Annotated in this window: 45 protein-coding genes (1 of these 45 only partly in view); 18 read left to right on the top strand and 27 right to left on the bottom strand. The window is 62.9% G+C overall.

The genetic code is table 11. The annotated features are described in order from the left end of the window. Nucleotides 1-645, top strand: the 3' portion of a protein-coding gene (gene gyrB, locus AC07Q9_RS17685; RefSeq protein WP_495311004.1) for a DNA topoisomerase (ATP-hydrolyzing) subunit B. 1,977 nt of this gene lie to the left of the window's left edge; only the last 645 of its 2,622 coding nucleotides appear in the window; its start codon lies off the left edge, out of view; it ends in the stop codon at nt 643-645. Between the two features lie 181 nt (nt 646-826). Here the strand turns inward: gyrB and brxL are convergent, their stop codons facing one another. Genes brxL through AC07Q9_RS17620 form a run of 13 tightly spaced genes read right to left on the bottom strand, consistent with a single transcriptional unit; the run spans nt 827 to nt 20,064 of the window. Then, on the bottom strand, nt 827-2,920 hold the full coding sequence (gene brxL, locus AC07Q9_RS17680) for a BREX system Lon protease-like protein BrxL (RefSeq protein WP_495311003.1): 2,094 nt from the start codon (nt 2,918-2,920) through the stop codon (nt 827-829). Between the two features lie 23 nt (nt 2,921-2,943). Next, nucleotides 2,944-5,451 carry a BREX-1 system phosphatase PglZ type A gene (gene pglZ / locus AC07Q9_RS17675; protein ID WP_495311002.1) on the bottom strand — a complete coding sequence of 836 codons (2,508 nt, stop codon included), beginning with the start codon at nt 5,449-5,451 and terminating at the stop codon, nt 2,944-2,946. A 6-nt stretch (nt 5,452-5,457) separates the two neighbouring features. Beyond that, nucleotides 5,458-7,224 (bottom strand): BREX-1 system adenine-specific DNA-methyltransferase PglX, encoded by a 1,767-nt coding sequence (pglX, locus tag AC07Q9_RS17670; RefSeq protein WP_495311001.1) that lies wholly within the window; start codon nt 7,222-7,224, stop codon nt 5,458-5,460. After that, nucleotides 7,221-7,427: a hypothetical protein gene (locus AC07Q9_RS17665; protein WP_495310999.1), complete on the bottom strand. Its 207-nt coding sequence runs from the start codon at nt 7,425-7,427 to the stop codon at nt 7,221-7,223. Before AC07Q9_RS17665 ends, pglX (AC07Q9_RS17670) begins: the two co-directional genes overlap by 4 nt. A gap of 13 nt (nt 7,428-7,440) precedes the next feature. Next, nucleotides 7,441-9,549 (bottom strand): ATP-binding protein, encoded by a 2,109-nt coding sequence (locus tag AC07Q9_RS17660; protein ID WP_495310997.1) that lies wholly within the window; start codon nt 9,547-9,549, stop codon nt 7,441-7,443. Then, nucleotides 9,546-10,907, bottom strand: a complete 1,362-nt coding sequence (locus tag AC07Q9_RS17655; protein ID WP_495310995.1) for an SIR2 family protein — start codon at nt 10,905-10,907, stop codon at nt 9,546-9,548. Before AC07Q9_RS17655 ends, AC07Q9_RS17660 begins: the two co-directional genes overlap by 4 nt. A gap of 28 nt (nt 10,908-10,935) precedes the next feature. After that, nucleotides 10,936-11,451 (bottom strand): hypothetical protein, encoded by a 516-nt coding sequence (locus AC07Q9_RS17650; protein WP_495310993.1) that lies wholly within the window; start codon nt 11,449-11,451, stop codon nt 10,936-10,938. Further along, a complete protein-coding gene (locus AC07Q9_RS17645; protein WP_495310991.1) occupies nt 11,448-12,599 on the bottom strand; it encodes an AAA family ATPase in 1,152 nt (383 codons plus the stop codon). The genes AC07Q9_RS17650 and AC07Q9_RS17645 overlap by 4 nt, the downstream gene beginning before the upstream one ends. After that, the gene (gene pglX, locus AC07Q9_RS17640; RefSeq protein WP_495310990.1) at nt 12,596-14,404 is read right to left on the bottom strand and encodes a BREX-1 system adenine-specific DNA-methyltransferase PglX; all 1,809 of its coding nucleotides are present in this window, start codon (nt 14,402-14,404) and stop codon (nt 12,596-12,598) included. The genes AC07Q9_RS17645 and pglX (AC07Q9_RS17640) overlap by 4 nt, the downstream gene beginning before the upstream one ends. 8 nt (nt 14,405-14,412) lie before the next feature. Next, nucleotides 14,413-17,961 (bottom strand): BREX system P-loop protein BrxC, encoded by a 3,549-nt coding sequence (gene brxC / locus AC07Q9_RS17635; protein ID WP_495310989.1) that lies wholly within the window; start codon nt 17,959-17,961, stop codon nt 14,413-14,415. Nucleotides 17,962-17,972: 11 nt separating this feature from the next. Beyond that, nucleotides 17,973-18,629 (bottom strand): DUF1788 domain-containing protein, encoded by a 657-nt coding sequence (locus AC07Q9_RS17630; RefSeq protein WP_495310987.1) that lies wholly within the window; start codon nt 18,627-18,629, stop codon nt 17,973-17,975. Beyond that, on the bottom strand, nt 18,626-19,237 hold the full coding sequence (locus AC07Q9_RS17625; protein ID WP_495310986.1) for a DUF1819 family protein: 612 nt from the start codon (nt 19,235-19,237) through the stop codon (nt 18,626-18,628). The genes AC07Q9_RS17630 and AC07Q9_RS17625 overlap by 4 nt, the downstream gene beginning before the upstream one ends. Continuing rightward, nucleotides 19,234-20,064 carry a BrxR family helix-turn-helix transcriptional regulator gene (locus tag AC07Q9_RS17620; protein ID WP_495310985.1) on the bottom strand — a complete coding sequence of 277 codons (831 nt, stop codon included), beginning with the start codon at nt 20,062-20,064 and terminating at the stop codon, nt 19,234-19,236. The genes AC07Q9_RS17625 and AC07Q9_RS17620 overlap by 4 nt, the downstream gene beginning before the upstream one ends. Before the next feature lie 249 nt (nt 20,065-20,313). Here AC07Q9_RS17620 and AC07Q9_RS17615 point away from each other — a divergent pair, with 249 nt between their 5' ends. From AC07Q9_RS17615 to AC07Q9_RS17575, 9 genes are all read left to right on the top strand, one after another. Continuing rightward, nucleotides 20,314-20,562, top strand: a complete 249-nt coding sequence (locus tag AC07Q9_RS17615) for a hypothetical protein (protein ID WP_495310983.1) — start codon at nt 20,314-20,316, stop codon at nt 20,560-20,562. Further along, entirely contained in the window at nt 20,559-21,311 is a 753-nt protein-coding gene (locus AC07Q9_RS17610) for a hypothetical protein (protein WP_495310982.1), read from the top strand. Before AC07Q9_RS17615 ends, AC07Q9_RS17610 begins: the two co-directional genes overlap by 4 nt. Further along, nucleotides 21,312-23,252 (top strand): integrase catalytic domain-containing protein, encoded by a 1,941-nt coding sequence (locus AC07Q9_RS17605; RefSeq protein ID WP_495310981.1) that lies wholly within the window; start codon nt 21,312-21,314, stop codon nt 23,250-23,252. It begins immediately after the preceding gene. Beyond that, the gene (locus AC07Q9_RS17600) at nt 23,249-24,196 is read left to right on the top strand and encodes a TniB family NTP-binding protein (protein WP_495310979.1); all 948 of its coding nucleotides are present in this window, start codon (nt 23,249-23,251) and stop codon (nt 24,194-24,196) included. The genes AC07Q9_RS17605 and AC07Q9_RS17600 overlap by 4 nt, the downstream gene beginning before the upstream one ends. Beyond that, a complete protein-coding gene (locus AC07Q9_RS17595) occupies nt 24,196-26,070 on the top strand; it encodes a TniQ family protein (RefSeq protein ID WP_495310977.1) in 1,875 nt (624 codons plus the stop codon). Before AC07Q9_RS17600 ends, AC07Q9_RS17595 begins: the two co-directional genes overlap by 1 nt. A gap of 795 nt (nt 26,071-26,865) precedes the next feature. Beyond that, nucleotides 26,866-27,333, top strand: coding sequence for a BPSL0761 family protein (locus AC07Q9_RS17590; RefSeq protein ID WP_495310975.1), 468 nt, complete (start codon nt 26,866-26,868; stop codon nt 27,331-27,333). Between the two features lie 334 nt (nt 27,334-27,667). Then, entirely contained in the window at nt 27,668-28,264 is a 597-nt protein-coding gene (locus AC07Q9_RS17585; RefSeq protein ID WP_495310974.1) for a hypothetical protein, read from the top strand. Between the two features lie 122 nt (nt 28,265-28,386). After that, nucleotides 28,387-31,068 (top strand): phospholipase D-like domain-containing protein, encoded by a 2,682-nt coding sequence (locus tag AC07Q9_RS17580; protein WP_495310972.1) that lies wholly within the window; start codon nt 28,387-28,389, stop codon nt 31,066-31,068. Next, nucleotides 31,065-32,657 carry a hypothetical protein gene (locus AC07Q9_RS17575; RefSeq protein WP_495310971.1) on the top strand — a complete coding sequence of 531 codons (1,593 nt, stop codon included), beginning with the start codon at nt 31,065-31,067 and terminating at the stop codon, nt 32,655-32,657. The genes AC07Q9_RS17580 and AC07Q9_RS17575 overlap by 4 nt, the downstream gene beginning before the upstream one ends. A 256-nt stretch (nt 32,658-32,913) precedes the next feature. On the opposite strand, the gene AC07Q9_RS17570 is transcribed toward AC07Q9_RS17575, so the two are convergent. After that, entirely contained in the window at nt 32,914-34,089 is a 1,176-nt protein-coding gene (locus AC07Q9_RS17570) for an ABC transporter substrate-binding protein (protein WP_495310969.1), read from the bottom strand. Between the two features lie 458 nt (nt 34,090-34,547). Here AC07Q9_RS17570 and AC07Q9_RS17565 point away from each other — a divergent pair, with 458 nt between their 5' ends. The 3 genes from AC07Q9_RS17565 (at nt 34,548) to AC07Q9_RS17555 (ending at nt 37,090) form a co-directional block, all read left to right on the top strand. Then, complete coding sequence (locus AC07Q9_RS17565; protein WP_495310968.1) at nt 34,548-35,078, top strand: hypothetical protein; 531 nt, start codon at nt 34,548-34,550, stop codon at nt 35,076-35,078. Nucleotides 35,079-35,193: 115 nt separating this feature from the next. Beyond that, nucleotides 35,194-35,709 (top strand): hypothetical protein, encoded by a 516-nt coding sequence (locus AC07Q9_RS17560; protein WP_495310966.1) that lies wholly within the window; start codon nt 35,194-35,196, stop codon nt 35,707-35,709. 184 nt (nt 35,710-35,893) lie between these two features. Continuing rightward, on the top strand, nt 35,894-37,090 hold the full coding sequence (locus tag AC07Q9_RS17555) for a metallophosphoesterase (RefSeq protein ID WP_495310965.1): 1,197 nt from the start codon (nt 35,894-35,896) through the stop codon (nt 37,088-37,090). Nucleotides 37,091-37,102: 12 nt separating this feature from the next. On the opposite strand, the gene AC07Q9_RS17550 is transcribed toward AC07Q9_RS17555, so the two are convergent. The 4 genes from AC07Q9_RS17550 to AC07Q9_RS17535 all read right to left on the bottom strand — a co-directional run bounded on the left by AC07Q9_RS17550 (nt 37,103) and on the right by AC07Q9_RS17535 (nt 40,784). Continuing rightward, nucleotides 37,103-37,603, bottom strand: a complete 501-nt coding sequence (locus tag AC07Q9_RS17550; protein ID WP_495310964.1) for a polyhydroxyalkanoate granule-associated phasin — start codon at nt 37,601-37,603, stop codon at nt 37,103-37,105. A gap of 117 nt (nt 37,604-37,720) precedes the next feature. Beyond that, on the bottom strand, nt 37,721-38,698 hold the full coding sequence (locus AC07Q9_RS17545; protein ID WP_495310963.1) for a lysylphosphatidylglycerol synthase domain-containing protein: 978 nt from the start codon (nt 38,696-38,698) through the stop codon (nt 37,721-37,723). Beyond that, entirely contained in the window at nt 38,695-39,972 is a 1,278-nt protein-coding gene (clsB, locus tag AC07Q9_RS17540; protein WP_495310962.1) for a cardiolipin synthase ClsB, read from the bottom strand. Before clsB ends, AC07Q9_RS17545 begins: the two co-directional genes overlap by 4 nt. Before the next feature lie 14 nt (nt 39,973-39,986). Continuing rightward, entirely contained in the window at nt 39,987-40,784 is a 798-nt protein-coding gene (locus AC07Q9_RS17535; RefSeq protein WP_495310960.1) for an endonuclease/exonuclease/phosphatase family protein, read from the bottom strand. A 226-nt stretch (nt 40,785-41,010) separates the two neighbouring features. Here AC07Q9_RS17535 and AC07Q9_RS17530 point away from each other — a divergent pair, with 226 nt between their 5' ends. After that, nucleotides 41,011-41,385, top strand: a complete 375-nt coding sequence (locus AC07Q9_RS17530) for a serine/threonine protein kinase (RefSeq protein ID WP_492681949.1) — start codon at nt 41,011-41,013, stop codon at nt 41,383-41,385. Between the two features lie 101 nt (nt 41,386-41,486). Here the strand turns inward: AC07Q9_RS17530 and AC07Q9_RS17525 are convergent, their stop codons facing one another. The 7 genes from AC07Q9_RS17525 to AC07Q9_RS17495 form a co-directional block, all read right to left on the bottom strand. Next, the gene (locus tag AC07Q9_RS17525) at nt 41,487-42,065 is read right to left on the bottom strand and encodes a Spy/CpxP family protein refolding chaperone (RefSeq protein WP_495310958.1); all 579 of its coding nucleotides are present in this window, start codon (nt 42,063-42,065) and stop codon (nt 41,487-41,489) included. A 250-nt stretch (nt 42,066-42,315) separates the two neighbouring features. Next, entirely contained in the window at nt 42,316-43,209 is an 894-nt protein-coding gene (locus tag AC07Q9_RS17520) for a pirin family protein (protein WP_495310956.1), read from the bottom strand. A gap of 70 nt (nt 43,210-43,279) precedes the next feature. Beyond that, on the bottom strand, nt 43,280-44,044 hold the full coding sequence (locus AC07Q9_RS17515; RefSeq protein WP_495310955.1) for a GNAT family N-acetyltransferase: 765 nt from the start codon (nt 44,042-44,044) through the stop codon (nt 43,280-43,282). After that, nucleotides 44,041-45,249 carry a biosynthetic peptidoglycan transglycosylase gene (locus tag AC07Q9_RS17510; protein WP_495310954.1) on the bottom strand — a complete coding sequence of 403 codons (1,209 nt, stop codon included), beginning with the start codon at nt 45,247-45,249 and terminating at the stop codon, nt 44,041-44,043. Before AC07Q9_RS17510 ends, AC07Q9_RS17515 begins: the two co-directional genes overlap by 4 nt. 73 nt (nt 45,250-45,322) lie before the next feature. Further along, a complete protein-coding gene (locus AC07Q9_RS17505; RefSeq protein ID WP_495310952.1) occupies nt 45,323-45,892 on the bottom strand; it encodes a hypothetical protein in 570 nt (189 codons plus the stop codon). Continuing rightward, nucleotides 45,873-46,805: an exosortase Q gene (xrtQ, locus tag AC07Q9_RS17500; protein WP_495310951.1), complete on the bottom strand. Its 933-nt coding sequence runs from the start codon at nt 46,803-46,805 to the stop codon at nt 45,873-45,875. The genes AC07Q9_RS17505 and xrtQ overlap by 20 nt, the downstream gene beginning before the upstream one ends. 17 nt (nt 46,806-46,822) lie before the next feature. Then, nucleotides 46,823-48,883 carry a VIT and vWA domain-containing protein gene (locus AC07Q9_RS17495; RefSeq protein WP_495310950.1) on the bottom strand — a complete coding sequence of 687 codons (2,061 nt, stop codon included), beginning with the start codon at nt 48,881-48,883 and terminating at the stop codon, nt 46,823-46,825. 216 nt (nt 48,884-49,099) lie between these two features. Between AC07Q9_RS17495 and creD the strand changes: the two genes are divergently transcribed. From creD to AC07Q9_RS17475, 4 genes are all read left to right on the top strand, one after another. Beyond that, nucleotides 49,100-50,578 carry a cell envelope integrity protein CreD gene (gene creD / locus AC07Q9_RS17490; protein WP_495310948.1) on the top strand — a complete coding sequence of 493 codons (1,479 nt, stop codon included), beginning with the start codon at nt 49,100-49,102 and terminating at the stop codon, nt 50,576-50,578. Continuing rightward, complete coding sequence (locus AC07Q9_RS17485; protein WP_495310947.1) at nt 50,575-51,867, top strand: glycoside hydrolase family 3 N-terminal domain-containing protein; 1,293 nt, start codon at nt 50,575-50,577, stop codon at nt 51,865-51,867. Before creD ends, AC07Q9_RS17485 begins: the two co-directional genes overlap by 4 nt. A 10-nt stretch (nt 51,868-51,877) precedes the next feature. Beyond that, on the top strand, nt 51,878-54,271 hold the full coding sequence (locus tag AC07Q9_RS17480; RefSeq protein WP_495310946.1) for a penicillin-binding protein 1A: 2,394 nt from the start codon (nt 51,878-51,880) through the stop codon (nt 54,269-54,271). 106 nt (nt 54,272-54,377) lie between these two features. Next, on the top strand, nt 54,378-54,983 hold the full coding sequence (locus tag AC07Q9_RS17475; protein ID WP_495310944.1) for a hypothetical protein: 606 nt from the start codon (nt 54,378-54,380) through the stop codon (nt 54,981-54,983). 5 nt (nt 54,984-54,988) lie between these two features. On the opposite strand, the gene creC is transcribed toward AC07Q9_RS17475, so the two are convergent. Continuing rightward, a complete protein-coding gene (gene creC / locus AC07Q9_RS17470) occupies nt 54,989-56,431 on the bottom strand; it encodes a two-component system sensor histidine kinase CreC (RefSeq protein WP_495310942.1) in 1,443 nt (480 codons plus the stop codon). Then, nucleotides 56,428-57,222, bottom strand: a complete 795-nt coding sequence (gene creB, locus AC07Q9_RS17465; RefSeq protein ID WP_495310940.1) for a two-component system response regulator CreB — start codon at nt 57,220-57,222, stop codon at nt 56,428-56,430. The genes creC and creB overlap by 4 nt, the downstream gene beginning before the upstream one ends. Between the last annotated feature and the right edge of the window lie 449 nt (nt 57,223-57,671).

The following is a 57,671-nucleotide window of genomic DNA, read 5'->3' as shown; positions in this document are numbered from 1 at the left end:
GTGATTGCGCGCCTGCGCAACTTCATGGACGCCGAAGCACTGCGCGCCATCGCCGACGGCGTGGCGCTCGACCTCGACACGCCGTCCGCCGCCGAGGCCTCGGCCATCGCGCTGCAGGCCAAGCTGCGCGAGCTCAACACGACCGGCGTGCCGGCCGAGGTGAGCAGCGAGTTCGACGCCCGCACCGACAAGCCGCTGCTGCGCATCAGCCGCCGCCACCACGGCAACATCAAGTCCAGCGTGATTTCGCAGGACTTCGTGCACGGCGCCGACTACGACGCGCTCGCGCAGGCCGCCAACACCTTCCGCGGCCTGCTGAGCGCCGAAGGCGCGCTGGTCAAGCGCGGCGAGGGCGAACGCGCCAAGGAAGAAAAGGTCGACGACTTCCGCCAGGCCATGAAGTGGCTGATCGGCGAAGCCGAGCGCGCCACTTCGCGCCAGCGCTACAAGGGTCTGGGCGAGATGAACCCCGAGCAGCTGTGGGAAACCACCATGGACCCGACCGTGCGCCGCCTGCTGCGCGTGCAGATCGACGACGCGATCGAAGCCGACCGCGTGTTCACGATGCTGATGGGCGACGAGGTGGAACCGCGCCGCGAGTTCATCGAGCAGAACGCGCTGCGCGCGTCGAACATCGACGTCTGATCGATCTGTAGACGCGCGCAAAGTTTTGCCGATTAGGAGGCAAAGTCTTGCCGGCCGGCGCGGTGTCAGGTAACCATGGCAGCCGACGGGCCTGCCCGGCGTTTCTCATCTGCGGAAGTTGGGGGCGATTTGAGCTTGCACCGGAGCCTCACCGGCCATCTGTGCCTAGCTCATTTCTTCCTTATGGCAGCTTCACATAGGTCACATTGAACTCCTTGCTCTGCCGATGCTGCTGCATGCGGTTGGCAAAGCTAAAAGCGTCGTTCATCTCGCAGCGCTGAAACACGTCCAGACCGCGGCTGAGCACTATCTTCCAGCCGTGGTCGGTGGTGACGTCGCGGTCGTGCTTGGTCCCTGAAGTGTCGTAGACCCAAGAGAACTGAATACCAATGGATAAGCACGCCGAAGCCATCTTCTGAAAGTTCTCGGTCTGGCGGTCACCGTTGAACTCGTCTTCCACGGTGACAACATGAACTGCCACCTCGTCCTCAGGCGCGGAGCTGCGGCTGATGGTTTCCAGCAGTTCCATCAAGTTCCGCTGTTGATGGAACATGCGCAAATACGGGTCGGTCACGACGATCCGCTTCGAGCCTTCCAGGTAAGGGCCGAACAGCTTGTCGAACGACACGCCACGCTGGTTCTCTTGGAACACCAAGTGCTGCTCCTTCAGCAGCCTAGGAGCCGACGAGGTACTGCCCACGGGTGCGATGGCGGGCACTGCCGCCGACACTGCCGATGGCGAGGGCTCAACTTGCGTCGTCGTATCCAGCGCAGGCGATGTCTCGGAAAGGGTCTCCATCGCAACGCGCTGGTGGTAGGCCCCTGGATACTCCTCCTCTTCCAGCGTCGCCACAGCATGCTCTGTGCCCTGCTGATCGAAGTAGGTGAATCGAACGGCCGGATATGTCGAGTCAATCCGCAGCAATTGATCCTTGACTCGTTTTCTGCCTTCAATCGCCGCCTGCAGGAGCGCCTCGATCTCCTCCGCGCTTGCCTCCCCGTGGGGGTAGAGTACCTTCATTAACCCTGAGAAGGTCTTGTTGATGCCATCGCGGTCACGCGTCGAAATGTCGTCAGACAGCCTGAAGTGCGCCTTGTACCGATCTGAGAAATCATGATTGCGCAGCGCACGCAGGATCTCAGCCAAGTAGTCCACGACGAAGCCGTAGCCGCTGGAGAACATCTCGCCTCGAATCACATCCACTTCCCAGCCCGGGATGTAGCTGTGGATGCGGTCCAGAAAGGCCGAGTCATGGAACTTTTCTGGCAGTGGGTCGAATAAGTCCGAATGCTTGAGCATGTAGGGCACCGTGTGGTCGGTATTGCCCACGAACACCATGCTGGCCTCTGCGCCCAGCGTTTCCACGCCGCGCGAGAACGACTTGTTCGCCATGTAGTTCTTCATGATGTCCACCAACGCCTTGTCCACGCGTTTCTGCTTGCCGGCGAACTCGTCGAAGGCTACGACATCCCAATAACCCACCAGGCCCAACTTACCCGTGCCGTTGTGGACGAACAGCTTGGGCACAGTCACCTCCCCGCCTGAAATCAGAATGCCGTGCGGCGAAAACTCCGAGAAGATGTGTGACTTGCCCGTGCCCTTGGGGCCTAACTCGATAAGGTTGTAGTTGCGCTCGCAGAAGGGGATCAGCCGCACCAACTGGCTGAGCTTGTTGCGCTTCCCGAACATCTGCGGGTTGAAGCCCACGCTTTGGATCAGCAAGTCAATCCACTCGCCCGTGCTGAACTGCCTGCGGGCCTCAAGATATCCGTCGAAGTCGAAATGGGAGAGCTGGATTGGCTTGATGGAAGCCAGCACCCATGGCGACGCGTTCTTATCCTCCGTGAACATGTACTCTAGGTCTGCAATGCACCACACGCCGCCTACCAGCAGCTTGGGGTGCGCCTTCACCGTCGCCGAGTCGATGATGACTTTCTTGATGCCTAGGTTGGCAAACTCGGCCTCGTAGGCATCCGACTTGTCGTTCAGCGCCACGCTGATGCGGTCGATGACCTTGTGCCGGCCCTTCTCCTTGATGGTGGAGCGCACCAGGCCAGCCTCGTTGCGATGCACGTAATGCTTGCGCAGGATCTCGCGTACTGTGTCGATGCCGGCCTGGATGGAGGTTTCATCGTTGGTCGCGCAATACTGGCCTAGCAGGTACTCCAGCACATAGGTGGGCACGATGGCGTTGCCCTTGACCGTCTTGACGAGGTCCTTGCGAACCACCAGCCCGGCGAAATGTTGATTGATCTTGTCGTCCAGTTGGCTCATCGGCGCCCCCTCGGCATCTGTCTTCAAAAGTCGAACTCGCTGGTGAACGAGCGACGGATCGTGTATCGCGCAGACTGGTACAGCTTGTGATGGGTTGTGCCATCCACCGGCTCGTCCATGCGCAGTTCGACTTGCTGGTTGTTGTAGTCGTCTGCCTTGCGACTGAGGATGAAACGCACGGCGACCTCGCGCTCGCGGGGGTTAGTGGACGCCATGTCGAAGGTCAGTTCCTGCATGTCTGAAATCGCTTCACCTGCCAGCGAGTAGAGGCCCACGCGCAAGCGACGCAGTTGGCATTTTTCGGTTACCGGCTCAGATTGGTACAGCACCACGGCCAACTGCCCCGTCGTGATCGTCTTTCCGCCACCGCCAATTAACTCCACCGTCACCTTGCCTACATCGCTCTGACGTTTCTTATTGATACTGATGACAGGGATCACCACTTCCTGCAAGGTGGCGCCACCGTGCACGAAGCGGCTGCCTGAGCCCTTCAGCCGCAACCGGTTGATGGATTTGGGGATCTGCACCTGCAGGCTGCCCGCTAGGCCCAACTGCTCAGGCTGAAAGGTCTTGAAGCTGCTGTGTTCATGCAGCCCACGTCCCAGCACAAAGCGCCTATCGCTGTACAGGATCTCGTCGCCGCTGGATTCGGTACTGAGGAAGTCGCTGTCTTGCAGCGGGTGGTGTTGGTAGATAAAGCCGTGATCAGCCGTCACCACGATGTTGCTGGCATTCGCGTTGGCCAGTTTTTTAATGACCTGTAGGAGTTCCTTTAGCGTCTCTTCTGCCGCGCCGAAGACGCGCTCTTCGGTGTCCCGCGTGTCGCCCGTTTTGTCGATCAGATTGTGATAGACGTACACCACATCGTGGTCGCGCACCAGGGTGCGCGAATCCTCCTTGCCCATGGCCAGCACCTCCTTGGCCAGCACGGCGGTGGACGCCGCCACGGTCTGGGCCAAGATGCGGCCGCGGTTCGCCGTGCCGGTGGCGCTGATGCCATCGATCGTGACTTCGCCACTGTCGTTCTCGACGATCTGCAGCGTCTTGTGCGGCAGCAGCGATGCCATCCCCAACTGGGTGTAGCTCGGCAAGCACGACAGGGCCGGCACCAGCTCTGCGTCAAAACGGTCTTCGCGACGAATCAGGCTCTGCAGCTCCTCCCCCACCTCGTAGCGGAAGGCATCGGAGATCAACACGCACACCTTGCCCTTGCGTTCCAGATAGGGCTGCACAAATCGCTCGAAGAAGTGCGCTTGGCTAACCACCGGCGCCGCCTCCCACTGCTGGCACGCATCCACAAAGCGCTGCCAGCGCACGTTCAGGTGCGACAGGAAGTTGTTGGTGTACAGATTCTCGACCTGCTGGCTCAGCGTCTGCAACAGCGAAGTCTGGCCCGACTCGCGCGCATGGAAGATGAACTTGCGGTAGCGCTGATCCAGCTGAAACCAGCTCTGCGTGTACTTGTGAACGCCGTCGACCAGCGAGTCCATCTCCAACTGCGTCAGCTCCAGTGTTTGCATGAACTGCGCCGCGTGCTCGATGGCTTGGTAGACATGCTGGTAGCGATCGAACCAATGACCTTGGCGGCGCTGGCGCACCCATTGCTCCACCTCTTGCGCGCTGACCGTGCGGGCCGTGACCTCTCGCACCAGCTCGCTCAAGATCTTGCGATCGATGGCTTCGAAATCGTCCACCGGCATCAGCGTGCGGTATTGCAAGCTCTGCAGCCGGTCCTCCACCTGCAAGAGGTCCGCACAATGCTGTGACAGGGCCTCGAAGGCCTGCGCATGGGCACGGCTGTCTTTCCAGCGCTGGATGAAGACCTTAGACTCCGACGTCAGCCGTGGCTTGAACGTCGGATCCACCTCACTCAGGAAGCAGTTCTTGAAGAGCTCTATCACGAAGTCCCGCAGGCCCGGCTGCTCACTGACGTAGCCATAGGCGCGCTTCATCTGCTCCCAGAAGTGCGCGCTCAGACCACTACGCTCGATCAGTTTCCACTTCGCATCCGAGCCACTGGCCAGCTCTGCCAGCAGGGCCTCCAACATTGCATCCAGTCGAGTGCCTTCATGGACGCACACCGCAAGCATCTTCTGAAGCACAGCGTTATCGCTGTCGCCAGGTTCCAGCAAGGCTTTGAGCTTCTCGCGGCGCTTGGCGGCTTCGAAGAATGCCAGGTGGAACTCCAGCAGAGGGTAGGTATGGGGACCCAATTCCAACTCGGCCAGCCACAATGCCACCTGATCGGTGCGGAAGGTGCTGCCGCTGGCCAGCTGAACGTCCAGCAGCCAGTTGACTAGGTATTCGGGCTCCGGCCCGTCCTTAAACAGCAAAAACTTCTGGGCGGGATGCTCGCGCAGCACGCGGTACTTCACGCTGAACTCGTTGTTGGCAAGCTCGATTTTTTCCACGCCCGGCAGGTTCAGTGCCTCGAAGTCGGCGCGAAACTCGCGCCGCGTGTCATACCAGAACACGATGCGCTGTTTCTCAAACAGATTGCCTAACGCCTGCTGGATCTTGAGGTTGCTCATCGTCGGTCAATCCTCTTCCTTGGCATCCAGCCCGGTGATTTTTTTGATCGCCGCGCCGAATTTCAGATAGTTGACCTTCACACCGTCATCAAGGTTAATGGCCTTTTGCTCGGTGGCCAGCGGGTAGAGCACGTCGCGCTCGTACTCCTCCAGTTCGGTTAGCACCTTGGCAAGCCGCTCCACCTCTTTCAGCGCGCGCGTCTTGTCGCCCTGGCTGGTGGCGGGGTTGATGCTCGACGAGACCTGACGCTCCTTCTCGGTGCTAAGCTTCTCGCGGTAGTCGCGCAGGTACTTGAGCACCACACTCACCGTGTCCGGGCGGTAGCGATGCATGTAGATCAGCGCATTGAAGCTGCCCCTGGGACTCGCAAACAGCCAATAGATGGGTCGCTTTTTGTAGCGCTTCACATGGTCAGCGTAGAACTCGCCTAGGAAGTAATCCCGCAGGCTGTAGTTGCGCTTGCCCTTGATGTTGAGCGCCCGCTCGATGAAGGCCAGGTTGTCTTCGTAATGCGTTTCGCCAAAGGCCATACGCAAGAACTGGCGGAAGCGCAGAGTGATGTCGTCGGCGAACCAGTCGCCATCCAGCAGCGGGATCACGTTGTCGTCATCGGCAGGGAAGCGGGCATGCGGCATCTGAAGCAGATAGTCCGCCAGGGTCTCGCCCTGATTGGCCAGGATCAGCCCAGGCTTCTCCAGGCTGTAGCGGCCCAGCATGCAGCCCACCGCATAGCTGACCAGCTCGCGCATGGTGTCGGCCAGCAGCAGGGCTTCGAGCTGTTCTTCGCTCTTGTCGCTGCCGTAGCGGAAATGCGGGTTACAGGTGAGCGTGATCTCGTGCAGCGGCACCTCGGGCGTGAGTTCGTCCTTCAGGCCGTAGGCGTCGATGAAGATGCGGTTGTTCTCTTCCTCAAGGCGCCGCATTTCCAGCAGCATCTCACTCCAGCGAGATCGGAGCTTCTGGTAGCCCGCCTTCAGCGTGGGCTGGCGGTGGTCGGGATACAGCAGCGGAGGGTACGTGAAATCCCAAGATGTCTCGTAGAAATCCCAATCCGACTTGGAGATTGCAATGGCTCTTCTGCTTCCATCCAGAATCCGGCTATCGATGACTTTGCCGACGGGCAGTGTACCCACAGGACCTTCATGGTAATCAAGCGTTGGGCTAATGCATTGAAGTAATGGATTAACGATGGATGAGTTGCAAAAGGCAAGTGCGTGCAAGAGACGATCGCTTTCCTCGAAAAAGCACATCGACCCCTTGGTCTCAAAAATAAATCCGGTCGGCACGTATCTCATTGAGAGAGAGGCACTTGACAGCGACGACCACGTTATCCCCTCCTTGAAGTACAGGTGCTCATTAACAACGCGCTTGGATGCACTGCCATATCGTGCTTCGACGATCTGCTTTATCTCTTCGCCGTCATTCTTCCAATTAACAACATAGTCGTTGTTGCCGAACCACTTCCTGAATCCACCCCCCTTCTGACACGGATACCATTTGGATTCGATTTGTGGCATTGCAGGGAAGGAGGTGTCCTGTCGAGCGCACTCAAACCAGAACCTAAGGAATCTGTCGTTGTCAGTTGTTGCCAAGCCTTGACGTGGCTTTGCGACGTCTGCAAGGCTCTCGTGCTGGGAAAAACTGTTTCGAAGTTGCGTACTAGGCCAATACGCAATTGGTATTCCCGGAATTTTCCGAAAGTCTTCGGACGAAGCCCGAAAGAAGAAGTCCTTGACCCCCTGTTTACGGTTGGTGTCCTCGTATTCGCTCATTCTTTTTTTCCCGTCGGCAATACCTTGCGGCCAAAATCGATTTCAAATCCGTTGTGCGCCGGCTTGAACGGCTGGGCCGGTGAGCGGCGACTATTCTGGAAAGCGCTTAGCGCGTGCACATTGATCCCGCCGATCACATAGCAGTCGGTGATACCGCCCTTGACACGCAGCAGGCAGCGTTGCAAGCGGTCCTCGATCGACATGCACATGTACGGGCTATTCATCTTTGCTCTTCAGACCATGCGCCGCTGATACGGTGGAAATTTGTTGCCATTCGTCAGCAATTTCCTTCCAGTCCACCTTGCGGTCAGTCTCAAGTCCCAAGCTGTCTTGACCTGACCACACTGCCCAGAAATCGGGGTCGTCCGACTTCGGTCGATGGTGCTCGGGCAACGCATTCATCTGCACCAATACCGGCAGCTCAGACGCCCAACCAAGCAAAATAGCGTGACGGGACGGCAGCGATGGCAAGTCGCGTAGCAGGCCGCGCAGGTTGTCGGGCACCAATTTGTGCACCAGTTCCTGGTCGCGATCGTTACTGATACGATGCAGCAGATAACTGTTGCACTGGGACAGAACCGTGGGCGACAGCTCGCTGGGGCGCTGCGAAGAAAGTACGAGCCCTAGTCCAAACTTACGACCTTCACGGGCGATCTTCTCGAACACCTGGCAGCAGATGGCGGCTGAGTTTTGGTTTTCCGTGTCGTCGTGGTAGCGCTTGATGAAGGTGTGCGCCTCTTCCATCACGAGTACGGTGGGCAAGGTCTTGCCGTGATGCAGCTTGCGGTAGCGCTGCAGCGCCTCCAGCGTCATGCGGGCGATCACGGCAGTGATGATGTGCACCACCTCGGCAGGCACCAGCGAGAGGTCGATGACGGTGATCGAACCATTCGATGCCTCGTTGTCGCCGATGTAGTTTCGCAGCCAATCGTCCAGCGTGAGATCTTGGGCGCTGCCCGAGACGATCTTCATGCGGCTGTCTGACAACAGGGTGCGAATGCGCATCTGCATGGTCTCGACGTACTCGGAGACGCCGAGCAGTTCGGCGGTGGCCTCGACGCTGCGGAGAAGCTGGTCGCCGGTGAATGGGCGCGGCACGTCGGCGTCGATGGGCAGGATGTCGGTGTCACTGCCTCCAAACACGGAATGCGTGCTGCTCAGCGCGCCAAGCAGTGAGCCAATCTCTTGAGGGGTGAAAATGGCGGGCCAATCACCCGGATGTGCAGCCAAGAGCGTGGTGATGTGTTGAATCAAACCGCCTAAGGCGGAGCTTTCGGGAGCATGGAAAGTCGCGTTGTCGGCCAAGCCCTCTTTCCATCGGATCAGCCTGTCACGAAATCCTTTCGCAGGCCCTGCACCTTTCCACGGGTTCCCGGAGCTTCGTTCAACTTGAATCGCCGACACAAGCGTACGCAGATAGCGGCGCATCTCATGGCTGGGCGTGACGGTGGCACCAAAGACGCCATCTCGGACCGACCGTAGCGCTTGGACCAGGGTCGGCCGCTGCGTCTTGGCGCTGGCCTGAGTAAAGGCCGCCCACTCGGCACTGTTCCAGAACCAAAGCGGGATCTGGAGCTGCTCAATACCGTCGCTGGGTTCAACTGCAAACACCCGCACCTTGCTCATGTCACGAAAGGTGTTTGCATACTCGCCATTGGGGTCGAGCACGATGAAGCGGGCGTTGGGTTCGGCGCCGTTACGGGCCTTGCGCGCCTCGTCCATTGACCAACGGATCAAGCCTGCAACTGAGCAAGACTTGCCGCTGCCGGTGGTACCCAGCACCGCCAGATGGCGGCCGAACAAGCGGTCCGGGTCGATCTTGACCTCGGCATTAGCAGCCAGTGGGCTGATGCCGACCAGCACATGCCGGTTGTCTCCAGACTCAACGATGGCGCGCAACTGGTTCTGTGTGGGCAGCATCACTGCGTCGCCAACAGTCGGGTAGCTTTCTACACCGCGCCGGAAGCGATAAACGTCATTGCCGTTTGCGTCTTTACTCTCGTAAGCAAGCACCCCCAGCGGGTTTAAGCTCATCTTGCGCAAGGGGTATGGCAAGTCCACCAGACCGAAGTCCTGCATGCCCTTGCGTTTGGGGTACTGCGAACGCTCGATGGTGATCCACTCGACCTGGGCGACCAGATACCCTTCGTCACCTGGGATCAGCACATAGCCGTTGATGCGCGGGAAGGGGCGCGGTGTGCCTGTATTTAGCGCCACGCCATCGGGCGCCTCGATGTCGAGCAGCACCTTGATTTCATCGGGTGAGACGAAATCGATGGTGCCGATGCGTAGCGAGTCGGCATAGGCCAGGGGGGACATGCTCATTCGGGGTCACTCCCGTCCAACGCACCTACCTCTGGGGCTGCGGCTTTGGCAGACTGAGGCTGTGTTCCCATGCGCTGCTTGAGCAGTTCGCTCATGCGGAAGGTAGTCTTGTCGATGGCCGGCTTGGGCAGATAGTGCTCGGTCAGCGTCATCAAGTCTGCCAAGGCCGGACCGATCAACAGGCTGATCTGGGAGGGCCGGCCCAGCTCTCGGTAGGTCTGCATGACCCGGCCCAAAGGATCGTCATACGACATCACCACCAGATGCGTCGAGGGGATGGTGAGCATGTCGCGGATGACGCGGTTGATGTGCTCATCGCCAAAGCTGTAGCCGTAGGTCACCAGCGTGCTGTTCGGGCGGCACACTGCTGCCGCGAGATCGCGGAACAGCTCTACATAGGGGTAGTCAGCGGTCTCCCTGTCCTTGGCGGCGTTGGGATAGATCATCAGTTCGTGCGCTGATGCCCCATTCACTCCCGGCGCGTTCAGGTAGGGCTCAACGGTGCCCGCCCCGAACGGCAAACCGATACGGCGAATGTCTTTGCCCGTCTGGACCCAATCCACCGAGCCATGCAACTTGGTGTAGCGGGCCACCCCTTCCAGATAGCGCGGCTCGCCACGGATGCCGGGTGGGTTGCAGTGCATGTCCAGGTCCAGCCGAGAAGACCGGAAGATAGGCATCAGCTTGCCCAGGAAGCGGTCGAGCAGGTGCAGCCCGGCCAACTCCGCCCCTGCCTCAATCAGCCGGTCGTAGTTGGTGGTGAAGATGTTCAGTCGGTCACGCACCCCAGTGCGACTGGCGAAGCTCATCAGGAAGGTAACGAGGGTGTTGAAGGCCTCCTCCCGCAGGTCCTCAGCTGCGCGGGCAATACCCTCTTCGCTCCTCAGGATCGACTTCGCGAAGTCCTGCATGCCGGTCTGAAGCTCCGCGCGAAGAGCTTCGGCTTCGGTCGTTTGCTGCAGGATCTCCAGGCCACGCAGCAGTTCGTTTGCAACGCGCAGCTGGTCTTCCAGGTTGCCCTTTTCACGCCCGGCGGCCTCTGCAGCCTTCTCGGCAGCCTGATTGATTTCGGTTTGATGGTGACTTAGCGCCAAGGCGCCCATGCCTGCGGCACCCTTGCCTGCTGCTAGGTAATGCACCGCATGGGTGAGGCCCGAGCCAGCGAGCAGCGACAAATGCTCTGACTGGAACAAAGATGTCAGCCAGGGCTCGATACGGTTGCGGAGTTCCTTGCTCCCGAAAGTCTTGCTGGTGAGCCAAGCGGCTTGCGAGCCATCTTGGAGTTTGAACGCATCACCTTCTGCCGTGAACTTTAGCGGCTGATGGTCATCTCGAATCTTGAGCGTGTTGACGGTCATTCTTCTCTCCCCTGGGCATGATTTGTTGCTACGCCTTCGCGACCCGCGCTGCCGGCCATTTCGGAAAGCTCGCGTTCCAAAGCTCGATGTTGAACACCTGGCAGTTCTCGACCAGCTGGCGTTTCCAGCGCGATACAGACTTGCCCATCGGTGGAAGCTTCTTGGCGATTTCATCCGAAAAGTTCGGTAGCAGCTCGTTGTCTTCGAGCGTGACGAGGCTGACGTAGTGAACCGGCTTTTGCAGGCACTCCTCGGCCCAGCGGTACAGGAAGGTGTCGATGAACTTGGCGGCAAAGGTGTCGCTCAGCGTGCCGTCTTGCAGCTCGCCATGAAACTTCGCCAGCCCCTCGGCCTGGGCCTTGGGGTTACCCGGGTCTTTGACCTCTACGAAGACTATCGCCGTCTCCAGTTCGACCACGAAATCGACGCGGTGCATTTGCCCTATGCCGTGATAGCCTGGCTGGTCGGCCTTCATCTGGTCGAAAACGATGGCGTCAACGGCATCGGTGAAGTCGATTTCCAAGTCACGTTCGCGCAGCTTCATTTGCCCAGACCTCCCATCTTCCGCGAGACCTGTTCCTTGGTCAGGTCATTGAAGGTCTCGGCAATGGCATTCGGCTCAATGGCACGGTAGTCGTCCATGCTGTCGTGGCGCACCTGGCCGGCGTCTGCATCCCGGGACAGCACGTGGAAGCGCACCTGATCCCCCTTGCCCTTGTCCATCAGGAGGTCAAACCACTTGAGCAGCACGTAGTCGTGCGTGGCCAGGACGATTTGCTGGCCGTTGCGCGCTAGCTCCAGCAGGGCCAGCACCAGATCCTTCATCAGCTTAGGGTTGAGATTGGATTCGGGCTCGTCCCACAGTAGAGGGCCCGAGGTACCGGGGCTGAGGCCGCCGTTGCTGAGCAGGCGCTGCAGCACGCCGATCTTGCGAAAGCCCTCGGCTGTCATGCCGCTGGACAGGCGGTGTTTGCTGCCGGGCACGAACTTCCATTCGGTACTGTCCTGGTACATCTGCGCGTGCTGTGCCGTGCTGCGAGTAGCGGCGTCTTTGTCCTTCTCCTCATAACGGCCCGGCTCGAACACGAAGCGGCCGTTTTCCAGCAGGTACTGACCACCGATCAGGTTGGCCAGGCGAGGCACGATGCTGGCGAACTTCGGGTCGAGCTGAATCTTTGCGTTCAGCTCATTAGCGCCTTCGCTCACGAGCTTTCTTGCGAGGTCCAGGTAGCCGTCGTCGAAGATGCGCTCGATAGTGGGCAGGTCGGACTCCTCGGCCGTCAGGCCACGCACCAGCGACAACACCTCCTTGGTCGGGATGTAGATGGCGGGGGTGGACTCGCCCGCTGCGTCGATGCTGACCTTGACAACCTCAGCACTACCATTGAAATGTGCACTGATGGACTGACCGGATGCGAAGGTCACGCTCAGCTGTGCATCGCCGCGTGTCCCGGCACGCCGCAGCTCGCCCACTTGTTCGTTGAGCGGGTGGTACAGCCGGCACAGCTTGCGAGCCAGCTTTTCATCTGCTTGCTCCCCATGTGCTTCTGGCGCGCTCATCGCTAGCAGGGCCTTGAGCAACTGGGTCTTGCCAGTGCCGTTCTCGCCAATGATGACGTTGATGCCCGGCGAGAAGTTGATCGCCAGATCGGAGAAGGCGGTGAAGTTCTTGAGCTGCAGCTGGGTGATCATGCTGCGCTACCTTGGGCGATGGCCTGGGCCATCATCTCCATCTTTTCTGCTTCCGAATTGCCATCCACAAGGCGCAGGTATCCGCCCCGGTAGTCTGGCTTATGGGAGTTTTCCAGCACAAAGGCCGTGGTGGACACCACTTCACCGCCAATGCTGTCGAAGGCCCGCGCGCCCAGGTGCGCCATCGAGAGAATGGTATGCCGATTCAAGATGCGGCCGCGCAGTGCCTCGAAGGATGACAGGAACATCCAGCTCTGCATGGTGATCATGGCGACTGCTCCGCCCTTCACCACGAGGTCCAGATTGCGCTCGATGAACATCGCGAACAGGTCGGACTTGCTGTTGGGGTAGGTTTCCTTTGCCCAGGCGCTCAAGCGCCCGTTCATGCCCTTGCTCCCCATGTACGGCGGATTGGCGACCACCACCGCGTATCTCGCGCTCAGCGCCTCAGCCGTGCGCAGCACGCTAAGCACGCGTTGGTGCGTGTCGGCCAGGAAGAGGTTACCGGCCATGTCCTTGGTTTCGAGCGTGGCCAGCACGTCGGCGACGCTGCCGACCTTGGGCACGATCAGCGAACCGAAGTTGTCGGCCTCGCTGAACTGCTGCAGCGTCTCGCGCAGCCCGTAGGTGAACAGGTCGCGGCCCACATGGCCCATGTACTCGTCCAGCTCTTGGCCGCTGAACTCCACCTTCGCCAGCACGGTGATGTTGGGCTTGACGCGCTTGTTGAAAAAGCGGCGCTGACGAGCGCGGGCCTTCATGGTCAAGGCGAACGCGGCCAGCTCACCGGCGCGCTCGTCGAGCTCTAACCCAAAGAGGTTGTGGGTAAGGATCTTCTCGGGGATGTCGGCAGCGTCATAGCCTTCTTCTTCGTAGATGGCGTAAAGCAGGTCGAAGGCGTAGGTCAACATGTGACCCGAGCCACAGGCGGGGTCACAGACCTTGATGTCTTCCGGGCCCTTGATTTTGAGGAAGTCGGTCCCCGCCTTCTCGGGCGGGATGTAGTAGGCCATCTGCTCGGCCAGCCTGGAGCTTGGGCGGTTGAGCAGCCACAGCCGGCCCAGCGAGTTATCCACCAGGTAGCGCACGATCCAGTGCGGGGTGAAGAGCTGGGTGGCGGCGGGAATGTTGTCCGGCGTGATCTTCTGGTTCTTCTTCAGCCCTTCGAAGACGGCATCCTTCTTCTCGGAAATGTAGAACTGGTACAGCCAACCGATGACTTCCACGCTTTCGCAGGCCTCCGGCGTCATGGCCTCGCGGGTGTAGGCCAGGATGGAGCTGCCCGAGAGCAGTTCGTCGGGCATCAGTAGCTCGGTGTAGTCGTCGATGCGCTCAAACAGGAAGGGCATGGCTTGGTGCCAGGCGTTGCACGCGGCGACGACCAGCAAGCGGTACGCCTCGCCCTGCGGGTCGTGGCTGGGGCTCTTGCTGGCCAGCAAGTCGGCAACCAGCTGCCGTATCTTGGCCGGCACCATCTCCTCGTCGATGTGGCCCATCTTGGCTTCCAGCAGAATCTCGGGCTGGAACTGGCCTTCGGCTGGGGACACGATGCGGATGCGCGTGTAGCGGTTCACATCCATGAAGCGCAGCGCACAGAAGCGGTTGAACCAGATGTAGGCCACACGTTCGGTAACCCACGACTGACTGTGATCCTTGATGGCCTCCTCCAGTTTCTTGACGGCCGCAGCGCTCTCGCGCCGTGCCGTGCTGCCGTCAGACAACACCAAGACTAGCTTGGCGCTGACTTGCTCGCCCAAGGTGCGGCGGGCGAACTGGGCGAATCTCTTGAGTTTGCTGGTTTCCATAGCCGGGCTCAGATCTGCACGCGGTTGCCGGCATGGATTTCCTTCAGCCAGGCTTCACGCTGTTTGTTCAGGTAGTCGTCGAGTTCGGCCTCGTTGGTCAGCCAGGGCTTGGCGTAGCTGAACTTGATGGTGCGGGCCGGCACGAGCTTGGGCTCGGGCTTGGCGGGCGGGGGAGCCACCGTGCCCCCTGACAGCTCGAGTGTTCCGCCACCAGCCGTCTTTGGTGTTGGGGCTGGCGCCGGGGCTTCGCGCCTCGCCCACTGCCCCAGCTGTACCAGCAGCTGCGGAAAACCTTCGTCCTCGAAGTGCCGCAGCTGATCGCGGATCATGGCGATGCGCTTATGGCCTTCGAGCGCGCGGCGAGTGTCGGCAAAGGGCAGGGTTAGCTGATTCTGTTGCGCAGCGCCGAGGCGGGCATATTCATCTGTGGATTGAAGCCTTTGTTCCAGTTCTGACAGGCGGCTGGAAGCGGTGTCTTTTTCGCTGGCCAGTTGCTGAGCAATTGCTTGTTCCAACGCATCCAGTTTGGGTTTGAGTTGCTGCAGCCGGTTGCCTTGCCAGGGCTTGCCATCGGCAAGGATGTCGCGCACGGCGTCCACTTCGGCAGCGGACACATAGGCAAAGTTGTCTTCCTGCTCGGCCGCCAGCGCGCGGGCTTGCTCAAAGATGGCGCGCTGCGGGCTGTTCATGAAGCGCCGCAGTGGGTCGATTATGTTTTCCTTGGTGTCAAGCAGGGCGTCTTCGGCGCGGGCAAGGTCGGTCAGGAACCAGTTGGGGTTCTTGCCCGCCACGTCTTTCAGCGTCGCCAGCACTGGCGTCAGCACGCTCAGGAACGGAAACTGCGTCTTCTGCCCGAGCAGGCCGGCCAGTTCGATCTCAAGCTCCTTCAGTGCATCGATGGCCTCTCGCGCAAGTGCTCGCGCCTCGTTGCTGTTGGCTGGCTTGTCAAAGAAGTCGGCAAAGAAGTCCTTGAGTGCGCGCACCTGGGAAGCGCTGAACTCCACCTGGGGTTCCAGCACCAGTGACGCATGGGAATTGGTGTTGCGCAGGCTGCGTTCCAGCACGTCGCGCTCCAGCGAGTTGCTGTCTTGCCGCACCTCGACCTTGCCTCGCGCGCACAGCAGCGCCAGGTTGCACAAGATAGCTGCGTAGTACCAGCCATAGCTCTTGCGCTCGAAGCGCTCGATCAGGCTTTTGACCGTGGTGCGCACGCCGCCCCGGGCGTTGCCTTGAATGAAGGCCAGCAGCTCTTGCTCAGCTTCGGTGAGGCTCGTGGCGTCATTGGCAATCAGCCCGTCTTCCATCATGCGCAGATGCTTGCCAATATCCGCCTCGTTGAACGGCACATCGCGCAGCATGTGCAGGTTGGGATAAGTGGTTTGCAGCAGGTGCTCGAAGCCTTTGAGTATGCGGGTCTGGCCGTCTTCGGTGCTAACGTCCACATCTGCAGCATTGATGATGAGCGTGGCCTTGCCCAGCAGCAACTTGGCACGCACCTGCAGCTCGTTCAGGCGCTCAGTGTTCTGGAAGCCCTTGGCATCCAGGATGCGTTTGACGGCCTCCTGAGGAGTGTTGCTGTTTTGGCGGATGTACTTCTCGGTGCGCTTGTACATCGTCAGGTCTTGCATGAAGCGCACATCGGCCGGCAACACGACGCGCAGTTCATCGCGACCCATGCTCTGCATGCGCTGCAGCGTGACGTTGTCGAAGTTGTCCGACAGCGGTGTGACGATGTGGATGGCCAGTTCGTGCTCGCGGCTTAGGGCGCGGTCATCCATCTTGCGGGTGTAGGCGTAGTCCTGGCCGTTGCTGTGACGGATCTTGCGCTGCTTGATGACACCGTCGAACAGCAGCGTCTCCAGCTCTTTCAGGATATCCGTGCTCTCGACTTCTGTATTCTTGATTTCCTCCTCGACGTCTTTTTCTTCGTCGGTCAGGTACTCGTACAAGTCGCCATTGCGCTGAATGTAGGTCTGCTGCTCCAGCTTGTTGAGTGCGGCTTCCAAAAGCTTGCGCTGAGCGGGCAAGTCGTCGCCGAAGCGCTCCAGCATAAGCACGCTGAGATTGCGCAACGTGGCTTTGAACTCCTTGACGTACTTGACCAGAAAGAGCGCCTTGAGAACGCGCACGGCGTAGTCGTCATGCAGGTGACGTTCGGCATTGTTGATGGCGCTCTGGATGGCACTCTTGAGCGCGCCACGGATGCCCTCGAACATTCGATCAAATGTCGCCAATTGGCCAACAGGCTTCGGGTCAATTGCAATGGCCACATCCCGGAACACGCCGAGCATGGAGCGCTCGCCCACGGAGTTGGCCTTGCCTTCAAAGCCGTTGTGCTGCGAGAGGCCCCGGATGGCAGCCTGGAACAGCGGGAACTGGTAAGGTACGAACGGGTAGCAGTAAGTGAAGTGCTCAGCGTCACGGAAGTTCGTGTACTGCTGCCCACCATCGGCGAACTCAAACAGTGTCTTGAAGTTGTTGAACTGCTGTTCGTATGTGGTGGCCAGCAGTTCAGTGCCAATGTCGTTCTTGGTGAGCAGACGCTTCTGAATCACCTCGGCAACGTCAGCGCTGGTGAGCTTTAGCCGGTTGGCGAAGCGGGCCTGAATCTTCGAGAAGTCGTTGCTTTGCTGCTTGTTCATGTCACCTAGGACGGAGTTCATATCCTCCTGAGCGGTGACGATGATCCAGGCGCGGCCTTGACACTTGGTGGCCAGGCTTTCCGCGACAGTCTGCAGGTTGGTCATCAGCTTGGTGTTGTCGGCGATGTACTGTCCAACCTCGTCTACGAAGAAATTAAGACGGAAGTTGGCCGGCTTCTTGTCCAGCCATGCCTTTACTTGTTCGCTGAAGTCTTCAATGGACACGCTGTACTGCGCGCGGTACTTGTCCAGGATGCCCTTGGCCAGTGTCAAATCTTCACCGGTGATTTCCGCATAGGCGCGGGCGATGTTTCCCGCCTCCAGCAGCGCTTGCTCTCGGCCGCGTTCCCAAGGCTTGTTGGCGTGCTGCTGATAACTGACCTTGAAAGCGTCTAACTGGTTTCTGCTGTCTAGGTCTCGCTCAAAGTGGGCGATGTAGCCTTGCTTGCCGAAATAGCCGCATGTCTCGTTGAAGACTTTGACGAATACCGAGAGCAAGGCGTCAGCCTGACTCTTGCTGATGATGTCGGCCTTCTGGTCGATGTTGAACAGGATGCTCTTCGAGGGAATTGCCACGGCCTTCTTCAGCGCGGCGCGCAGCAGCTCGTCATCTTTCGAGATCTTGGGAAGGATGATGTCGAGTGCTGTGCTGCCATCGATGCTGCGGTTCTCCAGGATCAAAGCCAGCATCTTCAAAAGGTGTGACTTACCCGACCCGAAAAAGCCAGAAACCCAGACGCCATTTGCGCCGTGGTAGTCGTTGTAGGCGTCCAGAAAGTGTTCAAGACGCTTGGCAATCTCGTCGGTCAGCACGTACTCGTTCAGCTCTACGTACAGGCTCGTCTCGTCATCGGCCTTAATGACGCCTTCTATCGGGCGGCTGACCGGCTGCTTGAAAATGCGATTGAGTTCCATGGGGGCCCTTATCAAACCTGGGTCTCGTAGATGTTGAAGGCGCGGTAATACTTGTCGTCGTGCAACAGCCCGAACAGCTCCAGAGACGCCCCTTGCTCTAAGGAATGGCGGTACTCCCCAGGGAAGAACATTACCGTCGGCTTGGTTTTTGCCGTGCTCTGCAGGTTGTTGAGCACGTTGTGCGACCGGATGTAGGGAAAGACTTCACCAATACCGGTCAGGAACAGCACGTCGAAATCGACCAGCTGCAGACGCTCGCCGATCGCGGGAATCAGGTAGTCCTCGATGCCGAGGACGTTCTGCAGCAGTTCGAGCAGGTTGTCCTTGTCAACGTCGGACTCAACCGCCAGGACTTCACCCCAGAGGCGGCTGCCATCACTGCTGCCCTCACGGGTTTGCAGCAGCTCAATGCAGAGATCGTATAGATTGATCTCCAGCACTCTGACTCCTCGACCGGCTAGACATGGCACCTGAAGGTTGGCCAAAGAGCTTATGAGTTGACGCTGCATCCGCTGCATTTCGAATGCTTCGTCGGCCCGAAACTCGCAGATGTAGAAAGGCAGATCGTTGTTCAAACCACGCATCTGCAGGAAGCGCTCGCCGCCGATCACCTGGATTAGGTGATCGAAGCGGATCGCGAGTGGTTGGTGGCTGATCTTTAGGTTCATTGAAGCCATCGTTGGATTTCGTTATCGGTGGCCGGAAAGACCAACAGCTCCTGCCGTCCTTGTTGCGCCAGGATTTGTGCCACATATGGGCTGAGCTGAGCAGGATGAATCTCGTGCTGTGCAGAGATCAGGTCTGCTTCGCGCAGCATGCGGAACAGGTTCTGCCGCAACTTGAGTTGCGTGGAGAGAGCGATGTCGTCGAGCTCGACATGCCAAAGCGCTTTGCCGTTGTAGAAACTGTCGTAGTCTGCAGAGACCACTTGGCGCCGACGCGACAAGAATTGCTCGCGTAGCACCGACGTGGCGAAGTCTCGGATGAAGGCGTATCTTCGGCAGGCCGCAATCCAGAGTAGGTAGCCTCGATCTCGCAGACCCGACTCCACCAACGTCTGAAGCTCAGTGTCATTCAACTGCTGAAGGCGTGCAGTGATCTCCTTGCTGATCCGGGTGGCCGCAGCTGCCGTGCGCACCTGCAGGATGTTCTCCTCTCGAATTTGAGCGCGAGTGATGGACCAGTCTTTAAGCTCGAGATAGCGAGCAGCCACGTCAGGTGCTTCATGCAGGAAGATGCCGCCGGTCGTGAACGACAGTTGATAGCGTTCTGTCATGCGGCCTTGTTCTCAAATGAATCATTCTTGAGCCACCATAGGTATTCGTCACCCCGCAGTCGATGGCCTCGTGTTGAATCCACGCGCATTCCTTGCAGCCAAGCATCGAGCAGTGCCTCTCGAACTTCCACGCGCCATGACCTAGCGTCTTGTTCGACTACAGCTCTCAGGCACTCTGGATGCGCGACGTTGTCTGGGTGAGGCACCAGCTCGAGGGTCCGCATGGTGTGCCACGCCGAGTCGGCCTGACTACGTTCATGACCGTAGATCTCATCGATGACGAGCGTTGCGTCTTCGATCCAACCCAAGCGTAGAGAGTTGAAATCTTTAATCGACCGATCGAAAACTCGCAGAAGCCAACTTCCCTGCACGTCTGCCAACGCGTGGGGAACCACCAATCGGTGGCTAGCTCCTTCGATGGGGGAGCGGTAGGCTAACGACAGGCTGGCACCAGCTCCCATTGCACGAGTGATCGCCGCCACGGCATCTGGTGACGGTTCTGCCCCAGCTGCCGGCCGCTCGACGTGTAGACGCACTTCTGGATCGAGCAGGCCTGTCTCACCTCTGGCGGGTGACAACCACGCAAGCGCATCAGCCGACGTTACCGTGTCATAGAGCGGTTTGAACTGCTGAGCCCTGACGTACGACTTGGTTCTCGATACGAAAACCAAATTGTCTGGCTTCTCCCAACGGTACAGCGCCAAGTCGCGCGTCGCCGCTGCAGTCTGAATTCCGAAACGATGAATCAGGTCCTGCCGGCGCACTTCTCCGATGAAGCGCAGCTTCATGTCGATGTAGAGAAGCCGCTCTTGTTGGGCGATCGGCAATCGATTAGGAGGTAGATCAGACACGATTCTTGAAGAAGTCGATCGGGACTGTGCCACAGCTTTCGACCCGATCCGGATCTTTTTGATCTCGATTCCCTGTTGCGTCGTTGCGACAGATGTAGCTTAATGCGATCTTTTTGATCTTATGTTGCGTTGAGTCATTTCTACGATTCGTAGAAATCAACTGCGAAGAAAGGGCCAAAAATGTCGCTGCTACCTCACCTCGTCACGCGTCTGAGAACACGACCTATGGACCAGGGCGTTGCTCCGGAGCGAGCCGAGCTCGTCAGCCGGCTGAAGCCAGAACAAAGTCTGCAGCCGCACCAAGCAGTCATGGTTGTGGCGCTGACAGATGTTTTTGGACAAGGTCCAGCAATCCCGTTCCACTACATCGTGTGCAACCTGCTGGAGGCCGAGCGCGGCGCCTCTGAACTCCCGCAGCGGATTGCTCAAAACCAAAAAGCGAAGCCGGCCGGCTGCGGTGGCTCACAAAGATGAGCGCGCTCTCATCAAAGAAGGGTGCTCGCCCGTTGGGCGTCCGCGGTCACCAAAAGCGAAGCCATCTCGTCGGCAGCTACAAAGCCGGCGGCGAAATGTTCGTCGAGACCGCCGATGAAAGCACCACGATGCTCGCTCTCGACGTCGACCCGCGAACCGTCAGCATCAGCCCGCAGCCCTTCACCGTTCGGCTGGACCTCGAGAAAATCTTCGCGACAAAAGCCGAAGCGCTCAAGGCAACACCCCGTGCCCGCCCTGAGCGAACTGACGGTGAGCCGCCTCTGGAGCGTCTCTATACGCCGGACTTCCTCGTCGGCCGCACCTTTCCCGTCCCCTTGGTGGTCGAGGCAAAGTCTGCCGCCGAAGTGGCGAGGAGCGGAGAAGCACTCGCCCGGCGCGGCCGGGTTCTAAACAACCTTGGCTTTCACTATCTAGTCGTGCCCAGTACCGAGATCGAGCATCGCGGACTACATGCCAATCTCGTTCACATGCGCGACGCCATGAAATACCGACGAGACAACGATGAGCGACCGCTTCTGGATGACCTGGTCAAGCAAGTTAATGGCCAAGCCGGAAAATTTTTGCTGGGTGATATCAAAGGTGCGGTATCCGACCTGTGTATCTACCTTGGGCTTGTCTCGGGGGTCATCGCGTGCGATCTGCGTAGCGGCAACTTCAATGTGAATACCGTGCTTTGGCAAGCCCATGGCGACCTAAGCCACCTTCAATTGCTTCAGTTGGGGTTGTAAATGACGCAAATGGTAAAGGCCGGACTGCAGATCTGCCGACATGGCAAGAATGCATACGTCGGCCAACTTCGGCAGATGCACCAAAAGCTGGAAATCCATTCGGACGATGGCGACATGACCATCCTCACGCCGGACGAATTCCGAAGAGAGGTGGTGGACGGCGACATCCGTTTGTTGGTCTCAGATGGGAAGGGAATGCTTGTCCCTTTGTCGACCAACTGGCGCGAAAACGAGCGCGATTCGGCTGCACGCGAACGTCAAAGGCGAACAAAGATTTTGGGCTATTTCGATCGCGAGCGTGAGCAAGGATCGTTGATCAAAGACATCATCTCGAAATTACCTGAATTTTGCAAAGAGCAAGGACTAGGCCTCGCGCCCGGCGAACGCTCGCTGCGAGACTGGCGGAGGTTGGCAAAGGGCCATGAATCCATGCTTTCACCAGCATGGAATCGATGCGGCAATCGTTTTCAAGGGCCGGAAGAAATTTTGCTTGAAGTTATTCAGGAAGTCGTCGACGTTGCCGTAATGGGTACGGACCGTTTTACCCTGACGGCCACTTGGGAACTCGTCGAAGCGCGATTCGATGAGGAATGGAAGAAGCGTAAGGGAGATGTCGCCCCTGCTCGCCACTCCATCAAGAAACTACGCAACTTCCTGCGGGCGATGCCATGGGCCAAACTGATGAAGATGCGTATGGATGGCCGCACGGCACGCGCGATCACCCGTAGAGCCGTTCGAGCCCACGATACCGGAATCTTCTGGGAGTGCGTCGAAATGGACGCGACTGTCCTAGACATTATGGTTCGGGACGAAAACGGACGAGAAATCGGCCGGCCCGTTCTTTATGTGGCCATCGATGTCGCGACAGGTTATATCGTCGGACTGCATCTCACAATTCAGAAGGCGTCCACACTGCCGTTTGTAGAAGCCCTGCGCTTCATGTACTTCCCGAAGCCTCCTGACTTCGATAAAAAGTACCACATCAATAATAGGATTGAGGTGTTCGGTAAGCCTGTCACGCTGCGGGTCGACAACGGGTCCGAATTCATCGGTAAGGCAGCCATTGAATTAGTTCGACAGCTGTTCGGGGACAGCGCACGGTGTCAACCCTATAAACCGGAGGAGAAGCCGTACGTAGAGCGGTTTAACGGAATCCTGAAGCTCTACATCTTGACTTTGGCAGGAGCCACTACCTCATCTGTGAATGGCGAGCAACGTGCCGTGAAGCCTGGCGAAAAGTTGTTCACCCTGGAGGAACTTCGGGGAAAGATTTATCGATATGTCTATGACAAATACTCATTGCGCGGCAACGATCTTAGGTCCATCAGGTGCCGTAAGGCAGTCGCACCAGTCGACATCTGGAATGAAATGGCGGAAACATTCACTCAACCTGTACCTGTCAGTCGAGACGAATTCGAGAAATCGTTGTGCTTCAAGCGCGAGACCCGCGCACTCGGACACGACGGCATCCATTTCGATGGCTGGAATTATCACTCCGACGAGCTCTCTTCACTATATCTAGTGCACGGACCAGGCAAGTATGAGTTCCTGCACACTGACCTAGACGCAGTCACCATCTACGTCGTACCACCCGGCGGCGGTGAGCATGTCGCGGCTCATGAAAAGCTTCTTGAGGGTGCCAGCGTTGATCGCGCCTCTGCGAAGGCCATCAAAGCGCTAATTGCAAAGGGAAAGAAGGCTCTAAACCGCAGAACCTTTGCCGAAACGTTGGTGGAGTACAGAGAGCTCAAAGCAAAAGGAAATTCCAGCCGCAGCCGTTCTATGCAGGCACGCATTGACGACATGCTGATCAAGGCCGCGGAGCATACCAAACTGACCATGCCAAAGACGCCTCCCGCAACCACATTCGAACCACCACTTCCCACGACTGGCAACTCGACCAATCCGCCACGTGGACGACAAATGGGAGCTGCCCGTTGAGCAAAACCATTTTTGACGGATGGATCTTCGATCACGTTCAGTACAAAGCGGCTTTTGACGCCTTGGTCGAGGAAATCGAGCGGGTGCTGGGTGGCGCGACCCCCATCATCTTCCCGCTTTTGGGAGACTCCCGCGCGGGCAAGACCGCATTACTGAAAGATCTCGACGCGCACTTTGCCAACCGTATTAGCGAGTCTGGACATAGGAAAATCATCCTGGTTCCTATGCCGTCTACGGCATCCAACGAAGCGCTGGCCATTCAGATCATCACCACGATTCTTGGCGACATCCCCGTTAAAGGAAAGTCGCATGAGATCATCAAGCAGGCCCGGAAAACGATGGAGACCGCCGGCGTTCTGGTTCTGTTGATCGACGAAACCAATCACCTCGTAGAGAAAAGATCGAGTGAACGCGCTCAAACCAAGGAAAATCGCCACGCAGCCGATTTCTTCAAAGAGCTGGCCGATTTGTCAGGTATTTCCGTTGTGGTTGCAGGACTATCTCACGTGATCCGCATGTACGCAGATAACGATCAACTTGAAAACCGCGGCTTGGTCGGCGCTCGCATTGAGCCATACGCGTGGAGTGTCATTGAAGATCGATTGCAGTTTCAAAGCATGGTTCTGGCCGGCATCACGCATCTCAGGGACCATGGCTGGAGAATCGATGTTGAGACGGAGTTTCTAACGCGCGCAGCTTATCTCGGGGGCGGCGGCTATATCGGCAAAGCTAGGGATTTCTTAGTGCGAATTGAGGAGGTCGGGCAGAAGCGCAAATGCTTGGACCATGAACTTCTCTCTCGGGCATACAAGGATAAGTACAAACGCAATCCCAAAGACAAAGCCGACCCCCTTGCTCAAAAAGCGATTGATGATGTACAGCTCAATGGCGCGCATCGGGATGCATTGGAGCGCGCTCTGCGCAGTGGCCGAGGTATGCACTGATGACGAAGCGCAACGCCCAGAAAGGAATTCAGTGGCTTCGACGTCTAACGCCGCACCTTGACGAGTCCCTGGCGGGATTTCTTGGTCGATGGGCGCGGGAAAATGTGATGGCATCGCGCACCAATCTTCTCAACACGCTCGGAATCTCACGCGCGATCCGCCTGCCTGCCGTCGAGTTGCCACAACTGGCATCGTTTCTTCAGTTGGAAGCGACCGTACTGGCTTCAATCGCGCCAGCGACTGAACCAATGCGTGCTGTTCTGCGCAAAAGTTTTACCCGACCTGATTCGGAAGCGGTGTGCCCTCAATGCTTGGCGGAAACGTCGTACTCACGGCAACTCTGGTCCCATTGCCTTGCCACAGCTTGTGCCGTGCATGGGACTCGTTTAATGGACTACTGTCACCAGTGTGGCGACTCGATCCGCCACACGAGACCTTTGCCACACCTGTGCGATTGCGGTGCAGATTTGCGTGTGCCAACGACAACGCAGGCTTCCAGGGCTGAGCTTGATTTTTCATCTCTTCTCATGGGTGAACATCCCAAAGGCTCGAGCTTCCCCCTATTCATGGGCGGGGGTGTCCCGGCCCAGATCGACTTGTACGTTTTGGGGCTTGCGAACCACTTCTGTACGTCGGACGGTAAGCTGCTTGCCAAGGCGGGCAAGTTACCCCTGCCTAAGTCTGTTGAGCAAGCGGTGGAGCGGCTCGACCCACTGTTCGAATTGCTCAGTGACTGGCCACATCGATTCGACGCTCGGCTGAAACAGATGATGGAGGCCGTACCGGTGGTCGCGACCACGGGAGCGGCGGCAAGGTACGGGCGCTGGTTCTACTTTCTGTTTCGGAAATACACCCAGGACGCGTTTCACCCAGTGCGAGTGGCTGCAGCGAACCGAATCACTGCATCGCATGATGGGCAGCTTAATGCGCGATCAAACAGTATCCAAAGTATCGCCACCGTTGAAAAGCGGTGGTTCTCTGTCAAGGAAGCGGCCGCCGAACTACGGGTGAGCACTGAGCGCATCAATGATGGCATCGACAGGTATGTGATCTCGGCGAGTATTCACGATGAGGCCGTGCGCTACCGTCAGCGATTCTTATCGCGTGAAGAGATCCAACGCCTCAAGCAAATTCAGTTCGAGCACATCACTGATACGGACGCACGGAATATCCTCAACGTTCCCAAATCCGTTTACAAGCTGATGTGTGAGGCTGGATGGGTCATGCGCTCCGATCCAAGTGACACAGCCCCCGTTGTGTCTGGCCACGTCCAGCACGTCCCGCTGCTCAGCTTAGTTGAGCGCTTGCGCAAACTCGCCCAGGACAACAAGGATCGCAAGATCGTCGCATCTATCCCGATGCGGGAACTGAGCTTCCGACGCACGACAAACATGCCGCGCCTGATCGGCCTTTTTCGTGCGATCGCGGCCGGTGAACTCACGCCGGTTGACCACGACGAGCATTTGAGCATTGGTGGGCTGATGTTCGCGCAAGACGAGGTCGACCAGCGTATTGCTTCGTGGTACGTCGAACGAGGGCTGACTTTGCAACAGGTGAGCGCCATGATGGGAGCTCACTACGACGCGGTCAAAAGTTGGGTTGACCTAGGCGTCCTTCCCGCAAGCCGGGAACCGCTGGAGCAAGGCGAACCTTGGGTGGTTGATGTGCGTGACCTGGTCGAGTTCTTGCAAACATACGCGCCCCTGGCGAGGCAAGCGAAATCCTGCCATTCATCCAGTCGTGGCTTGACGTCGCGGTTAGAGAGCCTGGGCGTTACGCCGGTCGCGTCCGGAGACGGCGGGCGGGGACAGCTGGTCAAGCTGAGCGATATGTTCACGGCATTGAAGACCGTAAACGTCAAGGACGCGACTTGAACTTGGGACAAGGAATCCCAATGGTCGGAGAACCGCACCCTCACATCATGAAATGAGCTTGGCAGCGTTATCGCAAGTTTTAGCTGTCAGTCCTGGAGTTGGGTGTCGTCCCCATGCCTCATCGGCGGCGTCGTCATCGCCACGAACTCTGTCAGCGAAATGTCGACCTCTGGGACAGGTTCAGTCCGGACGCGTGCGGAACGCTCCGCAGAGCTCGTGAGCTGGCGCGCCGTAGCACCGCGAAGCTCCTCCGATGCGATCCTCTGAAGCCCGCACCGCAGTGCATCGAAGAAATCGATCCCCGGCATGGTCACGCTTTGCGTCCGTCGTGCACAAGTTCTTTGGTCGATTCAGCGACCCTGCGGCGTCGAATCTCCGACAGGGCGCCCATGGCGGAAGCCAGTGTCGAAGGCCTTAGCGCGCGTGTAGCCAGAAGGTGCCAATGTAGCGGGACGTTCAAGACCACGGGCGGACGAGCATCTTTGTCGCAGTCCGATTCCGATGGCAGACATGCTGCTGAACGAGCCTGTTCTTCGGAGACCTTGTCCACGGGGCCGCCTGGGCCGACAGTCTTGGAGTCAGTGAGCTGGTTCAGCGATGCCATGCCACCAGCCTAGACCATGACGAGCAAATCACCTACCTCGACGGCCGTCAACAAGAAGTCTTCTGCAAGTCGTTGTCGCATATGCCATTTTCTAAAAGTACACGTCTAGAAATTTAGGTTGCCGCGAAGGGCTTCTCGCATCGTCGCTGACGATTCCGCGTAGGTTCATCGTAACCGGGGGGGAGACCGATATGACGACTGCCTACGAACGTTTTTGTGCTCTGCGAACGGCCCGCGAACTGCTGCGCCAGATGCAAGCCGACGGGCTCTTGTCGTCGACGCTCCGCGGGCGTGCCGCCATTGTTCTCTCTCGCTATCCGAACAACCATCGCCTCGACAATTTGATCGTGGAGAATGCAATTGGTCTGCCCGACGATGTCGCAGACGCGTTGGCAGACTGTTCATCGTTAGTCCATGCTGTCGCCCACGAGGTGCAGAGACATGGATCGCCCGAGACGGTGAGGCGCGTGATCTTGGTGACAAGGCATTTTCCCGATGTCGGCGAGATCCAGCACCTACGCAACCTGCAGATCAAGGCGCATCTGGTCGCGCACTACGCAGATGGCATATCCAGCTGGATCGCGCAGGAGCCGGCCGTCCTGGCAGCCCGTGCCTTGGTGCTGGAGTTGGGTGACCCCAGCTCGCTTCAGGGCCAGTGATGGAGCCCTCAGGCCGCGACTCCGTAGCCCGACGCTGCATCTATCGGCGGTGCAGAAGGTTCGTCCCCAGCCGACGCAGTTCAACCGGTTGCAGGAGACGGTCGATCGTTTGGCCATGACCCATGTCCGGATCTTGTTGTATGGCAGTGACTGATAGATGGCGGCACGGGACCAACGCTGGCGGCCGCCACGGACCGTTCGAAGGTCGGGCGCGCTTTGCGAGGAGCCTCAATTTTCGTTTCGATCGTGGCGGACGAGAAGCGGGGCACAGTTCTTGTTTCCTAATCGAGGCGCAGGAAACAATCGGCGGAAGACCTATGACTTGGGGGAAATCGTGAGCGACTGGGACTTTTTGCATGAGATGCGCGATCAGGGCTATTCCGCTGACGAAGTCGCGCTGGCTGCTGGCCTCGGCTACGCACCTTGGGAAGAGGTGCACCTAAGCAAGGAGTGGATCGACGAGGAGCTCGCAGAGGAGGCGGCGGACGCTGCCGATTCCTTGCTGCCGCGGGAGCCGTACCGCAGCAGGGAGGGGTTCCCTCATTCAGCCTTGGAGCAGAGCGAGATTTTCGAGGACTTGGTGGATTGCGCGGAACGTCACTACAGAAACACCGGCAGATACCTCCAGGTCTGGGGTGAACTCGGAGAGATCTACGCGGAAATCAAATTCGGACTGTGTCGTCACGGCACGCATCACGCCGGCTCTGACGGCACCATCGATGGAAGGCTTGTCGAGGTAAAAACGATTTCGCCAGAGAAGGGCAATGATTGCGTGGTCGTTAAGCGTTCAGGCGACTTCGAAAAACTGCTCATCGTACGCATCGATCAAAACTTCCAGTTCACTGGCAAGTGGATAGATAGGGGACGACTCGAAAATGGGGGCAAGCGATTCTTCAGAGCGCGCATTCAAGATGCCGAAGACCTTCTCTAATGCTGCGACCGGACAAAACTGGCCCCGCACAAGCTCAGGTTGGCTTCAAGAAACTTCGTCCGCTATGCCAGGATTATCCGTCATGACACCAATCAAGATCCCGGGCGAGCAGAGGATATAAAGTGGCGGAAACCGGGAATGACGTGTCGGATGATGAGAAGCAGGTTGACGCTGAAACGGCGCCGGAGCCGCGCTCGGTACTAGAGGTAGTTGCCACAGGTAAATGGAAGAGCGCGTTTTTCACAACCTACACGTTATCTCTGACCTATGTCGAATCGCATCTGCTGCCGGCCCTTAGACGCAGCGGCTGCGAATCATTGATCATCTTGGTCGATACGGCGGGCTATCGCGATTCGCTGACAGAGCAGCTCTCCCAAGGAGTGGGGCGCGATTACTCTGTGCTACCGATCAAGGTAGCCTCGGGGATCTTCCACCCCAAGCTGGCGTATTTCGAAGGTGAATCGCCCGAACAAGACATCCTGCTGGTAGGCAGCGGCAACCTCACCTATCCTGGCCATGGCGGCAGCATCGAGGTGCTTGAGGTGCTGCGGCCGTCTACAGCAGCCGGAGCCTTCACCCAGTGCGCAGATTTCTTGGAACGGCTGCCTGCGGCTAAGCATATTCAAGTGACACAGGCCGGCTCTTGGGAGTCGGTAGCCGCGCGCATGCGTATTGCCGCAGCAACCGGTGCGGATGCCGGAGATGTGAACTTCGTGCATTGCTTGGTGCGCAGTGGTCAGGCACAGATGCTTGAGGCCGCGCACAGCGCGGGCGGCCAGTGGAACGAACTGCTAGTGCTGTCACCGTACCATCATGAGTCGGCTTTGCCGATCCTAGAGTTGGCACAGCAGACTGGTGTTTCTCAGCTCGTGGCGGGGGTGCCGTGCCGCTCCCAGGAGCCCAGTGCCTTCCCTTTTGCGCACGTGCGCTCGCATGTTCAGTCGCTCCGCATCATGCGGCCGGTGCCAAACAGTAAGCCCCAACGCAGCTTACATGCAAAGTGGTTCGAGTTGCGCGGCGAGGCAGGTGCGCTGCTCCTGACAGGGAGCTTCAACGCCACGATCACATCGTTTACCTCCACAAAAAACGTGGAGGCAGGTGTGTTGCGACGCTTAGCGCAGCCCAGCGCGTGCTGGGTCGAGACACAGGAGCCCAGCTACCAAGCAGGAGAGTTCCCTCAGCGCCAAGATGCCAAGCTGCCGTGCGTGTTCGCGATCTTGAGCGAGACCCGCGAGCTACAAGGTGTGATCCTGGCGTCCAATGTGGCCGGCCCATGGGATTTGACGTTGGAGTCGGCGGAAACCATCTTGTTTTGCGACCAGGTCGAACTGGACGAAGCGGGGCACTTCAGCACTCGCCTGGGCATGCACGACGCCTCTCGACTTGGTACTCTGCAGATTTCGCTGCAGCGTGGCCAAACCCGAGCTCGGGGATGGGTGCAAATCTCCCAGATTTTACGTCTGGAGACACAGAGCCGGCAGGTCATGGATGCGGTTTTTCGGGTGGCAGACGGCATGTCCACTGCGGAAGATGCGCAAACCGTGCTGGACATCATCGCTCGGGAGTCGAATCGACATATCCAGATCACCAGCATCTTCGCAGCCAAAACCGAGTCCGATCGAAATGAGGTCAAGCACAACGAGATCTCCGGCACTGAATTCGCGGCACTGGGCGCTGGCGTCGAATCCAAACCGCTCAACCCACATGGGTCGCTACTGCACGCCCTCAACGCCGGTGTGCGCGGGCTGGACCTGCTCGACAAGATGATGAACGCGTTGTTGCCGCAGCTCGGCGAGCGAAGCGATGCTCCGTCTCACGGCGGCGGCGATGGAAAGCGGGTACCAAGTCGCGATCCATTCAGCCAACTGCCTGGTGCTGACCGGGATGAGGAAGAGGAAGGGAGCACCAAGCAAAAGACTCGAAACAAAAAATCCGCGCGCTCCCTGCGCACGGCGGATTCAGTCTACGAAGTGCTACACCTTCGCTTGAGTGAGCTAAACGAAATCGTGGTGCGCCAGCCGGCGCTGGCTGCAGATGCGGACAGAACCAAATTGAAGTTGTTGATGGTGTGGCTGGGTGTAGTTCTTGTTTATCAGGTTGGCGTTCGCAGGGAGGCGGACGCAGCGCTCGCATTTCTGCGTGAGGTGTGGATGCGCGAGGTATGCAAGGTGCGGTTGCCCTGGCAGGAAAAAGCATGGATGGCCAAGCATGTTTTCGGCGTTGCGGCGGCCTGCGCTCTTAACAGTCGGCTGAATAGTTTCTCAAGCCCCGGCAATGCAGGTGGATCGGAGGAGTTCAGACAAGCATTGGATCCGCGGCGGGAACTGCATAGAAGAGTTGCTGCCTTCTGCGACAGCGGCAACGTCCAAGTCCCGAGGGTTTTGACCATCGCCCAAGAATGGCTGCAGGACCCGCGTATGACAGCCCTCGTGGCGGAGCAGGTACCTCTGGCGGCGGAGGCACTGCATGACGTACTCAGCACACCTACGGAGCGACAGATCCTACTGAGCGCCCTGGACGAGCGCGCGCCGATGCTCGGTGAGGATATTGCTGCATTCAGTCCGGAGGTGGCCGCTCTGTTCCAGCGACTGAGCGAAGCGCATCAAAACGATCCTTGCAAAGTGAGCTTCGTGGACGTGCGCAGCTTGATCCAATGCCCTAATCGGCAATGCAGCACCCCGTACACGACCGCGATGAAAGGCCGCCCCCGCCATCTGGAATCTGGTATCAGCTGGCGCTTGAACAAATTTGGCGCATACCAGTGCAGGTGTGGTCAGTTTTTGGTTGCCCGGGAGGCCGGATGAGCAATGCGCCGTTTTTTGTCGAGCCCCACAGCGAAGAGTCGTCGGGCGTGGACTACCTGGGGCTGCGCGCGCTGAATCTGACAATGATGGACAAGCTTCTGCCGGGCCTGAACAACGTCGTTTCAATGATCCGCCCCTTCTCATTGATGTCGTGGGTGGTTTGGCGTTTCCGGCAAGTGGCAGTAAGTCGCTCGACGGTCTCCGACAAGGACTTCGAGGTCTTCAAGCAGAAAGTAGAGACCGTTTACGTTTTGAGCCAAGTGCAGGCGGGCCATGCCGCAGGATTGCCGGGGCGCCAGCAGCGTGTTCCAACCTCGGAACTGATTAAATTTCAGTTTGGGTCTTTCCAGCGGCAGGGCAGCATCATGGATGCAGCGTTGTACGGGCCTTCTCTCAGGAATCTGAGCGGCTTGAGTTTTCTTTTTACAGAAAAAGGCTTCCTGCTGCCTACCGACTCCGGTCGGGCGCTTGCACAAGAGTTGGAAAATCGGCTGCGTGAGCACCTGACCAAGGAGCAGTACGATTTCATCGGTTCGCTAGATGCTGTTGAGGCCCCTATTAGCCTCATTGACGAGCGGTTCGATCTGGCCTGGAGTTTGAAGGAGGTGAGCGCGCTTGAAAAAGAGACTTTCAGGCAGCGCCTGTTCCAGCCGGAAGCTATTGGAAATAGCGGCCCGGATGCGCGCCGCTCTGCGGTACTGCTGTATGCCTTGGAGACGCTGCGGGCCCACGAAAAGCCGCTCAGTGAAGTGCAGTTACGCAGTGCCATGGCCTATCAGTTTCCACTCACGCTGCTGACGCACCCGAAAGTCCAGACATTTAAGCAGGTCCGGGGCTACTGGCAACTGCTGCAGGTGCGGCAAGCGCAACGCTTGGCCATGGAGGCGCTTTTTGGCTGGCTGGAGCGGTGCTTGCTGCACACACCGGCAGTCAGTGTGGAAGACTTGGTTAACCTGGCCCTGCCCACACTGGAACTGCAGGTCGACTCAGCGATGGACACGGAATATCTGCAACGACAGATGGCGTGGCTGCGGGGCGTAGGCACTGACCTGGATGAACTGTTTGCGGCAGGCCAGCAAGACCCCGAAGAACTAGACGTTATGTCACTGTGCGACAAGCTGGAGGCAGCCGTCAAAGCCCGTGGCACCGCACCCGAGGTCGTGCCCTTGGCTATGCGTCTGCTGCTGCTCAGCGCGCGCTACGCGGAGGCTTTTGAAGCCGACCCAATCACCACCGGGGAAGTATCAGCGGGAGCTCGCTTCCGACGGCCTCTGGGGGAGTGGGCCACGTTCATTAGAAACCACGAGTCGCAACCGTTCAGTGCCGTGTTGTACAAAGTGTTGAGCAGTTTCGTTGTGGCGCAGCATCTGGGGGTAGCGTCTGCGCGATCAGGCGACGAAAAGAGCCGCATGCGCCTCTGCCACGACGACAAGGGCCTGTCCTCCGTGCTAACTAACGCCAAAAAGGCGTGGGTGCCTAGGAGGACCGCAGATCGGCTCGGGTCGGCCTTGGCCCTCATGTCCGAATGTGGCTTGGCGCATAAGACGATCACGGGCAACGCGCAAGAAGCCACGTTCAGCGCTGTTTGAACGGTTTCAGGGCAGGTAGCATCGCGCGGACCACCGACCAGCGGTTCTTTGACCCAATTTTTTCGCAAGACGGCGGATTTCTGTGCCTACTACCGGCGGAACATAGAAGTCGCATTTTCGCTAAAGCATTGTCAGAACTAGACCCCACCGGCAGAACTTTGCCGATGTCCACACGATCGATGGCGCGGCACCGGTGGTGTCGCGCTGTTCACCAAGGGGGGGCGCCTGCAAGCGCCCCCTTTTTTTTTGGCTCCTCTTACTGCTTGCGCTGAACGAACAGGTTGCGCTTCGCATCCTCCGGGTACGCGAAGGTGATCTGCCCGTTGCGCACCACGCCCATCACCAGCATGTTGGGCGACAGCGCGTCCTTGTCGTTTTCCGAGAACGACTTGTCGTAGGTCGTGACCACGCCGTAGTAGGGCCGCTTGGGCTGCTCGAGCGCGGCCTTGATGAACGGGCCTTCGAGCTTGCCACTGGGCACATTGAACATCGCATGGGCCAGCAGGTACGTGGCGTCGTAGGCCTGCGCGGCGGCCATCGGCACCGGGATGCGCTTGGTGTTGAATTTGCGCACGTAGTTGGAAAGAAACGACGAGCGACGCTCGTTGCTGGGCTCGGCGATGAAGCTCTGCGCCATCAACGCGCCTTCGGCGGCCTCCCGCGCGCCGTCGATGAACGAAGGGAAGGACAGCGGCCAGGCGCCGACCTGCGGCACCTTCCAGTTCAGGGCCTGCCGGCCGCGTGCGATGACGGCGTTTTCGGGGCCCACGGTGTAGCTGAAGATGACGTCCGCGCCGGCCGCCTTGGCCTCCGACAGCTCTTTCGTCAGGTCTTTCACGCCGAGCTGGAAGCGGCCCACGTACACGGGCTTGAGGTTCCTGGCCGCCAGCGCCTTCTCCACATCCTTCACGCCCGCCTCGCCATAGCCGGTGGTGTCGTGCAGCACGGCAACCCGCTTCCAGCCGCGCGCCAGCAGGTCGTCGACCACGAAAGGCGCCTGGATGCTGTCCTTGGGCGAGGTGCGAAACACATAACTCGTGGCCGGCGGATAGGTCGAGGTCAGCGGCGAACCGGTGGCGCAGGGCACGATCAGCGGCAATTTCGCGTCATTGAAAACCGCCAGTGAATTCATCGCCACGCCGGTGTTGCAGAAGCCGAGGGTGGCGACCACTTTTTCATGGACGAGGGCCTGGGATTGCGAACGGCCGATGTCCGGATTGGCCTGGTCGTCCTTGATCACCAGTTCGAGCGAGCGCCCGAGATATCCGCCCACGGCATTGATTTCGTCGACGGCCATCTTCACGCCGTTGAGCATCGGCAGGCCGAAATCGGCCGACGGCCCCGTGAAAGGGCCGATGACGCCGATGCGGATCGGTGCGGCGGCAGGCGCGGGCTGCTGTGCGATGGCCTGGGCAGCCAGTCCAAAACCCATCAACAGAACAATGAATCGGCGATTTGGATGAGGCATTTGGATTGAGCGCTTTGGAGGAAAGGCCGAGCCTAATTTCTTTGTACCGCCTTCAATAGCTAGGGTATGCCCAGTCAATTGCGCCCAACTTCCGTCTTTTGTTGCCGATTCAGCACGAGCAATGGGGGCTGAAGATTTCGCAGACGCAGGGGCCACGGTGGACCCACGCCACGCGAGGGCTGCGCCGACTCGGTGAGGGGCCCGTCACCGGGCGGTCTCGAGCCCCGTCTCAGGGTTTCCGATGAAAGACTCCCGAAAAGTGCGGCTGGCGCCCGTCACACGGGCGTCACCAGCTATGAAAACAATAGCATTCACCTGCGCAACGCAGAAGCTTCCTCGTAAACGCTATATCTAGCCCGACTCTTGCTAAGCAAAATTCCTGACGGATTTCCTGTCACGCAAGATCGAGGACACACAGAGCAATGAACCCCAAGCGTTTCCAACAGCCCGTGGCGGCACTGGTTCTGGGCGGCGCATCGGTCGCCGCGGCCTTCCTCGGGGCCGTGTCGCCGGCCCATGCGTTCTCGAACCCGCCGATCCAGGTCGCGCAGGGCATCGAATACATGTGCGGCGGTGCCGCCAAGGGCGAAGCCGCCTTCCTGGAAATGGTCGCGCCGCGCTGGGCCGCGACCATCGACTTCCGCGTGAACGACGGCAAGGGCGCGCAGCAGGCGGGCTTCCCGGCCAAGGCGGACATTCAGGTGCGCCAGAAATACACAGGCCAGACGGTGATGCAGGTGCAGACCCAGGCGCCTTACATGCTCGCGCGGCTTGAGCCGGGCGCCTACGACGTCGACGTGACGCTGGGTGGGCTCACGCTCACGCAGCAGCTGGTCGTGATCGCCGGCATCCCGGCGCGCGCCTCGTTCGTCTGGCCGTCGAACTTCGACATGGCCTCGATCGCGCCGCCGCTGCCCCAGACGCAGGCGCTGGCGCAGACTTCCGCGCGCTGACCCGGCGCGGGCCGCTGCGGCCCGCGCGCAGTTGTTAAGTTTTCCTTAAGTCGTGCCCGGCACAGTGCCCTCCTGAGTGGCCTGTCGCCACCACCGCCCGGAAAGGAAGGCTTCGATGTCTCTCACCACCACCAACCCCCTGTTTCTGTTCTCGCACGCACGGCCCATCGCCGCGGCGACGGGCGCCGCCTTGCTCGTGCTGCTCGGCGGTGCGCTCTCGGCGCAGCCGGCCCAGGCCGCGATGAACCCGCCGATCCTCATGGCGCACGGCGTCGAGTACATGAGCGGCGGCATCGGCCACGACGAGGCGCAGCTGATGGAAACCGTGTCGCCGCGCTGGCCCGCGAGCTTCGAATTCGCGATCAAGGACGGGCGCCGCGCCGACTTCGCGGCCGGCGTGCATGTCACCGTGCGCGACAGCCACGGCACCGCGCTGCTCGACAACGTGGTCTCGGGCGGACCGTTCATGGTGGCGCGGCTCGAGCCGGGCCGCTATGAAGTGGAGGCTCGCATCGGCGGCCAGACGCTCAAGCAAACGCTGCAGGTGTCGCTGGGCGCGCCGGCCAAGGCCGTGTTCGAATGGCCGGCGGGCACCGACATGGCCTCCGCCGGCACGCGCACGGTGCGGTAAGCACAGCGGCACCGCGCCGCAACGGACACCGAACCGTCACGCCCGCGGCGCCCCAACGCCCGCTATCCGGTTGCCTTGCGCTATAGAAAAAATAGCGACCCAGGCAGCTTTCGACGCCTTGAATGCGCGGCATGCGCCTTGCAGATGACGTGTCCCGGGCCATGCCCGCGTCTCCCCCGCCCTGATGCCGATCCGTCCCCTGAGCGTCCTGACCGCGCTGCTGCACGTCTACATCGCGCTGCGCCTGCTGCCCGCGCTGGCGTCGCTCACGCCTGCGTGGCCGCTCGCGCTCGTGCTGCTGACGGTGTCGGCGGTCACGATGCCGCTGCCGTTCGTGTCGCGCAGCCAGAAGGCCAGCCGCAAGGCGAAGCCGGCGGGCGAAACGCTGCACTGGATCGGCCTGATCAGCATGGGCTGGTTCTCCTCGCTGTTCATCCTGACGCTGGTGCGCGACCTCGGCCTGCTGCTGGCCTGGCTCGCGAGCGCGCTCGGCGGCCTGCAGGTGCCCTGGGACAAGGTCGGGCCCTGGAGCGCGCTGGCGGTGCTGGCGCTCGCCACGGGCGTGTCGCTGGTCGGCTTCGTCAACGCGCGCCGCACGGCCGGCGTGAAGCAGGTCGACGTGCCAATTCGCGGCCTGCCCGCGGCGCTGGCCGGCTTCACGATCGCCCAGCTCAGCGACATCCACGTGGGCCCGACGATCCGCAACGGCTACATCCAGCGCATCGTCGACGCAGTGAACCGGCTCGGCGCCGACGCCATCGCGATCACCGGCGACCTCGTGGACGGCAGCGTGCCCGAGCTGCGCGAGCACATCGCGCCGCTGGCGGGGCTGCGCGCGCGCCACGGCACCTTCGTGGTCACGGGCAACCACGAGTACTACGCGGGCGCGCACGCCTGGATCGACGAGCTGCGCCGCCTCGGCCTGAAGGTGCTGCTGAACGAGCACGTGGTGCTGCAGACGCGCAACGTGCGCGGCGCGCAGACCGACGAAGAGCTGTTCGACAGTGCGCTGGTGCTGGCCGGCGTGACCGACTTCACCGCCGGCCATTTCGATGCCGCGCACGCGAGCGATCCGCACCTGGCGCTGTACGACGCGCCGCCGCTGGTGCACACGCGCGTGCTGCTGGCGCACCAGCCGCGCAGCGCGCCGGTGGCGGCCGCGGCCGGCTACCAGCTGCAGCTGTCGGGCCACACGCACGGCGGCCAGTTCTTTCCGTGGAACCTGTTCGTGCCGATGCAGCAGCCGTTCACGGCCGGCCTGCACAAACTGCACGACATGTGGATCTACGTGAGCCGGGGCACCGGCTACTGGGGGCCGCCGAAGCGTTTCGGCGCGCCGTCGGAAATCACGCTGGTGACGCTGGTCCCGGCGCCACCCTGAAACGCAGCGGCGTCAGGCCTGCAGTTCGGCCAGCAGCCGCCGCGCGTTCGACGTGGCGGCGGCGTGGATCGGCTTCAGGCCTTCGCGCGCAATGCGCACCGCCACCCCCGTGAGCTGACCCGCCGTGCTGGCACCGCGCGCCGTGGCCTGCACGAGCGCATCGCCATGCGTGGCCGCCTGGGCCGGCGTGAAGCTGCCGGCCAGCGAGAAGAGGGCGGTGGTGCCCTGCAGCCATTGCTGCCACGCGCGCTGGGCCAGCGAGGCCTGGCTGCTGTGCCATTGCCTGGCCATCGCCAGGCCCGATTCGCTCGCCGCAGCAAGCTTTTCGTGGCCCATCAACTGGAACTCCGCGAGATCGGCGGCGCTGGGCGTGAGCCCGGCTTTCGCCATGCGCTCGGTGCGCATGCGGATCACCGTGCCGGACGACAGCAGGGTCTCGTGGGTCTTGAGGGCCAGGTCGACCCATTGCATCAGCGGGCTGGCCACGCGGGCGGTGGTACTGAAGGACGACATGGGAAGAGGGCACGTAGGGGAACAGAGGGCCACTATAGGCCTGCGAAGTGAAAATTGTTGCAGTGCAACAATTCCTGACCGTCATTTCACCGATCGATTGCTTTCTGCAGGCAATATTTAACGTTTGTTGTGGTTGTTGCCGGCATCCGCGCGCAAACGCCGTGCACGCGCCTCGGTCACGAGGTAGGCGACGAGCGCCACGGCCAGCGGCAGCAGGTAGTACAGCGCGCGGTAGGCCAGCAGCGCGCCCAGCAGCCGGGTTTCCGCCACCTCGTGCGCCAGCAGCGCGACGAACACGGCCTCCAGCACGCCGAGCCCCGCCGGCACGTGCGTGACCACGCCCGCCACGGCGGCGACCAGCAGCACCGCGAGCACCTGCGGATACCCGACTTCGCCCTGCAGCAGCACCCAGATCACGCCGCCGATGAGCGACCAGTTGGCGCAGGACATCGCCAGCTGCAGCAAGGCCATCGGCAAGCTCGGCGTGCGCAGCGCATGGCCGCGCACGCGCCAGACGTGGCCATCGGAGAACGCGCACAGCGCCAGGTACGCCAGCGACACCATCAGCAGCACCGCGCCGAGCAGGCGCAGGCCGCCGCCATCGATCTTCCAGTCGGGCGGCAGCGCCATCGGCCAGAAGCAGAACGCGGCGCCGGCCACCACGAGGTAGCCGAGCCAGTTGGTCAGCATGCTGAAGCCCAGCACGCGCGTGATGGTCTCGTTGCCGAGCCCCAGGCGCGAGTACAGCCGGTAGCGAAAGGCCACGCCGCCCACCAGCGAGCCGAAGTTGAGGTTGAAGGCGTAGCTGATGAAGGTCACGCCAACCACGGTGCCGGCGCCGAGCCGGTGCTTCGTGAGGTGGCGCCCGAGCAGGTCGTAGGTGCTGTAGAGCGCGAAGCTGGCGGCGGCCAGCGCGCCGGCCGCGAGCAGCGTGAGGGCCGGCAGCGCGCGCAGCGCAGCGAACACCTCGGCCCAGTCGATGGTGCGCGCCTGCTTCAGCAGCAGCCAGGCGATGGCGCCGAAGAAGGCCCAGATCGCCACGCGCCGCACCCATGGCCACCAGGGCCGGTGCGTGAGCGCGAGCGAGGCACTCATGCGGTCTCCGTGCGCGCCGTGCCTTCGTCGCCGTGTTTCTTCTGCTGCGCCATGAGATCGGTCGCCTCGGCCGGCGTCAGGCGCGGCACGTGGCGCGGCAGCCGGTTGAACCACGACGGGTACCAGCGCAAGAAGTGGAAGACGAAGAAGCTGCGCACCAGCCGCCAGCCGCTCCACTCGCTGGCCAGGTCGTCTGGGCCGATCTGCTTGCAGCTGTGCTGCATGAGATGGTCCATGCGCTCCCACAGCACCTTGTTGAACGCGGTGTCGCGCACGACCACGTTGGCCTCCAGGTTGAGCGACAGGCTCAGCGGATCGAGGTTGCTCGAGCCCACGGTGCTCCAGCGGTCGTCCATGAGCGCGACCTTGCCGTGCAGCGGGCGGTCGCAGTACTCGTAGATGCGCACGCCCGCGTGCAGCAGGTGGTGATACAGCATGCCGGCGGCCGTCTTCACGATCGGCATGTCGGGCTCGCCCTGCAGGATGAGCCGCACATCGACGCCGCGCCGCGCCGCGCGCCGCAGCTCCTTGATGAGCCGGTAGCCCGGAAAGAAGTACGCGTTGGCGATCACGATGCGCTCGCGCGCGGCGCGGATCGCGGCGCGGTAGTGGCGCTCGATGTCGTTGGTGTGGCGGCGGTTGTCGCGCGTGACGAAGATCGCGTCGGCCTCGCCCGCCGCGGCCTGCAGCTGCGACACGGGCGGGGCCTGCTTCAGCCTTCGCCGGAACCAGCCCACGCCCTTGCCGCCGACGGCAATCGCGCGCAGCACGAACTGGTGGATCTCGGCCACGATCGGCCCCGCCAGCTCAACCGCGTAGTCCTGCTTGGCCTTGGGGCCGAAGTCGAGCAGGTGGTCGGCCGAGTAGTTGATGCCCCCCACGAAGGCGCGTTCGCCGTCGACCACCACGATCTTGCGGTGCATGCGGCGGAACACGTTGAGCCGCTGGCCCAGGAAGCGCTGGCCCGGGTCGAACACGCGCACCTTGACGCCCGCCGTGGCCAGGCTCTCGAGGTACGCGTGCGAGAGGTCGGGCGAGCCGAAGCCGTCGATCATCAGGTCGACCTTCACGCCGCGCTGCGCCGCCGCGCGCATGGCCGCATGCAGCGCCAGGCCCACCTTGTCCTCGAACAGGATGAAGGTCTCGATGATCACTTCGCGCTGCGCCGCGCCGATGGCCTCGAACACGCGCGGAAAGAATTCCTCGCCGTTCTCCAGCAGGTCGATGCGGTTGCCGCCGGTCCAGTGGCCGGCGCGCTCGGGGGTGTCGCGCATGGGGGCCTCGGTGCTCACAGGTCGATGTCCGCCACCAGCGGGGCGTGGTCCGACAGGTGCGACCAAGGCAGGCGCGGCAGCACCACGGGCGCGTGCGCGCCTGCGTTGCGCACGTAGATGCGGTCCAGCGGCAGCAGCGGCAGGCGCGCCGGAAAGGTGCGCGCGGCGCGGCCGTGGGCATGCACGAACACCTCGCGCAGCGACGCGCCTTCGGCCAGCACATCGTGCGCGCGGGCGCGCCAGTCGTTGAAGTCGCCCGCCACGATCAGCGGCGCGTCGGCCGGCACCTCGTCGCGCACGATGTGGCACAGCAGCTCCAGCTGCTGCTGGCGGTGCGCCTCGGCCAGCCCGAGGTGCGCACAGATCACATGCACGTCGACCGTGCGGCCAGGCAGGCGCAGCACGCAGTGCAGCAGGCCGCGCTTCTCGGGGCCGCTCACCGACACGTCGTGGTTGCGGAAATGCACGATCGGAAACTTCGACAACACGGCGTTGCCGTGGTGCCCCTTCGGATACACCGCGTTGCGCCCGTAGGCGAACTGCGGCCACATGGTGTCGGCCAGGAATTCGTAGTGCGGCGCCTCGGGCCAGTTGTTCACGGTGCGCGAATGGCGCGCGTGCGTGCCCATCACCTCCTGCAGGAACACCACGTCGGCGCCCACGGTGCGCACCGCATCGCGCAGCTCCGGAAGGATGAAGCGGCGGTTGAGCGCCGTGAAGCCCTTGTGGGTGTTCACGGTCATGACCTTGAGCGAGGTCGGCGGGGCGGCCAGGGCCGGCTCAGGCAGCGCAGAAGAAGGGGAAGAGGACATCGGTGCTGTCGTTGTACGTGGCCGCGCCCGCGCCGACTGTAGGAACGCGCCACCTTCTTCGCGTGCCTTTCACGCAAGGGCGGCGGGCTCCTACAGGCAGGCCTGCCGCACCCCCACACGACACCCGAAACGGGGCTCCTACGGTGGTTTCAAAGCCGATGCCATCCCACTCACTGGACAAGCACTCGCGCTTTGCCTTTTCTTCATCTCCCGAAAGGAGCATTCCATGATGACCACCCTGCAACGCCTGACGATCCCCGCCGCGCTGCTCGCCGCCCTGCTGGGCGCCGGCACCGCACAGGCCCAGAAGCCCGCACCTGCTGAACCGATGGCGGGCGACAGCGCGATGCCCGCCTCGCGCGAGGCCGTGAAGGCCGAGGCCCGCGCGCAGAACCGCAACAACGCCAACAGCGTGGTGCCCAAGGGCGAGGCCAGCACCACCGTGAACCACCAGCCCAACGCGATGCCGTCGCCCACCGGCGAGCGCTCGCGCGCGGAGGTGCGCGCCGAGGCGCAGCACGTGAAGCCGCGCTTCGGCCAGCCGGGCGAACGCCCGGCGGTGCCGACCAACCCGACCGAGAAGACGGGCACGCCGCAGTAACACCGCGCGCGCCCACGAAAAAGCCCGCGATGCGCAAGGCATCGCGGGCTTTTTCCTGCCCTTTCCTGGAGGCCGGCTCCCTTCAGCCGGCCGCCCGGTCGTCAGCTCTTGGCAGGCGCTGCACCGTGGTGGCCTTCATGCCCACCGCGATGGAAGCGATGGCCGTGGCCCGCGAACTTCGCGGTCTCGGCGTCGAAGGTCTTCTGCTGCTCGGGCGTCAGCGCGGCATAGAAGGTCTTGGTCGCTTCGGCGCGCTTGGCGAACCGGGCGCTGCGCTCGGCCTGGCGGGCCTGCATGTGCTCCAGGCGCTGCGGCGTGGTCAGCTTGGCGAACTCGGCGCGGTCCATGCGCTGCGGGCGGGCGGCACCGGCCGGCGGCTGGCTGGCCTCGGTGAAGCTGCTCCACGCGCCTTCCTGGGCGCTGGTGAGCTTGAGCTTGTCCTTCAGCGCGGCCATGCGCTTGGCACGGTGCTCCTTCATGCGCTCCATGCGCTGGGCCGGGTCCATGCGCTGGTGCTGCGCCTTGGGTGCGGCGGTGGCGTCGGCCGGGGCCGTGGCGGCCGTGGGTGCGGCGCTCGACGGCGTGGTGGCAGCCGGCGCCTGAGCGAAGGCACCCGAAGAGGCGAGGGCGGCCGAACCCAGCAGGCTGGCCCAGACGATGCGTTGGCGAAGAGAGATCATGAGAGTCGCTTCCTTTCGAAGAAGTCCGCCACCAAAGGGCAGCGGGTGAGACGAAGTGTGGAGTGCCTCTGTAACGCGTCCGTGAGCCGAACGTGAGCGTGCGTAAAGAAGCATGAACCGCAGCGCGGTCCTGCGGCCTGCAGCGTGATTTATTTGGGCCTCGGCGGCTTCAGCCCGCGGTCGGGCACCTGCAGCTTGCCAGCGCACACCGAAGGTTGCGCCGACTTGCGGCAGGCAAGCGACTACAGGCTCAACCGAGCTTGCCGTTCTGGAAGTCGTGCACAGCCTGCTTGATCTGTTCTTGTGTGTTCATCACGAAGGGGCCGTACTGCGCGATGGGCTCGTTCAGCGGCTTGCCGGCGATCAGCAGCGCGCGCGCCGGGCTGTGGTTGCTGGCGCCGGCGCGCAGCACGGTGCCGTCGCTGCCGGGGTCGTTCGCCAGGATGGCCATGCGCCGCGTCGGCACCTCGCTGCCCGCGATCCACAGCGATTCGCGGAACACGTAGACCAGCGCGTTGTGGTCGGGCGGCAGCGGCTGCGCGAACTCGGCGCCGGGCGGCAGCGTGATGTCCAGGTACAGCGGTTGGGTGTGCGCGCGCTGCTCCGCGCCTGCGACGCCGTGGCTGACGCCGGCGATCACGCGCACATGCGCGCCGCTGGCGGTGGTGAACTCGGGGATCTCGCTGCTCTGGATGTCGCGGTACCAGGGCTCGCGCATCTTGTCCTTCGCCGGCAGGTTGAGCCACAGCTGGAAGCCTTCCATCAGACCTTCTTCCTGCTCGGGCAGCTCGCTGTGCACGAGGCCGCGGCCGGCCGTCATCCATTGCACGCCGCCATTCTCGAGCAGGCCTTCGTGGCCCGCGCTGTCGCGGTGGCGCATGCGCCCGGCGATCATGTAAGTGACCGTTTCGAAGCCCCGGTGCGGATGGTTCGGAAAGCCGCCGATGTAGTCGCCCGGGTTGTCGCTGCCGAAGGCATCGAGCATCAGGTAGGGGTCGAGCCGCTTCTGCAGCGGCTGCTGCAGCACACGGGTGAGCTTGACGCCGTCGCCGTCACTGGTGGAAACACCGGCCACGATGTGGTCGATGCCGCGCGGGGTGGCGACGGGATCGGTGGGGTGGTGGTGGGCATGAACGTTCGTCATGCCGCCCATGGTGGCACCAAAGCCCCGACCGCGCCACCGGTGGGGGTGCCCACTGCCGGTGGGGTTCAGCTCAGCGCGGCCACTGCTGGCGCTGCCAGTAGCAGTACTGCCAGCGCGTCTCGAAGCCCGCGCGGCGGTACAGCGCCAGCGCCGGCTGGTTCTGCGCGTCGACCTGCAGGAACACCCGTTCGACACCGCGTGCCAGCGCCGCCTGCGCCAGGCCGGCGAGCACGCGCCCGGCCAGGCCGCGCCCGCGCTGCGAGGGGGCGGTGCGCATGCCGTGCACGCTGGCCCAGCCGTGGCCGAAGGCCATGGCGCCGGCCGCCACGGTGGCGCCGTTTTCGCGCACGCTCGCAAAGAGCGAACCCGTGGCGCGCGACAGCGAGCGCACGCGGTGCACGCCATCGACCGGGTCGAAACCCTCGCCGAGGAACAGCGCGGCCCAGGCCGGGTCAGGCGTCGCGTCGACATCGGCCAGCCGCACGTCCGCCGCGACGAGGTCGCGCATGCGCCGTGCCAAGCCGGTCTGCACGCAGGTCGGGCTGTCGGCCACGTAATGCCGGCGGGCGAGTTCGGCGCGCAGCGTGTCGAAGCAGGCGGCGTCGGCCAGCCGCAGCGCGGGCGCGACCTGGCGGCTGTCGCAGCGGTCTTCGATGCGGTCCAGCGTGGCGGGCTCAACCGGGTCGCGGTGCAGCGGCACGGCGGAGCGGGCACGTTTGACGGTGCCGCGGTCGAAGGGCACCAGCCAGCCGTCGAGTTCTTCGCAGGCTTCGGGTGCGACCGCCGCGACGGTGGCGCGTTCGATGGCTTCGATGTCGTGCGGGGCAATGCTCATTGCACGGCTTCCGGCGGCGCGTACTTGGCCGCGGCCACGCTCTTGAGCAGCGCCTCGCGCTGGTTGCGGCTGATGCCGCGCACGCTCTCGGCCACCCACTTGGTGCGGTCGGCGTCGATGTGGCCGTCGCGCCGCCATTGCTCGAGCACGGCCTGCGGCTTGTGCAACATGGCTGCGAGCCAGACGGCCTGCGCCGGTTCGAGCGTGCGCGCGCTGCGCTTGAAGTAGCGCCGCGCTGCAGCCTCGCCGCCGCAGAGGTTGCCGCCCCACGGGGCGTTGTCGAGGTACAGCTGCAGGATGCGGGCCTTGCCCAGCGTCTGCTCCATCTCGACCGCGTAGAGCAGCTCGCGCAGCTTGCGCTCGGCCGTGCGGTCGCTGCCGGTGACCAGCAGCTTGGCCAGTTGCTGCGTGAGCGTGCTGCCGCCGCGCCGGGTCTGGCCGGGCTTCTGGTTGTGGTCGATCGAGGCGAGGATTTCGGTCAGGTCGTAGCCGGCGTGGCTGAAGAAGCGCTGGTCTTCCGCCGCGATGACGGCGCGCGCCAGCCAGCTGTCGTTGGCCAGCTTGCCCGACGGGCCGCAGCTGGTGCGTGCGCCCAGCATGGCCTCGGTGCCAAGCCCCTCGACGGTGAACTGGCTGATGGCCGGCTGCACCGCGAAGGTGGCGTCGGGCAGCAGCAGCTGCGCCTGCAGCGCCAGCGTGCCGCCGATGCGGGCGCGTTGCAGCTCGGGCAGCGCCGGCACCAGCACGGCATACCAGCGGGCGATGGGCGCGTCCTGCACGCGGACGTCGAGCTGCAGGTTCTTCGGCGCGAGGCGGCCGGTCCAGCTGCCCTGCAGCAGGGCGTTGCTGTCGGCTGCCTGCGGCGTGGCCTCGAAGGTGCCGGCCAGCGTGTTGCCGTCGCGCCGCACGGTGGCCACCAGCCGCTCGACCTTGATGGGCTGTGTACCGAGCGCAGGCACGTCGGCGCTGCACGGCGCGCAGCGCATCTGCTGCTGGCCGGTTTTGTCGTCCCAGGTGAAATGCACGGTGCCGAAGCGGGTGTCCAGCGCGTGGCCGTTCAGCCGCGGCGCGAACCACGACGAGGTGGCCAGCCGCACCGCGGTCGGCACGCCGACCTCGAAGTCGAGCGGGCCGGCCTTGACCGTGGTGCTCCACTCGCCCGCGGAGGGGGCGAGGGTGATCTTGGCTATCAGGAAGATAGCCACCAGGGCTGTCAGGACCAGGGCCAGCAGCCCGTAAATCACGAATCTCAGGGTCTTCTTCACAAACGCGTTCTCATCACATCGGTCTTGCCACGGTGACAGCTTGCCATGGACCGTGCGACTGGCCGCTGGCCGCCGCCCAGTACCAGGCCGAAGTGTCGGTGAAAGCCGTGCCTTGGGCGTCGACGATGCGCTCGCAGACGCGGAAATTTGGCGTACCGTGCCGTTGCGCCACAAAACAGCGCCACATCCGCGCCTGCGCGTCGCGTTCCAGCCGCGCCTGCTCGATGCGGTAGCCCAGCGCGCGGTAGCAGTCGGCGGCCGGATGCAGCATGCGCGTGGGCCGGTTCACGGCGCGCATCACCAGCGTCTGCTGGCCGTCGGTCATGCGGCCGATGGCGCCCGGAAAGCGATCGGCAAAGCGCTGCTCCACCTCGCTCAGCGCCAGCGGGCGCAGCGGCACGCCGTCCCACTGGCTGGGCCATTCGTGGGAACCCACGGCGTCGGCCTCTTCGGCCGGCGCGCGCAGCGCCACCGCAGCCGACCAGAGCACGCACAGCAGCATCGCCAGCGCGAAGGCGCTCTTGTGGCCCACGCGGTTGATGAAATGGTTGGCGAACCAGCGCTCAACGAACGGTATCGACACGGCGGCCTCCTTCGGCGGTGATCAGGCCCGGCAGCGGGCGGTCGAGGTCGATGCGCGGTGCGACGCGCGCCGGCACCATCAGGCGCGCGATGGCGCCGCACACCACGGCCAGCAGCACCAGCCCCAGCGCGTTGTGCGCCCACGGCGCGAGCGCATGGCCGGCGCCTTCAAGAGCGATCAGCACGCTGTTGCGCACGATGTTCCCGGCCAGCACCAGCAAGCCGACGGCCGGCAGGCGGCGCAGGAAGGCGCGGTCGCTGCGCCGCGCCCACAGCGCGACCGCGCAGGCCGTGAAATAGCCCAGCCACACCATCTGCACGCCCGAGCAGGGCGCGTCGACGATCACCAGGCGCCCGTCGACCATCAGCGTCGCGCCTTCGCGCGCCACCTCGAAGCCCGGCGCAAGCAGCCAGCGGCTGGCCTCGGCCGTCACCACGCGCAGCGGGTAGCCGGCGTAGAACTGCAGCGACGACAGCAGCGGCAGCGCCAGCACCGACAGCCCGGCCACCGGCAGCGCCGCCACGCCGCGTGGCAAAAAGGCCAGCAGCCCGGCCGCGAACGAGAGCACCGCCACCAGGCCCGAGGCCAGCGGCGGCAGCGCGGGCAGACCGCCCCCGCCCGTGCGCAGCAGCGTGGCGAGCACGGTGCCGACGCCGGCCAGCGCCAGCCAGCCCAGGCGCGGCGAGGCGCGCAGCTCGCGCCGGCACTGCCAGGCGAGCGCCGCCAGGGCGACCAGCGCCACGAGCCCCAGCGGATCGTCGGAACCGTCCTGCAGGCGGCGCGCCATCCAGGCCCAGGTGGGCGCGAGCGCGGCGCACTGCAGCGCGAGCCAGCCGAAGGCCGGTGTGCGGTCGATGCGGATGGCCCAGTCCACGACGCGCGGATGGTGGTGGGCCAGGGTTGCCAGAGACATGGTCGTGCGTCCTGTGTTCAAGCAGTAAAGCGGCGCGGGTCGTTGCGGCGTGCGCGGCGGCGCAGCATGGCCAGCATCGACAGCACCACGGCGATCGCGCCCAGCGTTTCCGGCTCCGGCGTGCTCGGCACCTCGGCGCCCAGCGCCAGGTCGCTCACGCCCTGCGGCATCGGCAGCGGCTGGTTCACGTCCACGCTGTTCTGCGGCGCCACGTTGCGCACCACCTTGTCCACCGCGATGAAGCTGGTGTACTGCGTGAGCAGGCTGTACTTCAGGCCCAGCTCGGTGATGCGGTCCTTGAAGGCGGCGCTGCCCTCGAGCGCTTCCTGATCGCTCAGGCTCTGGATGCGGTGGCGCGCCCACAGCGTGCGCAGCGCGGCGGTGTCCTGGCGCGTCTGCGGCGTGATGCGCACTTCCTCGCGGTACGGGCCGGTGGCGGCCTGGCCTTCGATGATCACGCGGCCCTTGGGCTCGCCGCGCCACTTGCCGAACACGATCACGGGGCGCTCGCCCAGCACGTCGGGCAGCGCCTGCGGCTCCACGTCGTACACGTCCAGGCCGCCGAAGGTGGCCTTCACGTTGGTGAGCACGGGTGACTCCACCATGCGGCGAAAGCGCGCGGCCTGCTCGGGTGCCTGCACCGGGTCGGTGATGATGAAGGGCTCGCCCATGCCGGCGCGCGCGATGCCTTCCATGAGGCTGCGGTTCACCGACGAGCCGATGCCGAAGGCGAACACGTTGGCCTTGGAGAGGTTGTTGCGCACCAGCTCGAAGGCTTCGCGCTCGACCGTCACGTAGCCGTCGGTCACCACCACCACGGTGCGCGACACGTTCGCGGCCTTGGGCTCGGCGTACACGCGCTTGAGCGCCGGGATCAGCTCGGTGCTGCCGCTGCCGCTGTAGTTCTTGATGGTGGCCAGCGCCTGCTCGATGTTGGCGCGCGTGGCCGGCACCGATTGCGGCGACAGCATCTTGTTGCTGCCCGAGAACAGCAACACGTTGAAGGTGTCGCTGGGGCGCAGGCCGCCGATCAGGCGTTCGAGCACGGTCTTGGCGGTGTCCAGCGGAAATCCGTGCATCGAACCCGAGATGTCGACCACGAAGATGTAGTCGCGCGGCGAGATGGCGCTGGCGGTCACGGCCTTGGGCGGCTCGACCATGGCGAGAAAGAAGTTTTCTGCGTTCTCGCCCTGGCCCTTGTAGAGCATGAGGCCCGACTCGATCTTCTCGCCCGCCAGGCGGTAGTCGAGCACGAAGTCGCGGTTGTCGGCGGGGCGGCCGTCGGCACCGAGCGTGATGTCCGCGTGCTGGTCTTCGTCGCGCTTCTTCACGTCGATGGTGTGCGTGGCGGAGCGGATTTCCTTCAGGCCCATCGGCGTGTCGATGCTCGCGGTGAGCTTGAAGCTGGTGCTGGGTGCCACGCCGGCGCGCAGCGTGGGCTGCGCCGGCCATGCGGCCTTGGCGTTCTCCGACTGCGGCGAGTTGTAGCGCGGCCCGACCACGGTCGGGAACACGAACTGGTAGTTGCCCGACTGCGGCACCAGCAGCTCGGTGTAGCGCAGCTCCACCTTCACGTCGTCGCCCGGCAGGATGTTGGCGACGTTCATCTGGAACACGTTGGACAGGTGCTGCTCGAGCAGCGCGGCGGTCTTGCCTTCCTTCTTCGCGGTGTCGTATTCGATCTTCGCCTGCTGCTTCTCGCGGATCTGCGCGGTGATCAGGCGGTCGGCCAGGCGCACGTTGAGGCCGCTCACCGCCGCCTTGGTGGAACCGGGGAACACGTACTTCGCCTCGATGGCGCGCTGGCCTTCGTTGCGGTAGGTCTGCGTGACCGTCACGTCGGCGATCACGCCCGAAATCCTGACCGAGACCTCCGTGCCCTTCAGCGGCAGGCGGTCGACCGAGGGGTCGTCGCTCTTGACGAAGAAATACGGGCTCTCGGTCTTCAGGCGCGGACCGGCGGGCGCTTCCTGCGCGTGGACCGGGCGGGCGCCCATGGCGATGAAACCCACGGTGGCCAGGCTCACGGTGGCGAGCCAGAGCCAACGGCCGGGGCGTGGGGTGGTGGGGGTGTCCATGGCGGGTGTCCTTCTGCGTGCGAACTTGCACAGCCCTCACTGTCGTGAGCGTGCGAGAAGGCAGTTGGAAGGCGCGTTGAAGTCGCCACAACCGGATGCGCCGCTGTGTGAAGTCTGTGTGAAGTGCGCCGCGCGACGGCTTCATACGGCCTTCGGGTCGGCCGGAGAGCATCGGCGCCTCATCACGAAAAAACCCGGAAAAGAGGGGAGAAACCCATGCTTCAACTGTTGAAGGCCCTGCAGGCTTCGGTGCTGGTCAAGGTGGCCGGCCTGTTCTTCCTGCTGCTGGTGCTGTGCATTCCGCTGGCGCGGATCGACGACCTGAACCGCGCCCGCGGCGACAGCCAGCAGGAGGCCGCGCGCGAACTCGCCGAGTCCTATGCCGGGCCGCAAACCATGGTCGGCCCCGTGTTGCTGGTGCCGTATGTGGAGCGCTGGATGGAGCCGCTGCGCGACGCGCAGGGCAAGGTGATCGGGCAGGCCCCGCAGAGCAAGGAGATGACGCACGCCGTGTTCCCCGACAAGCTGCACATCGAGGGCGACATGGCGCCGCAGGAGCGCTACCGGGGCATCTTCCGCATTCCGTTCTACACGCTCACGGCCGCGCTCGGCGGCGGCTTTTCGGGCTTCGACCCGCGCGCCGTGCCGCACAGCGAAAGCGATTCGTCGATCGAATTCCGCCCGCCGCTGATCGCCTTTCACGTGAGCGACCTGCGCGGCCTCGACGGCTCGCCCGCGCTCACGATCGAAGGCGAAGCGCTGCGCTTTCGCCAGCGCGTGCCCGGCCTGCCCGACAACGCCACCTATGCCGACGGCATCCACGCGCCGCTCTCAGGCGCCGCGCTCGCCGCATGGCAGACGGGCAAACCGCTGACTTTCGACATGAAGCTCTCGCTGGTGGGCCAGGACACGCTCTCGATGGTGCCGATCGCCGAGGAAACCACCGCGCACCTGAATTCGCCGTGGGCGCACCCCAGCTTCGGCGGTCGCTTCCTCGCCACGCAGCGCAAGGTGACACCGCAAGGCTTCGACGCGCACTGGCGCGTGTCCTCGCTGGTGACCACGGCGCGCGAACAGGTGCGCGCCGGCCTCTGGGGCGGTGAAGGCGATGCCGCGCAGAACGCCGCGGCGGCCGTCGTGCGCACCGCGCCCTCGGCGTCCATGTCGCGCCATGCCTCGGGCCCGCTGCAGACCTTCGATGTGTCGCTCGCGCAGCCGGTCAACGTGTATTCGATGAGCACGCGCGCCGGCAAGTACGGCGCGCTCTTCATCGGCCTGGTGCTGATGGCGGCCTTCATGTTCGAGCTGTTCCGCAAGCTGCGCCTGCACCCGGTGCAGTACGGGCTGGTGGGCCTGTCGATCGCGCTGTTCTTCCTGCTGCTGCTCGCGCTGTCGGAGAAGTTCGCCTTCTGGATGGCCTACGCGGGTGCGGCCGGTGCCAGCGTGGCGCTGCTGGCCGTGTACTTCAGCGCGGTGCTCGGTGGCTGGCAACGTGGCCTGTCGTTCGCCGCCTTCGTGGCCCTGCTGTACGGCGCGCTCTACGGCCTGCTGGCCTCGGAAAGCAATGCGCTGCTGTTGGGCGCGCTGCTGATCTTCGGCATGCTGGCCACGCTGATGCTGGTGACGCGCAAGGTCGACTGGTATGCGCTGTCGCGCCGCAACGAGGCGGCGCCAGCGGCCACGGTGGACGCATGAAACTGCTGCGCGCCATCCCCGGTGTGCTCGGCTGGCTGCTGCTGGCCGTGCTGTGCGCCTGGGCCTGGCACTTGAAGGACCCGCACCTGCGCTTCCTGCGCGAGGAAGAGCTCCCTCTGCTGCTCGCCGCACTGTGCGCCAGCGGCGCGATCGCCTGGCGCAGCGCGCGCGGCACACGCCGTGTCGTGGCGCTGGCCCTGACGGTCGGCGCGACGCTGACGGCACTGAGCCACGAGCTGGCCTCGCGCCAGCACCGGATGGAAGTGAACGCTGCTTCGGGCCCGGTCGCGCAGGCACTGGGCGCGCGCTTCATCGTCGGCTACGACGACGCGAACGACCTGCGCGAGCTGGCCCGCCGGGGCCTGATCGGCGGCATCTTCGTCACCGGCCGCAACGTGAAGGGCCGCAGCGCCGACACCCTGCGCGCGGAAATCGCCAGCCTGCAGGCGCTGCGACAGGCGGCCGGCCTGCCGCCGCTGGTGGTGGCGACCGACCAGGAGGGCGGCGGCGTCTCGCGCCTGTCGCCGATGGTGCCCCGCCAGCCGGCGCTCGCCAGCCTGCTCGAGGCCGACGTGCCCGCACACGAACTGTTGCAACGTGCCCGCGCCTACGGCGCGCAGCAGGGCGGGACGCTCGCCGCGCTGGGCATCACGCTGAACTTCAGCCCGGTGGTCGACCTGCGTCCCGGCCGCGCCCCGGGCCGCTGGGACCTGCACACCCGCATCGAGGAACGCGCCATTTCGAGCGACCCCGACGTCACCGCGCAGGTGGCGCTCGCTTACGAGCAAGGCCTTGAATCGGCTGGCGTGCGCGGCACGCTCAAGCACTTTCCCGGCCTGGCCGGCGTGACCGAGGACACGCACCACATGGGTGCCGAACTGCGCACGCCCGTGGCCCGGCTGGCCGCGCACGACTGGAAGCCGTTTCAAGACGTGTCGAAACATTCGGATGCCGCGATCATGCTGGGCCATGTCATCCTTGGGGAACTCGACGCGGACGCGCCGGTCTCTTTCTCACGCAAAATCGTGCGGCAGGTGATTCGAGGCGAATGGGGCTTTCAGGGCCTGCTCGTCACCGACGACCTCACGATGGGCGGGGCCTACAACCGAGGTCTTTGCAACGCCACGCTGGGCGCACTCGACGCCGGGGTGGACCTGCTGCTCATCGCCTACGACCACGACAAGTATTTCGATGCCATGCACTGCGCGCTGGAAGGCGTGCGGCGCGGCGCGCTCGATCCCCGGGTGACGGAACGCCCGCGCGCGCCACGGCTCCAACCTCTTCGCTAGCCCCCATCCCATGTCCCAAGAACCTCGCCCTTCCCAACCCGCCGGTGCGCTGCGCCAGCTCCCGTGGAAACGCATCGCCGGCTGGAGCGCCATCGCGGCCGGTGCCGGCGCCGTTGCGCTGTTGGGCGCTGCCATCGTGGGGGTGGTCGCCATCTACCCGAAGCTGCCCGACATTTCCGAGCTGGCCGACTACCGGCCCAAGCTGCCGCTGCGGGTGTACACGGCCGAGGGTTCGCTGATCGGCGAGTTCGGCGAGGAGCGCCGCAACCTCACGCCCTTCGCCAACATTCCGAAGGTCATGAAAGACGCCGTGCTGGCCGTGGAAGACGCGCGCTTCTACGACCATGGCGGCGTGGACTACAAGGGCTTCGCGCGCGCGGCCGTGGCCAGCTTCAAGGGCGGACGCAAGCAGGGCGCCTCGACCATCACGATGCAGGTGGCGCGCAACGTCTACCTGAGCTCGGAACGCACGCTCAGCCGCAAGGCCTCGGAGATCGTGCTGGCCTTCCGGCTCGAGCAGCAACTGAGCAAGGACCAGATCCTGGAGATCTACCTGAACCAGATCTACCTGGGCAACCGCGCCTACGGTTTCGCCGCCGCGTCAGAGGCCTACTTCGGCAAGCCGCTGCAGCAGGTGACGATCGCCGAAGCCGCCATGCTCGCCGGCCTGCCGAAGGCGCCCGGCGCCAACAATCCGGTGGCCAACCCGCGCCGCGCGCGGGCGCGCCAGCTCTACGTGATCGACCGCATGCACGAAACCGGCTTCATCACCGCCGAACAGGCGGCCGAAGCCAAGAAGGAAGAACTGCACCTGCGCGACGCCGCCGACCCGAACCGCCTGCACGCCGAGTACGTGGCCGAGACGGTGCGCCAGATGATGTACGCGCAGTACGGCGACAGCATCTACACCAGCGGCATGAAGGTCTACACCTCGCTGATCGCGGCCGACCAGGCGGCGGCGTACAAGTCGCTGCGCAAGGGCATCATGGATTACGAGCGCCGTCAGGTGTACCGCGGCCCCGAGAAGTTCGTCGACCTGCCGGCCAGCGGCCAGAAGGAAATCGACGAGGCCGTGGACGAAGCCCTGGCCGAGCACCCCGACAACGGCGACGTGATCTCGGCCGTGGTGCTGGAAGCCAGCGCGAAAGAAGTGACCGCGGTGCGCGCCAACGGCGAAGCCTTCGAAATCTCGGGCGAGGGCCTCAAGCCCGCGCAGTCCGGCCTGGCCGCGAAGGCGCCGCCGAACATCAAGATCCGCCGCGGCGCCGTGATCCGCGTCGCCAGGACGCCCAAGAACACCTGGGAAATCACGCAGCTGCCCGAAGTGGAAGGCGCCTTCATCGGCATGGATCCGCGCACGGGCGCCATCACGGCGCTGGTCGGCGGTTTCGACTTCGGCAAGAACAAGTTCAACCACGTCTCGCAGGCCTGGCGCCAGCCGGGTTCGAGCTTCAAGCCCTTCATCTACTCGGCCGCGCTCGAAAAGGGCTTCACGCCCGCTACCGTGGTGAACGACGCGCCGCTGGTGTTCGATGCCGCCGCCAACGGCGGCCAGCCCTGGGACCCGAAGAACTTCGACGGCGGCTTCGAAGGCCCGATGCCGCTGCGCAACGCGCTCATGAAGTCGAAGAACCTGGTCACGCTGCGCGTGCTGCAGTCGATCGGCGCGCCCTACGCGCAAGACTGGGTCACCAAGTTCGGCTTCGACAAGGACAAGCACCCGGCCAACCTGCCGATGGGCCTGGGCGCCGGCTCGGTCACGCCGATGCAGATGGCGGTGGGCTATTCGGTGTTCGCCAACGGCGGCTACCGCGTGAACCCGTACCTCGTGACCCGCGTGACCGACCTCAAGGACAAGGTGCTGATGGAAACCGAGCCCCCGGTGCTCGACGAAAGCCGCCGCGCCATTCCCGCGCGCAACGCCTTCATCATGGAATCGCTGCTGCAGAGCGTGGTCAAGGGCGGCTCCGGCTTCAAGGCCTACCAGGCGCTCAAGCGCGACGACCTGTACGGCAAGACCGGCACCACCAACGACTCCTTCGACACCTGGTTCGCGGGCTTCCAGCCCACGCGCGTGGGCATCGCCTGGGTCGGCTACGACACGCCGCGCCAGCTCGGCGTGCGCGGCGAGACCGGCGGCAGCCTGAGCCTGCCGATCTGGATCGGCTACATGCAGTCGGCGCTGCGCGGCGTGCCCGTGACCCTGCCGGCCGAACCGCCCGGCGTGGTCAACGTCGACGGCGAGTGGTACTTCGACGACTTCACGCCGGGGCACAACGTGGCGAGCCTGGGCCTGGAAAGCGCCGAGCAGCCGATACAGCCGGTGGAAGTGCTGACGGGCCCGCCGGTCGGTGCGCCGCCACCGCCCGAGGAACGCAACCGCATTCTTGATTTCTTCCGCTAGCCAGCGGCGAGATCACCCAAAGACGCGGGGGACGCGCGGTGCCTACACTCGGTGCCGCGGCCCCCGCTTCCTTTTTGTCTCTTCTCTTTTTCCCCTTTTCGCATCCATGGAAATCCTCACCCTGGTGGCCCTGATCGCCGCCGGCTTCTACATCCTCAAGTCCAAGGAACAGCGCCAGCGCATCGCGCTGCTCGGTCGCCATCTGGGCCGCTACCAGATCGAAAAGCTGATGGAAAGCCTGACCCAGGGCTACCTGCGCTGCCTCGGTGAAGACGACGCCGAGCGCCGCCAGCAGATCTGGCACCTGCTCGACGCCACCGAGGAAAAGCTCGCCGCCCAGTTCGAAACCTTCGCCGCCGAGCTGGCGCGCGAACCCGAAGCCGACACGCGCGTGAGCCGCCTGCCCGTGGCCTTGCCGTTCGCCACCACGCTGTTCCCGTCCGCCAGCTTCGACCTGCGCGAAGCACTGCGCATTCACGCGCGCGGCATCGCGGGCGTGGCGAAAAATGCGACGGGCCGGTCGCCGAAATCGAAGGCCTTCACGATGTCGGCCGAGCTGTTCCTGATGCAGCACACCTGCCACTGGTTCTGCAAATCGAAGGCCGTGGCCTCGGCGCGCATGCTGGCGCGGCACCAGACGTCGTACGAGCAGTTGCTCGAGGCCGTGAGCCCCGAGACGCGCGAGGCGTACCGCGTCCTGGTCGGTCAGTGATTCGCTCAGTGGTGCGTTGACAGCAGCGGCAGCGTGAGCGTCGCCACGGCGCCTCCGCGCGTCGCGTTGCCCAAGTCGATGCGGCCCCGGTGCAGGGTCGCGATTTCCTTCACGAACGCCAGCCCGAGCCCCGTGCTCTTCTTCTGGCTGTGCGGCCGGGCGAGCGAATAGAACTTCTCGAAGACCTTGTCCTGCGCGTAGTCCGGGATGCCCGGGCCGTGGTCGCGCACGTTGATGCGCGCCAGGCGCGCCGTGGTTTCCAGCGTCAGCAGCACCTCGCTGTCGGGCGGTGAAAAGTCGAGCGCGTTGTCGAGCAGGTTGCTGATCGCGCGGCGCAGCAGGAACGGATCGCCCTCGACGCGCGCAGGCTCGCGAATGTTCACGATCAACTGGATGCCGCGCCGGCCCGCGGCGGGTTGCGCGCTGGCGGCAATGTCTTCGATCAGCGGGCCCAGCGCCACGGGTTCGGTGCGGTCGAGCGTGCGCCGCGTCTCGAGCGCGGTGAGCTCCATCATGCGGTCGACAATTTCCTGGATGCGCTGGGTTTCGCGTTCGATGTTTTTCAGGAAACGTTCGCGCTGGTCGTGCGGCATCTGCGGTTCCTGCAGCAGCTCGGCCGCGCCGCGGATGGCCGACAGCGGGCTCTTCACTTCGTGCGTGAAGGTCTGCACGTAGTCGGCCACGTAGTTGCGCCCGGTGAGCGCGTCGCGCATTTCGCCGAAGCCAGTGCGCACCGCGTCAACCGCGCGCCGCGCCATGCGCGACAGGCTCAGGCTGCGCTGCGCGCGCACCCAGGTCCAGTAGTCGCGGATCAGGCCGAAGGGCCTCACCAGCCAGACCGAGACGATCACGGTGAGCAGCAGCAGCGCCAGCGCCGAACCCACGCCGACCCAGATGGTGCGCACGCGCGCGTCCTCGACGAACTGGCCGAAGCTCTGCACCGGCTTGCCGACGCTGACGACGCCGACGATCTCGTCGTTCCAGCGGATCGGCGCGCCGACGTACATCACCGAGGTGCGCGGGTCGCCGTCGACATCGCGCGAGGTGCGCGCGCCGTACAGGCCGCCGAGCGTGCGCTTCACGTCGCTCCACTGCGAGTAGTCGTTGCCCAGGTGGCGGCCGAGCGAATCGAACATCACGCGGCCGGTGCGGTCGGTGACGTACACGCGCAGCTCGACCCGGCTCTTGTGCAGGTTGTAGATCTGGGCCGAGAACTCGCGCGTGTAGACGCTGCGAAAGAGCGGCTCCAGCCGCGCGGTGTTGATGGCGCCGGCGATCACGTCCTGCTCGACCAGGCTGGCCATGAGCTGCGAGGTCTCGACCAGTGATTCTTCGGCCGACTCGCGGTAACGCGGGTCGATGTCGGAGACGACGCGGTACAGCAGGAAGGCGATGCCCGCCGTGTAGATCAGCAGGATGCCGATAAAAATCCGGGTCCGGCGGGTCATTCCCTGCTGGCAGGCAGATCTTCGTGCAGCGCGTAGCCGGTGCCGCGCAAGGTGCGAATTGGCTCCACCTCGGGCGCGATGGTCTTGAGCTTGGCGCGCAGCGTCTTGATGTGCGCGTCGACCGTGCGGTCGAAGCTGTCGCTGGCGTCGTCCCAGACGAGTTGCAGCAGTTCGTCGCGCGTGAACACGCGCCCCGGGCGCTGGACCATGAGTTTCAGCAGGCCGTATTCGTAGCGCGAGAGTTCGAGCAGCCGTCCGTAGTAACGGATTTGCATGCGCTCGCTGTCGAGCGAAAAGGGCGTTGCAGGGGTCTGTGGCGCCGCTGGAGGCGGCGCCGGCGCGTTTTGATGGGGTACCCCATGAATCGGCGCTGCGGCGACTGGCGGGCTTCCTGAGCCGTTTCTGGCACTGCGCCGCAGGATGGTTCGCACCCGGGCGACCAGCTCCCGGGGGGAAAACGGCTTGGCAATGTAGTCGTCCGCACCGAGTTCGAGGCCCACCACGCGGTCTATTTCGTCGCTGCGGGCCGTCAAAAACACCATGGGTACCTCCGGGCCGCCCATCGACTGATTCAGCGCCTGGAGGCGTTTGAAGAGCTCGAAGCCGTTCAGGTCGGGCAATCCGATGTCCAGGATGGCCAGCGCGGGGCGCTCCTGCGCGAACTGCGCGATGGCTTCTTCGGCCGTGGCGCACCAGACCGGCTGGAAACCGTCGCTGCTCAAGACGTACTGGAGCGTGTCGGCGATGCCCGATTCGTCTTCGGCAATCAGGATCCGGGGTTTGAAGCTCATCCGGCGATGTTAGCGAGGGCCACGGACGACCCGTGCCCGGTTTTTCGCCCGAGGCGCCGGGGACCGGCGCGGCCTTTCGCGGCTTTTTTTTCGGGCGCGGCTTTTCCTCTTCCTGTCTTCTTATTCTTCTTATTCAAATTAGTAGTAGTAGATAAGGGTCGCACCTGTCTGTGGAAAGGTCGCTTTTTCCTTGACGTGACAACGACTTGTCATGCCCGCGTCACTGTGCGCACCCGCGCTTCCGTGGTGTACCCACAACTTGGACAACATGGGGTAACCCGCCGGCCCTGTGGATAACCGATGGCTTGTGCAAAAACTCTCCCCAGAGTTGTCCTTTGACAGCCTTCGCCAATTCTGCGAAAGGCGGTTTTCGGGCCGAGAAATTCATTGCCTGTTAATTGAGCAGGTTGTAGATTTCCCTTGCAAATCAATGACTTGCAACACCCCTA

This window comes from Variovorax sp. GW821-FHT09A10, from assembly GCF_059418385.1.
The sequence above is the reverse complement of the archived record's forward strand: the minus strand, read 5'-3'. Positions and strand labels throughout refer to the sequence as shown.

Excerpts from the sequence above, each read along its gene's own strand:
- brxL (WP_495311003.1), bottom strand. The coding sequence starts at position 2,920 with ATGAGCCAACTGGACGACAAGATCAATCAACATTTCGCCGGGCTGGTG.
- pglZ (WP_495311002.1), bottom strand. The coding sequence starts at position 5,451 with ATGAGCAACCTCAAGATCCAGCAGGCGTTAGGCAATCTGTTTGAGAAA.
- pglX (WP_495311001.1), bottom strand. The coding sequence starts at position 7,224 with ATGAGCGAATACGAGGACACCAACCGTAAACAGGGGGTCAAGGACTTC.
- AC07Q9_RS17665 (WP_495310999.1), bottom strand. The coding sequence starts at position 7,427 with ATGTCGATCGAGGACCGCTTGCAACGCTGCCTGCTGCGTGTCAAGGGC.
- AC07Q9_RS17660 (WP_495310997.1), bottom strand. The coding sequence starts at position 9,549 with ATGAGCATGTCCCCCCTGGCCTATGCCGACTCGCTACGCATCGGCACC.
- AC07Q9_RS17655 (WP_495310995.1), bottom strand. The coding sequence starts at position 10,907 with ATGACCGTCAACACGCTCAAGATTCGAGATGACCATCAGCCGCTAAAG.
- AC07Q9_RS17650 (WP_495310993.1), bottom strand. The coding sequence starts at position 11,451 with ATGAAGCTGCGCGAACGTGACTTGGAAATCGACTTCACCGATGCCGTT.
- AC07Q9_RS17645 (WP_495310991.1), bottom strand. The coding sequence starts at position 12,599 with ATGATCACCCAGCTGCAGCTCAAGAACTTCACCGCCTTCTCCGATCTG.
- pglX (WP_495310990.1), bottom strand. The coding sequence starts at position 14,404 with ATGGAAACCAGCAAACTCAAGAGATTCGCCCAGTTCGCCCGCCGCACC.
- brxC (WP_495310989.1), bottom strand. The coding sequence starts at position 17,961 with ATGGAACTCAATCGCATTTTCAAGCAGCCGGTCAGCCGCCCGATAGAA.
- AC07Q9_RS17630 (WP_495310987.1), bottom strand. The coding sequence starts at position 18,629 with ATGAACCTAAAGATCAGCCACCAACCACTCGCGATCCGCTTCGATCAC.
- AC07Q9_RS17625 (WP_495310986.1), bottom strand. The coding sequence starts at position 19,237 with ATGACAGAACGCTATCAACTGTCGTTCACGACCGGCGGCATCTTCCTG.
- AC07Q9_RS17615 (WP_495310983.1), top strand. The coding sequence starts at position 20,314 with ATGGACCAGGGCGTTGCTCCGGAGCGAGCCGAGCTCGTCAGCCGGCTG.
- AC07Q9_RS17610 (WP_495310982.1), top strand. The coding sequence starts at position 20,559 with ATGAGCGCGCTCTCATCAAAGAAGGGTGCTCGCCCGTTGGGCGTCCGC.
- AC07Q9_RS17605 (WP_495310981.1), top strand. The coding sequence starts at position 21,312 with ATGACGCAAATGGTAAAGGCCGGACTGCAGATCTGCCGACATGGCAAG.
- AC07Q9_RS17595 (WP_495310977.1), top strand. The coding sequence starts at position 24,196 with ATGACGAAGCGCAACGCCCAGAAAGGAATTCAGTGGCTTCGACGTCTA.
- AC07Q9_RS17590 (WP_495310975.1), top strand. The coding sequence starts at position 26,866 with ATGACGACTGCCTACGAACGTTTTTGTGCTCTGCGAACGGCCCGCGAA.
- AC07Q9_RS17575 (WP_495310971.1), top strand. The coding sequence starts at position 31,065 with ATGAGCAATGCGCCGTTTTTTGTCGAGCCCCACAGCGAAGAGTCGTCG.
- AC07Q9_RS17570 (WP_495310969.1), bottom strand. The coding sequence starts at position 34,089 with ATGGGTTTTGGACTGGCTGCCCAGGCCATCGCACAGCAGCCCGCGCCT.
- AC07Q9_RS17565 (WP_495310968.1), top strand. The coding sequence starts at position 34,548 with ATGAACCCCAAGCGTTTCCAACAGCCCGTGGCGGCACTGGTTCTGGGC.
- AC07Q9_RS17560 (WP_495310966.1), top strand. The coding sequence starts at position 35,194 with ATGTCTCTCACCACCACCAACCCCCTGTTTCTGTTCTCGCACGCACGG.
- AC07Q9_RS17555 (WP_495310965.1), top strand. The coding sequence starts at position 35,894 with ATGCCGATCCGTCCCCTGAGCGTCCTGACCGCGCTGCTGCACGTCTAC.
- AC07Q9_RS17550 (WP_495310964.1), bottom strand. The coding sequence starts at position 37,603 with ATGTCGTCCTTCAGTACCACCGCCCGCGTGGCCAGCCCGCTGATGCAA.
- AC07Q9_RS17545 (WP_495310963.1), bottom strand. The coding sequence starts at position 38,698 with ATGAGTGCCTCGCTCGCGCTCACGCACCGGCCCTGGTGGCCATGGGTG.
- clsB (WP_495310962.1), bottom strand. The coding sequence starts at position 39,972 with ATGCGCGACACCCCCGAGCGCGCCGGCCACTGGACCGGCGGCAACCGC.
- AC07Q9_RS17535 (WP_495310960.1), bottom strand. The coding sequence starts at position 40,784 with ATGTCCTCTTCCCCTTCTTCTGCGCTGCCTGAGCCGGCCCTGGCCGCC.
- AC07Q9_RS17530 (WP_492681949.1), top strand. The coding sequence starts at position 41,011 with ATGATGACCACCCTGCAACGCCTGACGATCCCCGCCGCGCTGCTCGCC.
- AC07Q9_RS17525 (WP_495310958.1), bottom strand. The coding sequence starts at position 42,065 with ATGATCTCTCTTCGCCAACGCATCGTCTGGGCCAGCCTGCTGGGTTCG.
- AC07Q9_RS17520 (WP_495310956.1), bottom strand. The coding sequence starts at position 43,209 with ATGACGAACGTTCATGCCCACCACCACCCCACCGATCCCGTCGCCACC.
- AC07Q9_RS17515 (WP_495310955.1), bottom strand. The coding sequence starts at position 44,044 with ATGAGCATTGCCCCGCACGACATCGAAGCCATCGAACGCGCCACCGTC.
- xrtQ (WP_495310951.1), bottom strand. The coding sequence starts at position 46,805 with ATGTCTCTGGCAACCCTGGCCCACCACCATCCGCGCGTCGTGGACTGG.
- AC07Q9_RS17495 (WP_495310950.1), bottom strand. The coding sequence starts at position 48,883 with ATGGACACCCCCACCACCCCACGCCCCGGCCGTTGGCTCTGGCTCGCC.
- creD (WP_495310948.1), top strand. The coding sequence starts at position 49,100 with ATGCTTCAACTGTTGAAGGCCCTGCAGGCTTCGGTGCTGGTCAAGGTG.
- AC07Q9_RS17485 (WP_495310947.1), top strand. The coding sequence starts at position 50,575 with ATGAAACTGCTGCGCGCCATCCCCGGTGTGCTCGGCTGGCTGCTGCTG.
- AC07Q9_RS17480 (WP_495310946.1), top strand. The coding sequence starts at position 51,878 with ATGTCCCAAGAACCTCGCCCTTCCCAACCCGCCGGTGCGCTGCGCCAG.
- AC07Q9_RS17475 (WP_495310944.1), top strand. The coding sequence starts at position 54,378 with ATGGAAATCCTCACCCTGGTGGCCCTGATCGCCGCCGGCTTCTACATC.
- creC (WP_495310942.1), bottom strand. The coding sequence starts at position 56,431 with ATGACCCGCCGGACCCGGATTTTTATCGGCATCCTGCTGATCTACACG.
- creB (WP_495310940.1), bottom strand. The coding sequence starts at position 57,222 with ATGAGCTTCAAACCCCGGATCCTGATTGCCGAAGACGAATCGGGCATC.